The following is a 56,504-nucleotide window of genomic DNA, read 5'->3' as shown; positions in this document are numbered from 1 at the left end:
GACTGTGCCCGAAGGCCGCAAGGTTGGCTACATCAATGCCCATGGCACCTCGACCCCTGTCGGCGATGTGGGTGAGGTTGAAGCTGTTCGCCGTATCTTTGGCGAAGGCAATGTACCTCCGATTTCCTCGACCAAGTCTATGACAGGTCACGCTCAGGGCGCGGCGGGTGCACTAGAGGCAATCTTCTGCCTGCTGATGCTGGACAATGACTTTATTACTCCGTCGATCAACGTCGACACACTTGCCGAAGGCATCCTGCCCGGTGAAATTGCTACTCAAGTAGTTGAAAACGCAGGCTTGGACAGCGTCATGACCAACAGCTTCGGCTTTGGCGGCACAAACGGTTCCATGGTTCTGTCAAAGTATAACGGGTGAAAATGATGTCGGATCTTCTCAAGGGCAAACGCGGCCTGATCATGGGCGTGGCCAATGACCGCTCGATTGCGTGGGGCATTGCCAAAGCCATGCACGAGGCTGGCGCAGAACTGGCATTCACCTATCAGGGTGAAGCGTTCGGCAAACGGCTGGAACCGCTGGCGCAAAGCCTCGGCAGTGACTTCATGGTCGACGCAGACGTGACCGATGACGCGTCGCTGGATCGTGCATTTGGCGAGCTGGGCGCACGTTGGCCAACGATTGATTTCGTGGTTCACGCGATCGCATATTCGGACAAGTCTGAATTGACCGGCCGTTTCCTGAACACCACCCGAGCGAACTTCAAACACTCGATGGACGTATCGGCCTATTCCTTTATCGAGGTCGCGCGTCGCGCCTATCCTCTGATGAAAGACAATGGCGGTACGCTGTTGACGCTGACCTATCAGGGCTCGAACCGTGTTGTGCCGAACTACAACGTCATGGGTGTCGCAAAAGCTGCACTGGAATCAGCGACACGTTACCTGGCCAATGATCTTGGCCCCGAAGGTATTCGAGTGAACGCTATCTCACCTGGTCCAATGAAAACGTTGGCCGGTGCTGCGATTGGCGGTGCGCGCAAGACATACAAGTTCTGCGATCAAAACGCGCCGATGCGCTCGAATGCGACGCTGGAAGCAGTCGGAGGCACCGCTGTGTATCTGACTTCGGACGCTGGTGCCTGCACCTCGGGTGAGGTCATTCGGGTGGACGGAGGCTTCCACGTTCTGGGTATGCCGCAGCCTGACCACATGTGACTCTATCTTTCCCTTCCCATGCCAAGATTTAACCATCTTTCACAGGCAGGGATATCGACATGAGCAAAGCAGACCAAATTATCGCACACAGTTCGCGGATTTCTCGCCGCAAACAAGGCTTTCTAGGGCAGCGCGGCCGGATCGCGTTGCTAGCACTGACCATGCTGTTAATGTTGTTTGTGTTGTTGACACAGGCAGATGTACGCGCAGCCTTCACATCCTGGACCAGCCTGATTTCAGGCTGATCCAAAGCACTGACCAATGCCGGTCAGTTGATTGACACGACCTCAATATCAAAAATCAGGTCCTGACCAGCCAGCGGATGGTTGGCGTCCAGGGTAACAGTCGCATCGTCGGAATCCACCACGGTCACTGGCAGCGCCTGACCATCGGGCGTTTGCATCTGCAACTGAGTGCCGGGATCCAGCGGAATGTCATCGGGAATACCTTCGCGCGGGATCTGCTGGCGCGCCTCTGGGTTTATAGGACCATAGGCATCCACACAGGCGATCTCGACGCGCTTTTTCTCACCCACGCTCAGGCCCGGCATTGCCGTATCCAGACCGGGAATGATCTGGCCAGATCCAACCACAAATTCCAGCGGCTCGCGCCCCTCGGAACTATCGAACACGTTGCCGTCCAACAGTGTCCCTTTGTAGTGGATGCGAACCGTGTCGCCTTGTTTGATCTCGGTCATAGGTGGCCTCCGGCCGTTAGGGGTTTAAGCGGCCAAGCCTAGGGTGTGACACGGCATTGTAAACCCTTCCCTCTTTTGAACTCGGAACTCTTATGCCAACCTGCGCGCGACAGAGGGAGGGGATTTGATGCCAATCACCACATGCGTCTTCGACGCCTACGGCACTTTGTTCGATGTTGCCGCCGCCGCCCGCCAGGCAGCCGCTGAACCCGGTTTCGATAAACTGCAACAGAAATGGCCTGAGCTGGCTAACCACTGGCGCTTGAAACAACTGCAGTACACATGGCTCCGCGCGATCACAGACGCCCACACAGATTTTTGGGATGTTACGCAGGACGGCTTGGATTGGGCGCTTGAAGCCACGGGGTTAGAGGGCGACCCAACCCTACGCCAGCGCTTGCTAGATCTTTATTGGGAGTTGCAGGCCTATCCCGAAGTGCCGCAGATGCTGGCGGATTTGAAAGCGGGAGGATTGAACACTGCGATTCTGTCCAATGGGTCTTTGCCCATGCTGGATGGTGCGGTGAAATCCGCAGGAATCGGTGACGTTTTGGACGATGTACTAACGGTAGAAACTGTTGGCATCTTCAAACCCCACTACAGCGTCTATGATCTGGTGCAGCAGCGGTTTGGCGGAAACCGTGATGAAGTCTTGTTCGTCAGCTCCAATGGCTGGGATGCTGCAGGTGCCAGTGGCTATGGTTTTGTGACTGCTTGGGTCAACCGGGCAAACGAGCCAATGGACCGCTTGCCATGGACGCCAGCACATGTACTGTCCGACCTGACCAACATCCCTCAACTGGCTGGACTTTAATGGCATTTTTCACAACCTCCGATGACAGGCGTCTGTACTACAACGACATCGGATCGGGGCTTCCAGTTTTATGCTTGGCCGGGTTAACCAGAAACAGCCGGGATTTCTTTTTCTTTGCCCCGCACGCGGACGGCTTGCGCCTGATCACGATGGATTACCGTGGGCGCGGGCAATCCGAATTTGACCCGGATTACATGAACTACAACGTTCTGCGCGAATCCCACGACGCGATCGAGTTACTGGATCACTTGAAACTGGATCGCGTCGCAGTTGTGGGCACATCGCGCGGTGGGCTGATTGCGATGGCCTTGGCAGCCAGCCATCCAGAACGCTTGTCTGCCGTTGTTTTGAACGACGTGGGTCCGGTAATCGAAACGTCAGGCATCGCCAAGATTATGGATTATGTTGGACGCAAACCCGTAGCCACAAACTACGATGAAGCCGCGCAAACGCTCAAACAGGTGATGGAACCTCAATTTCCCGGCGTCCCGCTGAGCCGATGGCGCGAACAAGCCGAGGTTCAGTACGAACAGACGGAAGATGGCTTAGAGCTGCGTTACGACCCTGCCCTGCGCAAAGCTCTGCTGGATCAGGCGGCTGCTGGGGCGATCCCGGATATGTGGATGTTCTTCGAAGCATTGCGCAACATCCCAACAGGTGTCATTCGCGGTGAGAACTCCGATGTTCTCGGCAAAGAAACGCTGATCGAAATGCATAAACGCCACCCTGGTCTTATGTCTGTAGAGGTTCCAGATCGCGGACATGTTCCGTTCCTGGACGAACCACAGTCTCTGGACCTTATTCGCAAGGTATTGGACGCCGTATGAGCACGCTGGAAATGATCGAGGCCGCCGCCGGGCGGCTAAAGGGCCACGTTCGGGAGACTCCCCTTCTGACCTCACCGTTTTTGAACGAACTGGCAGGGCGTAGAGTGCTGGTGAAACCTGAATGCCTGCAACATACAGGCAGCTTCAAATTCCGCGGCGCATGGTCCGCGATCTCAGCGCTACCCGAGGATGACAGACAGCGCGGTGTGATCGCCTATTCCTCTGGCAATCATGCGCAAGGCGTCGCATACGCCGCCGCGCAACACGGGGTTTCTTCGGTGATCATCATGCCTTCTGATGCACCGCAGCTTAAGATCAACAACACCCGTGCGCTTGGCGGTGAAGTGGTTCTGTACGACCGTGCCAATGAAAGCCGCGAAGAAATTGGCGAGGCTCTGGCCGCTGAACGTGGCCTGACCCTGATCCGCCCCTATGATGAGCCACAAGTGATTGCCGGTCAGGGCACCACGGGGCTAGAGATTGCGCGGCAAGCGGCCGCCATGGGCGTGGAAAAGGCCGACGTGCTGGTTTGTTGCGGTGGCGGTGGACTGACCTCAGGCATCGCTCTGGCGCTGGAGGCCCATGCGCCCGGCCTGCGTGCGCGCACATGTGAGCCCGAGGGTTTTGACGACGTCAAACGTTCGCTGGCCTCCGGTCAGGTTCAGAGCAACAAGGCAACTTCGGGCAATATCTGCGACGCGATCCTGACACCGCAGCCAGGTCAGATTACCTTTCCAATTCTGAAACGACTGTGTGGGCCGGGGTTGTCGGTCACCGAAGAAGAGGCGATGCGCGCAATGGCACAGGCGTTCCTGCGCCTTAAAATCGCATTGGAGCCCGGCGGCGCGGTGTCTCTTGCTTCGGCCCTGTTTCGCCGTGACGAAATCGAAGGTGATACGGTGATCGTCGTGGCGTCGGGCGGCAACACGGACCCAGAAGTGTTTGGAAAAGCACTGGATTTCCTGACCTGACATCAACTAACAGTTAGGGCATTCTAATATACTAACGTATGACGACAGGGGATTGAGTCATGCAAATCGCAGATATGGGCGAAGTGCAGCTGCACTATCGGGTCGATGGCGATCCTGATGGGGCGCCGATTGTCTTTGCCAACTCACTGGGCACTGATTTACGTCTTTGGGACGCGATGTTGCCGCATCTGCCCAAAGGTCTTCGGATCATTCGATATGACAAACGCGGTCACGGACTCTCATCCGAGCCTCCGGCCCCCTATTCCATGGGGGCACTGGTTCGGGATGCTGAGGCTCTGCTTGATCATCTCAACGTAAGGGATTGCGTCTTTGTCGGCCTATCCATTGGCGGGCTGATCGGCCAGGGTTTGGCGGTGAAGCGCATGGATCAGGTACGGGCGCTAGTATTGTCGAACACCGCCGCCAAGATCGGTATCCCATCGATCTGGCAGGACCGGATGGATGCAGTGCGAAAGGGTGGAATCGAAGCCCTGGCAGATGCGACAATGGAGCGATGGTTCTCCAAAAGCTTCCGGGCATCACCGGATCACCTGCTTTGGCGCAACATGATGGTGCGGCAGCCAGTGGATGGATACCTTGGGTGTTGTGCTGCGATATCGGGTACGGATTTCTACACGCCCACCAGCGGCCTGCGCCTGCCCACTCTGGGCATTGCCGGCAGCGAAGATGGCTCGACTCCTCCCGACCTGGTGCGTGAAACGATCGAGTTGATCCCGGGTTCTAAATTCGAACTGATGCGCAAGGTTGGGCATCTACCCTGCGTTGAGCAACCGGCGGAATACGCAGCCCTGCTGCGCAATTTCCTGACCGATATCGGACATATTTGAGGGAGCACGGTTATGGCAGATTTTCTGTTGGTCCATGGATCCTGTCATGGCGCGTGGTGCTGGCGTGATCTTATCCCTGCCATTGTGTCATTAGGACACACGGCACGTGCCGTAGACATGCCCAGCCACGGTTCTGACCCCACTCCGATCGCCGATGTTACCCTCGACGGTTGTCGCGACGCGGTTTTGGCGGCCTCAACGCCGAAGACCATTATTGTGGGCCATTCGTGGGGCGGATATCCCATCAGTGCAGCCGCCGAAGCTGCCCCGGACGCGATGCGCGCGCTCATCTATCTCTGCGCCTATGTTCCTCAGGACGGGCTTTCCATGATTGAAATGAGAAAGCGGAGCCCGCGCCAGCTCATTGTGGATGCAGTCGACAAGTCCACTGATGGGCTTTCCTACACGGTCCGGCCTAACAAGGTTCACGACCTTTTCTACCACGACTGCCCGCCGAAAACCGTGCCATATGCATTGGCGCGTTTGTGTCCACAGGCGATCGCCCCGCAGGACACCCCCCTGCAATTGTCCGAAAACTTCGCACGTGTGCCTAAGGCCTATATCCGAGCAACAGAGGACCATACGATCCCGACGGAATACGAAGAACAGATGAGCCACATAGCGCCCGAAAAGTTACGGCGAACAATCGATAGTTCGCACTCTCCGTTCTTCGCGCAACCCAAGCATCTGGCCCAAATCCTGGACGACCTGTCCCGGCAGCTATCATCGATATCAGAGTAACGGCAGAAAACGCTCCTTCACCCGTCAATCGGTCGTGATAGGGTCCAACAAAAAATTACACGAACGATTGTCATGCGACTGCCTTTTCTCTTCCTTCTTGGCACAGTCATGATCGATGCCATGGGCATCGGTCTGGTGTTACCGATCATGCCGGATCTGATTGTCGAGGTTCAGGGCGGCACACTGGCAGACGCAGCAATCTGGGGCGGCGTACTCAGCACGGCCTTTGCAGCAATGCAATTTGTGTTCGGCCCGATTTTAGGAAACTTGTCTGACGCCTATGGCCGCCGCGTCGTTCTGTTGGTTTCACTTTTCATTATGTCTCTGGACTACGTCGTAATGGCTCTTGCAGGCAGTATCTGGTTACTGCTGGTCGGGCGCATAGTTGGCGGCATTACGGCAGCGACACACGCAACGGCCGCAGCCTTTATGGCAGACGTATCAAAACCACATGAAAAAGCTGCAAATTTTGGACTGCTGGGTGCCGCCTTTGGGGTTGGGTTCGTACTGGGTCCGGTGATCGGAGGGTTGCTGGCCGAATACGGAACACGCGCGCCTTTTTGGGCAGCTGCGGCTCTTTCCTCCCTAACCTTCTTGGTTGGCCTTCTGGTGATGCCGGAAACGGTTACTGATCAGACGCGCCGCGCGTTTAACCTTAGGCGGGCCAACCCGGTGAATTCTCTGCGCGCGATTGCTTCATTGCCCGGAATACGTCCATTGCTGTGGGTCTACTTCCTCTACTCCGTATCAATTTATGTCTACCCCGCGATTTGGGCCTATTTCACGACCGAGCGTTTCGGCTGGTCACCGCAAATGATCGGACTGTCCTTGGGTGTCTACGGGATTGGTATGGCCGCCGTTCAGGGCGGCCTGATCCGCCCGGCAACCCGGCATCTGGGCGAACGGGTGACAATAATCTGCGGCATGGTGTTTGAAATTGTCAGCTTCTTGCTGCTTGCCTTTCTGACCAACGGCTTCATTGCATTGATGCTGATCCCTATCACGGCGATTGGCGCGGTTGTTACTCCAGCTCTACAGGCCCTGACCTCCCGTGCTACGCCGGATTCGCAGCAGGGGGAACTGCAGGGCGTGCTTACTTCACTTCATGCGCTTTCAATGGCGATTTCGCCTTTGGTTATGACCAGCGTATTCGCAAAATTTGCCCAGGCCGATGCAGCGCTCTACCTGCCGGGCGCGCCATTCCTATTGGCAATGCTCTTAATGTTCATTGGATTCGCACTGTTTTTACGATCACGCCCTCTCGTAGCGTAAGAGCGACCACCTGATGACGGTTTCCGTCTTGCAGAGAGCATCTTCCCGCGCCACCGTGAACAAAACGGAGTGAGGGAAACCATGCAAACAATTAAAGCGGCCGTCTGCCATGCGTTCGGCGAACCTCTGGTCATCGAGGATGTCCTGATTGCCCCGCCCGGCACGGGCGAGGTCGAAGTCACCTTGGATGCAGTCGCTATTTGCCATTCGGATATTTCCTATGCCAGCGGAGCGTGGGGCGGGTTTCTGCCCGCAGTTTACGGACACGAAGCAGCAGGCGTGATCACCGCAACCGGCGAGGCAGCAGGCGGGTTTCAAGTCGGTGATCCGGTCGTAGTAACGTTGATCCGGGCTTGTGGCTCTTGCCCATCGTGCGCCGGGGGAAAACCCACGATCTGCGAAACTCCGTTCGACACAACCAAAGGCCCTCTACAAACCGCGCAGGGGGAAACCCTGGACCAGGCGATGGCTTGCGGCGCGTTTGCGGAAAAGGTGGTGGTCAACCACCGTCAGATCGTGAAAATCCCCGAGTCCCTTCCCAAAGATCTTGCCAGCTTACTGTCTTGCGGCGTGATTACCGGCGTGGGTGCGGCAGTAAACGCCGCAGAGCTAAGGCCCGGTCAGGACGTTGTGGTGATCGGTGCAGGCGGTGTGGGCCTGAACGCGATTCAAGGGGCCCGCATCGCTGGAGCACGGCGTATCGTGGCGGTCGACATGACCGAAGAGAAACTGGAAATCGCAAAAGAATTTGGCGCAACTCATGGTGTTCTGGCCGGTGGGAAAGCACCATGGAAAGACGTTTACAAAGCGCTGGGCGGACGTGGAGCCGATGCTGTGTTGATTACCGTTGGCGCGATTCCGGCCTACGACCAGGCACCGCGTTATCTGGGCCGTGGCGGCAAAGCGATCATGATCGGCATGCCTCACTCAGGCGATATGTCGAGTTATGAACCGGTTGTTTTGGCTGCGCTTGGACAAGGGCTTGTTGGATCGAAAATGGGCGATGTTGTCATTCAACGCGATATTCCGTGGATGATTGACTTGTATGAACAAGGGCGGCTGAAACTGAATGAACTGGTTTCGGGGCGCTGGTCCCTGTCTGAGATCAACGAGGCCATCGAGGACACCAAGACAGGTTCAGCTAAGCGCAACGTAATCGTTTTCGAAAAAGGCTGAGGCCACCCATAGGAGAGCAGGCAAGATGAAACTGCAGGATCTCGACATCATCGTCACCGCCCCGCCTGCTCCGGGTTGGGGTGGGCGTTATTGGATTTTGGTCAAGGTCACGACCGACACCGGGATCACGGGTTGGGGCGAATGTTATGCCTCTTCGGTCGGCCCGGACGCGATGCGCCACGTCATCCGCGATGTATTCGAAAGGCATATGCTGGGTGAAAACCCCGAGAATATTGAGCTGATGTTCCGCCGGGCCTATTCCAGCGGCTTTACTCAACGCCCGGACCTGACAGTAATGGGCGCTTTTTCGGGGCTGGAAATTGCCTGCTGGGACATCCTTGGCAAGGATCGTGATCGTCCGGTCTATGCACTGTTGGGCGGTCTGATGAATGAGCGTATCCGAGCCTATACCTACCTTTACCCGCTCCCTCAGCATAACCTCACCGATTTTTGGACCTCGGCGGATCAAGCCGCCGAAAGTGCCGCTGAAATGGTGCGTCAGGGCTTTACGGCAGTCAAATTCGACCCGGCTGGCCCCTACACAATCCGCGGAGGCCATATGCCAGCGATGTCCGATATCTCAATGTCGGTCGCATTCTGCAAAGCAATCCGCGAAGCGGTTGGCGACAAGGCCGATCTGCTGTTTGGGACACATGGACAGTTCAACACCGCAGGCGCCATTCGGCTTGGGCAAGCTCTGGAACCATTTTCGCCTTTATGGTTCGAGGAACCAACACCGCCGGACATGATTGAAGATATGGCACGCGTTGCTCGAAACGTCCGCATTCCTGTCGCGACCGGAGAACGCATGACCACCAAGGCCGAATTCGCTGCAGTGTTACGCGCAGGCGCTGCCGAAATTATGCAACCTGCCTTGGGACGTGCAGGCGGAATATGGGAAATGAAAAAGGTCGCTGCCATTGCCGAAGTGTTCAACGCGCAAATGGCACCGCATCTTTATGCCGGACCGGTGGAGTGGGCCGCCAATATTCATCTGGCCGCATCAATCCCAAACTTGCTGCTGTTGGAGACCATACCAACGCCATTCCATGATCAACTGATCAAAGGCACGCTGCGTGTGGACAATGGGTTCGTGACCGCTCCAACTGCGCCAGGGCTTGGGATTGACGTCGATGAAGAATTGGCGCGTGCGCATCCTTTCTCGGGGGATGGGCTACATCTGCAAATGCAGGAAGAACCCTGCGATTACGTCAACGGTAACGCCTTCCAAGGGGGTGCTCCAGCGACCGAGGGGTGACAAGTCCATAAGCATTGGGGCATATTGGAGCTACTTCCAGTTGCAGACAGGACGAGTGTGACACTTAAGGAACAACAACATCCTGAAACCCCGGCGGACATGCAAGAAAGTGCCGCAAAGGCTGCGGCCTATCTGAAAACGCTGGCCCATGAGGGCCGATTGATGATCCTGTGCCATTTGGGCGAAGGCGAAAAATCGGTTGGTCAGCTGGAGGAATTGCTGCAAATCCGACAGGCTGCCGTTAGTCAGATGCTGGCCAGATTGCGAGAAGAACGGCTTGTTTCGACACGCAGGGAAGGCAAGACAATCTATTATTCCCTTCAAGACGGAAAAACCGCACAAGTCATCGGGCTGCTTTACGAGTTGTTTTGTAAACCCGAAGCCTAGTTTGCTACATATCCGGCGATTACCTGAAGCAACTTAAAGGCCGTTGCTGCATCGTTTTCGACCACGGCCAGAAACTCTTCTTCACCAATTCGCAGGCAGGACAGGTCAGTTTCCGCAATCATGCTGAGCGCACGTGGTTCTTTTCGGATCAGACCCAACTCACCAACCAAGGCACCGGGGCCAACTTTGGTGATCAGCTGATCTGGGCCTTCAAGCTGCGGCAGATACAACCCTGCTTCGCCCTCTAGAACCACATAGGCACCGTCGGTCGGCTGGTCATCCTTCAAAAAGACAATCTCACCCGGCTTTGCATCGTACCAGCGCGCACCGAAAGCCAGCAGGCGCAACTGCCTGCGGTCAAGACCGGAAAACAGCGGCGTCTGTTCCAAGGCACGCAACTTACGCGCCAGGTCGGCTGAAGCTGCACTATCTTCTTCCACTTCGGCGGGTCCTTCATCCGAAACCACCCTACCCTGCCGAATTTCGACGTACATGTCGAACACATCCGGGTTTTCAAATTGGTCGTTCAGATAAATCACAGTGGTGTCGGGCAACAATGATCGCAGGTTCTTATACACAGCAACCTGTGTGGCCATGTCGTAACTTGCCAGCGCATTTTCCAGGATCAGAATGTCCGGCTTTTTGATCGTCGCCCGGGTAAAGGCCAACGGCTCAGCAAACAAAGCCGGCAGGTTCTGTCCCCCAATCGCAACGGGAACGTCGTAGATCAGCTCAACAACAAGCGGACGTGCACCGTTTTCATCCAGAACATCAACGATCAGCTTTCGCACCTCATCCGATCGCGCGCCGCCAATCTGGCTGACCTTACCAAACAGGGCGTTTTCCATAACAGTCAGACCCGGTGTGAATTCTTCACTGTTCAATGGAACAAAGACATCCAACAGCCGCTCAAGCAGCTTTTCCGAGTGACTGTGCCGCAACTCGAGAATGCGGTTCTTGAGCTCATCAGTGAAGGCGGGCCCGATCTGCTCGGCAGAAATCACCAACGGTACCGCAAGTAGATTAGCCAGCTGTTCGTCATTCAGGCCGGACACGTCTTCGTTCCGCGTCCGCTCAATCAGCTCAACAGCGGCCTCATAAGTCTGCGCTTCAAGCCCAAGTTTGCGGAACAATGGGTGATCTGTTCCATCCAGACCAAAGATCTGCCGCAACATCTCGATCACATCGCGCGTCAGATTCACGAGGGTTTCATCCAGCCCCAGTTCTCGCAACTGACCTAGGAATACGGTCTGACGGGCCAGTAGCTCCTGTGTGACAGGCACACGCGGTGTGGCGAACAACAGGTTTTCAGCAACAGGCAACGCCGGATTGTAGGTGCAGCGATCAAAGACCAAAGCCTGCTGCTCTAAGCCCGCTTTCTTTACGGCCTCCTGCACCAGGGGGCGAATCTCAATCAGTTTTTGAGCCAGTTCAGGGTGTTCTTTGGCATCGAAAACCTGCTCCGATCCGCGCTGGAACAAAGCGGCCCCTGAACCCATGCCGTCGATCAGATGCAACCACCAGTCACGTAACTCATCAGAGCTATTCAACCCAGCAAGGGAAGGGTCAAGCCATTCCGACTTGTACGGATCGGCGCTGTTTCCTGCGCGTTGAGTTTCCGCAAATCCGGGATCATCCGTCTCGGAGGCCATCGGCTTGAAACGCATCGGCATCATCACGTTGTCGCCAAGCGTGCCCTGAAACATAACAGGGCGCGAAGACGCATAGCCGATCCGGGCCGCGACAACACCCTGATGCAGGGTCGCAAGGTTTTCTCCGCCTATCTCAACCCGCCCTGAACTTGGCACAATCTCGCGGGTCAACAGCTCAGCGACAGCGCGCCTGTCTTCTTCGCTGGGGGCGGCGATGCCAATCGTCTTTCCACTGGGAAAGGTCAGATCCAGATCGTCCAGAATTTGATTACCGTCGATGTCACGTACCGACGCATGGCTCAAAACTATGTCGCCGTCCAAACGGGGCCGCGTTTCTGGTTCACCTTCGAACAGCTTTTCATCGGGCATGCCGGGCGGTGCGAAGCGCTCGATCACTACGTCCCACCGCAGCGACATATCCTGGGTCTGGTTGTAATAAGTCAGCAGTTCTTTCCAAGGCGAGCTCAGGTCTTTGTACGCTGCCAAGGCGGCAACAAGCGCACCCAAAGATACTGACCCCTGCAGCACCAATAGACCGCCCACCAAGTAAAACATGAAGGGCGTGAGCTGAGATATGAAGTTGTTGATAAACTTCATAAAGAACTTTTTCTGATAGATTTCGAAACGAATACCGAAGAGCCGACCTAGCTGATCCGAAATCATGGCCCGACGGTATCGCCAACCGCCATTGGCACGCAGGGTCGAAGCACCAGCCGCATTCTCACCTATCTGAGCTGCCAGAACCCGTACCTCCTGAATACGTTTTTTGTTCAGAAGGTTTATCTGGCGCTGCAACTTTGGAATCAGCCAAGCTTGCAGTGGAATAAGCGCGACAGCGGCGAGGCCAAACCATACGCTCTGAAGAAACAAGAACGACAGGATGGTGATCATCTGGCCGGCCTGTAACACGGGCTGACTAATCGCATCCCCCATCAAACCGCCCATCGGCTCACTTTCGGCGGTAATCATCGACACCATTTCGCCTTGGCTGACCCGCTCGAAATAAGGTTGAGGAAAACGTAAGGCACGGTTGATTAACTGATACCGGAACCGGCGCAACATTCGCTCGCTGAGAACACCCTTCATGGTGTTGATCCGCATTTTCATCAGGCCATGCGCCAACACCGCAAGCAGAAATGCACAGCATAGGATGACCAGGAATGTCGTCTGCTGCAGGCTATAGCCCCACACTTCAACGATAGAGCTGGTCGCACCGATTGCGTCGTTGATAATCCGCTTGGGCAACTCCAGCGTCAGGTAAAGCAGCGGAAACAGCGTTGAGGTCACGGCCAGTAGGATCAACTGGTCGCGTTTTGAATATTTCCAAATAAAACGGAAGATTGTGCGTTCTATGGAACCTGCCCCTGTTACGGATCAGCGACTCTGATGAAACTGTCGCAAATCCAACACCCTGATTTTACTGCATTCAGGACCACAGACGCAAATGGTTTCCAATTTGATCAGATAATCGCCGAATGTGAACAAGTTCATTTGCGAAGATGCCGTTTAGACCCTAAGCTTTGCAGTAGGACGATATCGGGAGATAAAATTTGACTGCCAATTTAGGCGCAGTGTTTTTGATGCTCTGCTTACTGCAGATCAAACATATGTTTGCGGACTATTACCTCCAGACGCCAAAAATGTTGTCCGGACGTGGTGAGTATTTTCACTGGGGCCGAGCGCAGCATGCCGGTGTGCATGTAATTGGTTCGGTTATCGTTTTCCTGCTGTTCGGTGCGCCGTGGTCTTTTATTCTGATTATTGCCGCGCTGGAATGGGTTGTTCATTTCAATATCGACTTTGCCAAAGCCAGCTATTCCGACAAAAAACAGCTCTTGCCCACACAAGCGGCTTTTTGGCGTGCTGCAGGTCTGGATCAGTGCATGCATAACCTGACCTATATTGCCATGGTCTGGGCTTGGGTTAAGTTCGCCGTTTAGGGTCTCACGCTACATCGTCGAGTACAGGCGCGCGGTACAGCGACAACCATCTCTGGTCCAACGCGTCAATTTCGCAAGGGTCAAATGTCCTCTCGGCCTCCCAATACCGGCCTGACGGAACAAAATAGCCAAGATTTCGTTCGGCTTTCAGCACCGAAGCCATCCCATTTGTCGATGGAAGGGCCGCGCTGTCCAAGTCATTCAATCCCACCGATGGAAACAACAAACGGCTCGGTCCTTTAGACAACCGCAATACGTTGCATCCCTGGGCCGCGGCGAACAAGCCAAGGCGCGCCGACTTTGCCTCGAGCGACCGAAGAGTCACATCTTCACGCAATGGGTCTGCCTCACCCGTTCCGTAAAAATGCGTATCACCAGTTTTCGAGTAAACCATGTCACAGCCGAAATAAGCTAAGACGGCGGGCTTCAACGCGGACAATGCCCAATACCCAGCCGTAAAGGCCATCGTACCACCGGCATAAACAAAACCACCAAACCCGTTTTGAATTGGAACGTACTCATCTGCCGTTACAATCCGTTGCGACGGCTTGGTACATTCAGGCCTGTTTTGAACCGGGAAATCCTCGGGGTGAATCAGCACATCCCAATCTGACCGAATGCGCCATGCATTGTTGATCGCGACAATATGAGTAAACGGCTCTCGCGACCAATGCCGCGCTTCGACGGCGTTCGGCGCACTACCTAATATCAGAACTCGATTTTTCAGTTCGGCCATCCTGGGTCCTGCCTTTTATTGCAGTCCCCAAGATAGTTAGAGCGTTTGATGTAGCAAACTAGCCCAGAACCGAAAAACTACTTTCCTCATTGATTGGACGCTTTCGCGAATAAAACCCAACGTCGATCAAGCGTTGAATATAGGGCAATTCAAATTGCAGAGGTTGCGCATCGTGGTCCGCTCCACCCTCGCAATAGCCGATCAAGGCCGTCATCATCTTACCCGCGATTGGCGCATTCTTGTACTGGTTTCCGCTGGTGCCACAGGCCATGTAAAACCCTGGCAAGCTGGATTTATCGTAGATTGGAATCCAGTCGGTGGACGCGTCGTACAAATCCACCACGCCTCGGGTCTTGGATGGAATACCAAGGCTCGGAACGCGCTGCGCATACCGCATCGCCTGCGTCGTCCATTGATCCGTGAAGTCGTGGTTATAGTTTACGTCATCTTCGCACCACTGATGCGGGTCGCATTCCGGATCCTCCGATCCAACCAAAATGTGGTTGCCGTGCTCGGGGCGGCAATAGCAAGCAATGTCACTGTCTGACACAATGGTGCCGTCGTTTTCGAAATCGAACCCTTCCGGCGCAGGGACGTGCACCACCTCTTGCCGCAAGGGGCGGGTTTCGATGGTCATGTCATCCAAAACACCGGCCATTTTGTTGATAAGAGCCGATCCTGGCCCGGCGACATTTACAACGACCTTGGCGTGGATTACTTCGCCCGAGGCCAGTTTAACACCAGCCACACGTCCGCCTTCGGTCAGGATTTCCACCACCTCTGCCCCGGTTCGAACTTCGGCGCCGTGCTGTTTGGCTGCATCCATGAGGTTTTGCGCGGAAAGAGCCGGATCTGTAACGTACCCAGCTTGTGGCCAGTATACGCCACCCTGCATCTTGCGTCCGTTTGGCTGACCAAATTCCGGATCGTCCATTCGGCGCGCAGGTGCAAAACTGTCCAAAGAATAGATCGGCAGGCGCTCGGTGATTTTCTCAGGCGGCCATTCCTCGAACGGACAATCCAGATCAGCACTGTTCTTCATGTGCTTTTCCAACATACCGTTGGCATCTGTTTTCATCACCAAAGTTCCCGTTTCGCGGAACTGCGCCAGATTGGCGTCTTCCGGCAGCCCGAGATACTCGGCCCAGTCCCGCCAATAGTGATAACCCTCCCAAGCAAAAGCCGTTCCATCGAAGGTCGAGTAGTGCATCCGAATGATCGCGCAAGACCCAGCTGTCGAGCCGTGACCGACCTGCGAATTCCGGTCCAGAGACAAGGTCTTCCAACCCGCTTTTGCCATTTCAAACGCGATTGCTGCGCCGATCACGCCTGTTCCGATTATGATTGCATCTGGTTGGCTCATGACGGGTCTCCTTGCCAATAGCGCTGTGAATAGGCGCTGAATTCTTCGACTTCTTCGGGTTTCGGCTGAACCCCAGTAAAAACGTAAAGGTAGTGCGGAACCATCTCGATCCGCACGGACATGGGTTCATTGAGTTGCGCCAGATCGTATCCGATCTGCATATAGTAAAGAACGCGCGCGCGCGTTTCGGCCTCGATGTCTGAATAGCCAAATCGCACGAACATGGCGTGCAGAGCCGCCAATCGTCGCGCATCCGACTGGTCCAAGGCCCGCCGAACCTTACCGGACTTTCGGGCCCAATCTCGGACAGCAAAATCCAGTGCAGTGTCAAACAGTTCAGTATTCACGACGCACCGGTGAACATTACAGACTGCGGCCGTAATGGTATCTGCCGCGGCCTCGGCCTGAGCGACTAGCCCCGCTGTATTCGTAGCTTGCCACCGCGCGAGAAGAGCATCCAAAAGTTCCTGTCGGGACTTGAAATACCAATAGAAAGACGACCGCGACACGGCCATGCGCTCTGCAAGATTCAGAACTTTGACATGATCGACGCCATCCGAGATCAGCACATCCATCGCAACGTTCAGCCAATCGTCACGCGTAACTTTGACGTTGCCGACCAACGGTTCAGCCTTGGGATCATCTCGGTGGAGGACAGGTTTAGCGTTCATCAGCTTTCTGGCGGCGCGCCACCCTCTTGAGTTCGTCGGGCGATGAACTCTTTCATTGCGCCCAGGCCATCGCCGTTTTGAGCTGGGGGTTTGAAATTGGCAAGAATATCCTTCCACACACCAGTCGCCCGGTGATTGGCGTCCATCGATCCGCGCTCGGTCCACGTTCCGAAATTGGCATAGTCGTGAACATGTGGTTCATAGAATTCGGTGTTGTACCGCTCCATCGTCTGCGTCGAAGCAAAGAAATGGCCGCTTGGCTCGACCTCGGACAAAGCGGTGTCAAAGCCGATCTCGGAAGGACCGGCTTGCGCTCCGGCGCAGAGCTCTGCCACCATGTTCAGCACTTCCGCATCGCAGATCAGCTTTTCGAATGAGACGCTGAGACCGCCTTCCAGCCAACCAGCCGAGTGGATGATGACTGTCGCACCGGCCATCAGACAGCCCCAAAGACCGAATTGGTTTTCATTTGCAGCTTGCACATCATTGATGTTCGACGCTGATCCCGCCGCAGAGCGCCAGGGCAAACCAAGATGCCGCGCCAACTGCCCAGCAGCGAGGGATGCCTGAAAATGTGAGGGCGTACCAAAAGCCGGAGCACCCGATTTCATGTCCACATTGCTGGTGAAGGTGCCATAGCACACCGGCGCGCCGGGATTTGCGAGTTGTGTCAGTGTCAGCGCCGCCAATGCCTCGGCGTGAGACAGCGTGATCGCACCAGCCACAGTGATCGGGGCCATTGCGCCCATCAATGTGAATGGTGTGATGATCGACATCTGTCCATGATGTGCAAAGTCGATCAGGCCCTGCGCCATAGGAATATCCAGCGTCCGCGGGCTGTTGGTATTAATGATCGTATAACAATGCGGATTGGCCCGGAACGCATCGTCGCTCAAACCGCGCGCGGTGGACAGCATCTCGAAGCAATCCATGACCTGCGGCGTACCCCGGGAAAAGAAGAACGGGAATTTATCCGTCAGTTCCATCTGGGCCTGCGTCGTAAAGTAGTGCCGCAGGTGAGTTGGCACGTCTTGTGGTTCGACTTGTGGCGAGATCATCTGGAACACATCAAAATGATGCGTGAGCTTTAGAAACTCCAGATAATCCTGCCCCGTTGCCGGACGGCGACCACGCTCCAAATCGGTCGCGTTTGGCGCGCCTGCGCCCGGCTGAAAAACCAAAGACCCGAGCTCTAGGGTAAAGTCCCTTTGGCAGGCTCCTGAACGGCAGGCGATGGACTTAGGCGCTGAGGCCACAGCAGCCTCGACAATCTCACGCCCGATAAAGACCATTTCAGAGTCTTCATCCACGCGCGCACCGCCTTTCGAAAAGATCTGACGGGCTTCGGGCAACAACACTTTGACGCCGAGATCCTGCAAAACCCGCAGCGCGGACTCATGCATGTCTGCGACTTGATCCGCCGGGAATACCTCCATCTGCGGAAAGGGGTTTTTCAATTGACGATAGTTCACTTCACGACTGGCCGAAGGGGCAGCGTCCGCGCCACGCCCTCGTCGCCTTCGTCCACGCTCAGAGGTTTGAGTAATCATGTTCAGCCCCTCATTGCCTTGCCCTGAGGGTCATAGGGGGATGGCGCGACCACGCGAGCCGGACGCTCAACACCAACAACGTGGACGGTCAACTCCGTCCCCGGTTCTGCCTTGTCGCGATTCACCAGAGCCATCGCCAGAGACTTGTCGGTATAGTGCCCATAACCTCCGGAGGTTACAAAGCCCACACGCTCACCACCTGACCAAATCGGTTCATAGCCGCTGGCGTCAGCGTCCAGAGCATCCACCTCAAGCGTTACTTGAATCTGGGCGGGTCCGTTACCATCACGTTCGGCCAGTGCGGCCTCCTTCCCGATAAACGTTTTATCCCAATCGATCCAACGATCCATTCCTGTCATGCCGGGCGTGTACAGCTGTGTGAATTCCGCCGACCAGATGCCAAAGCTCTTTTCCAGCCGCGTCGAGAGCATAGCGTTAAAACCACATTCGCGTATGCCTTCGTCAGCCCCTGCTTCAAGCAGCATTCGGCGCAGTTTTATGTGATCGCCATACCTGCAGTTAATCTCATACCCTTTCTCACCAGTCACTGACATACGCGCCACTCGTGCGCGGACAAGACCGATATCGAAAGAGCCGCATCCCATGAATTTCAGGCTCGAGAGATCTTGTTCGGCCAGCTTTTCAACCACAGCCTGCGACTTAGGTCCAACAACGGCAAAGCCGCAGTATTCTTCGCCCAAATCGCGGACAGCCACGCCATCGATCATGTGATCATCGAACCAACGCATGTGCCAGGCGCGCAGGTAATAGCTGCCCATGATCCACCAGGTACCATCGCCCCAATTGAGCACTGTCAGATCGCCTTTGAGGCGCCCGTTCTCACCGAGCATCGGCGCCAATTTGGCGCGGCCCAGCGCAGGCAGTTTCGATGCCATGAGTTTGTCCAGCCAAACTTCGGCGTTCGGGCCGCTCACTTCGAACCGTGAAAAACCCGAGATGTCCAAAAGCCCCGCACCCTCGCGGATAACCTTGCATTCCTCAGCCACAATATCATGCGCATTCGAACGTTTCAGTGTCGGGGTTTCCTCGAAGCCTTTGGGCGCAAAGTACAGCGGCACCTCCAGATCCCAGCTGACACCCCACTTGCATCCGGCATCGGTCATCGCGTCGTGCGCCGGTGCCATTTTCAGCGGACGACCCGCTGGCAACTGTTCGTTTGGATAGGTCATCACGAACCGGCGGGAATAGAACTGCCCGGTGGTTTCGCGGATGTACCGCTTGTTCTGAGCGAAATCGCCATACCGCGCCACGTCCATTGGCCATGCGTCCGCCTCGGGCTCGCCATGGATCATCCACTCGGCCAGTGTCTTGCCAACGCCACCGCCCTGCAAGAAGCCCGCCATCACCGCACAGGCCGACCAGTATCCGCGTTTGCCCGGCACCGGACCGACCAGAGGGTTACCATCGGGTGAGAAGGTAAACGCGCCGTTCACCCACGTTTTGATGCCCACATTCTGGATGGATGGGTAACGTTCAAAGCCCAGGGTCAGTTCGTTCTCGATCCGGTCCAGCTGCTCTTGAAACAGTTCCTCACCATAGTTCCAGGGCGCGCCGTCCATGGCCCAATGTTCGTGATCAACCTCGTAGATGCCAACCAGAACGCCCTTTTGGTCCTGCCGCATATAGGTGAACCCTTCGAGGTCGACGGTCATCGGCATTTCAAAATCTGCCTGCGCCACCTCGGGCACAGTATCGGTGATCAAATAATGATGCTTGAGCGGAGAAACCGGCAGCTCGACACCCGCCATGCGCCCGACCTGTTTCGCCCAGAGACCGGCGGCATTGACCACGTGTTCGCAGGTGATCGTGCCCTTGTCGGTCACCACCTGCCAGCCATCATCAGTCTGGATAAGTTCTTCGACCTTGGTTTCTTCGTAGTATTCCGCGCCACGCTTCTTGGCCGCTGTCGCATAGGCCTGCACCGTGCCCGTCGTATCGATATAACCCTCGCGATCCGCCCACATGGCCCCCAGCACGCCATCGGTTGACATAATCGGACAGCGTTTCTGCGCCTCTTCCGGAGACAGCAACTCGCAATCATCAATGCCGATAGACTGAAAGATGCGATAGTTCGCTTGCAACCACTCCCACCGTTCCGGCGTCCCTGCCAAAGTCAGACCGCCAGTCATGTGTAAGCCGATGTTCTGGCCAGATTCCTTTTCGATCTCGCTGAGCAGGTCGATTGTATAAGCCTGCAACGACGCCATGTTTGGGTCGGCGTTCAGCGCATGGATACCACCCGCCGCATGCCATGAGGATCCCGACGCCAATCGCCGCCGTTCCAACATCACAACATCTGACCAACCGAATTTGGCCAAATGATACAGAACCGAGGCGCCCACGACGCCACCACCGATCACCACAACGCGATACTGAGATTTCATTCTGCCCTCCCCTGCACGGCACGAGAGGACGCTAGCCGCACTGTTCACTTCTGTCTAGACATTTATGTACAGTTCTCTTTGCACGAGTCCATCAACAAGAAATCACCGTTTTAAAGTTGGGCGCTGGGACGGGCGCTGACCTTGTCGAACCATGCAAGCGTGGCCGAATTTTCTTGCGGAATCCGCATCTTTATGACGCGCGCGAAATCGACAAACACATAGGCGGAAATGTCGGCCAAAGAGAACTCCGCCCCCGCAATAAATGGGCTATCTGTAAGACGCTCCTCCAACAAATCGAAGAAATGCCCAACCCGTGATGCACCACGTTGCGCCAGTTCTGGGATCTGAGTGTGATTCTCTGGGCCCGGGATCGCCCTATTGGCAAAAGCAGGATGCGTGTTGCGCAGTGTTTCGGCTATTGGCATTCCGCCCTGCTGCTCGACAATGCTGTTCCACATCAGAACTAGCCCCCGCTCATCCGGGGTACGCCCCATCAGCGGTGGTTCAGGGAATCGCGCCTCAAGGTAAGCTGCGATACCTAAGTTCTCCGACAGAGTCGTACCCTCATCTGTGACCAAAACAGGAATCGTCGCATTCGGATTAACTGCCTTGAACGCGTCGCTCAGCTGTTCACCCTTGGCTATAGAAATCTCACGAGTTTCGATCTCCAACCCTTTTTCCGCAATGAACATACGCGCACGCCGAGGGCTTGGTGCAGTAGAGCAATCATAAAACAGCATACAGGCGTTCCTTCGGATTAACGACGATAGATGAAACACCGCCCTTCAACGGCATCCTTTGGCAAAGGCAGTTCAGTCAGCCCATCGAAATACATCCGATCACTAGACACCATCAGTCCGCCCTCGGCCAACAGTGGCTCGATCAGGGGGGAAACCAGTCTGGCGAATGCGTCGTTCTTTTCACGGTTATGACCGCCGAGGTCGGCGTGAATCAGGCTGGCCGTCGGACCAAATCGACCAATAGAGGCCGGAAGTGTCTCGCGTACATCGCCAAGAATCACTCGATCTTCGGGCGGGGTTGAGTCCGGGTGGGATGCCACCGCGCGCTCAAACACGTAGACTGGGCGGTTTTTCACATACTGCACCATGTGATGATATGTTCGCCCATTGCCCAGCCCCAATTCGAACACTGGCCCCGTCATGCCGCGAGTCTCGGCAATGGCGAAATCCAGACAGGCGCGTTGCGACACCATACGGTCAATGAACAGATCCAGTCGGCTTTGATCGTCGGACACGGGGAAATCTCTCCTTGATATCAGTCGACTTGTCAGATGGTGCCGACAAGGCATGTGATGACAAATCCTCAAGACTTTGTGTAGGTAAATTGGCAACCGTTTCACAAATTCGCGACATTTCGGCCCAAGAACGGGTTTGACTAGTCTGCACCAACCGCGCGAAACTGCGACAAAAAACACGGGGAGTTGATCAAGCCGATGCCGACCTACGGCCCACCGGGTGGAAAACCCGCATGACAGCGTTGTTGTCTGTCCGCGATCTTAGCATCGGATTTGGTGCTGGCGAAGACGTCGTGAAAGGCGTGAGCTTTGACGTGGAGGCCGGACAGACGTTGGCTCTGGTCGGAGAGTCTGGGTCAGGAAAGACAATCACATGTCGGGCGGCTTTGCGGATTTTGCCGCGAACAGCCCAGATTCGAAACGGTACAATTACCCTTAATGATTCAAAGGGTACTGAGGACCTAACCCGGATCAGCGAAAAGCAGATGCGCAGCATTCGCGGCAATCGGATATCGATGATCTTTCAAGAACCGATGCGGTCTCTGTCCCCTCTGCACAAGATCGGCAATCAGGTTAGTGAGGTTCTCTGGCTGCACCGCAACGCGTCCGAAGCGCAGGCACGCAAAGAAGTCCTGACCCAGTTCGAACGCGTTGGTTTCCCCGACCCCCAACGCGCTTACGATTCCTACCCGTTTGAGTTGTCTGGCGGCATGCGTCAGCGCGCTATGATTGCCATGGCGATGGTTTCCAAGCCCGAACTTTTGATTGCGGACGAACCCACCACCGCACTTGACGTTACGACACAAGCGCAAGTGCTGGGCCTCATCAAAGAGTTGCAGCGTGAGACCGGCATGGCCCTCATCCTTGTGACTCATGACTTGGGCGTGGTCGCCAACATGGCCGAGCAAGTGGTCGTCATGCACAAGGGCCGTGTGATGGAGTCCGGCGCGGCAGCCCCCATCCTGACGGCTCCTGCGCATCCATATACCCAGCAACTCTTCAACGCCGCACCCGAAATTCCAGACGAGGATTCCGTAGGCATCCCCATGCCTGGCGAGGACCTAATCCTGCAGATGAAGGGCGTGTCAAAGACATATACCATGCGCTCCAGCAAAGGCTGGCAGGGCGATAAACTGATCCATGCCTGCCGCGGCGTTGATCTGAACCTGGCACGCGGAAAGACGCTGGCGATTGTTGGCGAAAGCGGATCGGGCAAAACCACGGCGGCCCGCATCGCGTTGGGGGCCGAGCCCCCCGATCCCGGCGGAGAGGTACTGTTTCGAACCTCGGCGGACGCAGACCCGATTACAGTGCACCACATGACCCGCGCCCAGCGCACCGCCTTTCAACGCAAGGCGCAGATGGTGTTTCAAGACCCCTACAGTTCACTCAGCCCCCGGATGCGTATTCAGGACGCGATGACTGAACCACTGGAGATTCACAATATCGGCTCAACCTCAGAACAGCGGGACAAGGCGGCCGAAATGCTGCAACGGGTCGGATTGAACGCCGATATGCTGAAACGCTACCCTCACGCTTTCTCAGGCGGCCAGCGACAGCGCCTTTCGATCGCGCGCGCCATGATGCTGGACCCTCAATTGATCGTCTGCGACGAGCCGACCTCGGCCTTGGATGTCTCGGTCCAGGAACAAATCCTAACACTGCTAGAAAACCTGCAGGACAGCCTGAACCTGTCCTATTTTTTCATCTCTCACGACCTTGCCGTTGTGGCGCGTATTGCCGACGAGGTCGCCGTGATGCGCAGGGGTCTGGTCGTCGAGCAGGCACCGCCCGAAACCCTTTTCTACAATCCACGCCACCCCTACACCAAGGCGCTGATCGCCGCTCAGCCTGAACCTGACATCAACCGCCCCATAGACCTGAAATTGGTTGCTTTGGGCGCAGGTTCGCCAGACAGTTGGGATGACGCCTTCCGATTTACGGACTCCGTGATACCTTCATTGGTAGAGATGGAGCCCGGCCATAAGGTAAGATGCCATGTTTAAGACCACTCGCCCTTTGTTTTTGGCCGCCACAATGGCCGCCGCTTGGATGCTGCCCGCCACGGCAGATACTCCGACCCCACAGGAAAGTATTTTTTGGGCGACCGAGGTGAATGCAGGTAACCTTCCACCCATTCAAGACCGCCTGCCAGAAGAGCCCTTAGTTGTTGATCTTGCTGCCAAAGGGCGTGAGTTTGGAACACCGGGCGGCACGTTGCGAACCATGGTCACTCGGTCCAAGGACATCCGACAAATGGTTGTCTACGGTTATGCCCGTTTGGTTGGATTCAACGAGAACTATGAGTTGGTACCCGACCTGTTGGAGTCCTTTGAGAGTGAAGATAACCGCAAGTTTACGCTGCACCTACGAGAAGGTCACAAGTGGTCAGATGGATCGCCTTTCACCTCCGAGGATTTTCGATACTGGTGGGAAGATGTTGCAAACAACGAACTTCTCAGCCCGTCAGGCCCCCCGGATTTTTTGATCGTCGAAGGCAAAACCCCAACCGTTTCTTTCCCAGACGAAACCACCATTGTTTATGAGTGGGAAGACCCGAACCCAGACTTCCTGCAATCTCTGGCTCAGGCCCGCCCACCTTTCATTTATCGTCCTGCAGAGTTTCTGAAACAGTATCACGAGAAATACGCAGACGCCGAGGAAATGGCCTTTCTGGTCGCAGATGCCCGCGTCAAAAGCTGGGCCGCGCTGCACAACAAGCTCGATAACCTCTACAAGTTCGACAATCACGAATTGCCCACTTTGCAGCCTTGGTTGAACGCAAGTTCGGGAAAGAAAATCCGGCATAATTTTGTGCGCAACCCCTACTACCACCGCATCGATAGCAACGGCGTGCAGCTACCGTATATCGACGTTGTCGAGATGGAGATCGTTGCACCCGGCCTGGTTGCAGCAAAGGCCAATGCAGGTGAAACTGACTTGCAAGGGCGTGGACTGGCATTCCGCGATGCCTCGATCCTGAAAAAAGGCGAAGAGGTTGGAAACTACAAGACGCGACTGTGGAAGACCGGCGTTGCCTCACAGATCGCTATTTACCCCAACTTGAACTTTACAGACGAGGGCTGGCGAGAGGTTCTGCGCGATGTACGTGTGCGTCGCGCACTTTCGCTGGCGATTGATCGCCAGACAATTAACCAGGCGTTGTACTTCAAACTGGCTCAGCCCGGTGCCATGTCGGTTCTGCCAGCGTCTCCGTTCTATAGTGAGGAGAACGCACAGGCTTGGGCCCAGTTCGATGTTGAACAGGCCAACGCCCTGCTGGATGAGGCCGGTCTGACCGAGCGAAGCAAGAACGGCATTCGCCTATTGCCTGATGGTCGACCGATGGAACTCATCATCGAAACCGCCGGTGAACGGCAAGAGGTCGAGAACGCACTACAGATCGTCACCGACACTTGGCGCGAGATCGGTGTTGATCTGGTGATGCGCCCTCTGGACCGCGACATTCTTCGCAACCGTGTGTTTGCGGGCAACACTATGGCCTCAGTTTGGTTCGGTTGGGACGACGGCATTCCGCAAACCCACACCTCTCCCGCCTATCTGGCACCGACAGATCAGGTATTTTTGGCTTGGCCCAAATGGGGCCAGTACTACCAAACTGGCGGCGATGTAGGCGAAGCCCCGGACATGCCCGAGGCCGAACGCCTGATGCAATTGGCCCATGACTGGGAAGTAGCCACAACAGACGATGAGCGTAAGGCCGTCTGGACTGAGATGCTGAATATCCACGCCGATCAGCTGTATGCCATCGGCATCCTGAACGGCGCACCGCAGCCGGTCGTTGTTTCGAACCGCCTTCGCAACGTGCCCGAACAAGCCATGTGGGCGTGGGAGCCCGGCGCGCATTTCGGCATTCACCGGCCGGACGAATTCTTTTTCGCCGACTGATCAGGAGCAGCTAAATGGTTATGCTGCGCTATGCAGTCTATCGCTTTTTCACGATGCTGCTGACGCTGCTGGTGGTGTCGGTTCTGATCTTCGTGATCATCAATCTGCCGCCCGGCGACTACCTCAGCAACCAAATTGCAGAGCTTCAGGCCTCGGGCCAATCCGCCGGTGTCGCCAAAGCTGAGTTTTTGCGCACCGAATATGCGCTGGACCGGCCCATTTGGGAGCAATACCTGATTTGGATGGGCTTTTGGCCTGGTCCGCACGGGTTCGAAGGTCTTTTGCAGGGTAACTACGGCTGGTCATTCGAATTCGACCGCCCAGTGGCCGAGATCGTGGGTGATACACTGTGGCTGACCGTGGTGGTTAATCTGGCCGCGATCCTGTTTGTCTATGCCGTGGCTCTGCCCTTGGGTGTCATTGCCGCCGCGCGATCACGAACTTGGATCGACTACACATCGGCCTTTGTGGGCTATCTGGGTCTAGCCACCCCAAACTTTCTGTTGGCGTTGATCCTGTTTTACTACGGTCACCGGTACTTTAACCTGCCCATTGGTGGTTTGATGGACCCTTCCTTCGAGGGTCAGCCGATGAGTTGGGAAAAGCTAAAGTCGATCCTAGTCCACCTCATCGTTCCAACTTTTGTTATTGGCACGTCTGGCGCCTCGGCGATGATGCAGCGTCTGCGTGCAAATATGCTGGATGAGCTGGGTAAGCCCTATGTGGAGACTGCCATCGCCAAAGGCATGGCGCCATCCAGGATGTTGGCGAAATACCCGCTGCGCGTCGCCTTCAACCCGTTCGTCGCAGATATCGGCAATCTACTGCCTTCGATGGTATCCGGTTCGGTTCTGGTCTCGGTTGTTTTGGGCTTGCAAACCATCGGGCCAACCCTGCTGACGGCTCTGAAAACTCAGGACCAATTCCTGTCTGCCTTTATCTTGATGTTCGTGGCTCTGCTGACCCTGATCGGCACCATGATATCTGACATCCTGCTGGTCATGCTTGACCCGCGCATCCGGTATGAGGGGCGTGAAGCATGACCAAACACCCTGACGGTCGTTATGTTGACGACGCCCCTTTTGATCCCGAAGCCTCTCTGCAGCAGCTTGAGCGTGCCGATCTGGACGCCCCAAACTGGGTGCTGGTCTGGCGCAAGTTCAAAACTCACAAGCTGGGCCTGATTTCGGGCATCTTCCTTCTGCTGTGTTATCTGATGCTGCCCTTTGCTGGTTTCATCGCGCCCTACGGTCCGAATGAACGCAACGGTGAGCACCTCTATGCACCACCGCAGAGCGTCAACTGGTTCTACGAAGGCAAATTCATTGGTCCCCACGTCTTTCCCATCGTGGCTGAGGCTGATCTTGAGACCTTCCAGTGGAAATTCGTTCCTGATCTGGAAGACCCGCGCCCAATCAAGTTTTTCTGTGAAGGGTCCGAATACAAGCTTGCCGGACTGATCAAATCCGACACCCACCTGTTCTGCGCCCCCGACGGCGCGACACTGTTCCTATGGGGTTCAGATCGACTGGGCCGAGACGTGTTCAGCCGCATCCTATATGGGGCGCAGTTGTCACTAACCGTCGGCCTGATCGGCATCACGGTGTCATTTGTTCTGGGTATACTTTTCGGATCCATCGCCGGATACTTCGGCGGCAAAATCGACTGGGTCATCAACCGAGTGATCGAAATCTTGCGCTCACTGCCGGAACTGCCTCTCTGGCTGGCTCTGTCTGCTGCGGTCCCGTCAAACTGGAGCCCGGTTGCGGTTTTCTTCATCATCTCGATCATCCTAGGGATACTCGACTGGCCGGGTCTTGCACGTTCAGTACGCGCAAAATTCCTGTCCTTACGGGAAGAGGAATACGTGCGTGCAGCGGAAATGATGGGCGCAAGCTCGGGCCGGGTTATTCGAAAGCACCTGCTGCCGAATTTCATGTCGCACCTCATCGCTTCGGCCACCCTTTCGATCCCCGCAATGATCCTTGGGGAAACGGCTCTTAGCTTCCTTGGTCTGGGCCTCCGGGCACCAGCGGTCAGTTGGGGTGTGATGCTGAACGACGCACAGAACCTCGCGTCGATCGAGATATACCCGTGGACAGCGATTCCGATGCTGCCGATCATTGTGGTCGTCCTCGCCTTCAACTTCCTTGGCGATGGATTACGCGACAGTCTGGATCCGTATCAGCAATGAGCCTGCTCTCCACCCTCCCAGCCGCGGACAGTTATACTACGACCGGCAAAGGAGCGCGCCCAAGTGCATTTGCCGTTTCCGAATTAGCGACGGCAAGTTTTGCGGCCGTCGGGCAGGAAATGGCACGTCTGATGGCCGCTTTAAACCTGGCAGGAAGCGCGCCCAAGGTTGAGGTCGACCATCGCCTGGCCTCGTTATGGTTTGGTTATTCCTTTAAGCCTGACGGTTGGGACATGCCGAGCCTTTGGGATGCAGTGGCTGGCGATTATCAAGCCTCTGACGGCTGGATCCGGCTACACACCAACCTTCCACATCACCGAGCCGCAGCATTGAAGGTTCTTGGCGTCAAAGCGGACCGTGATGCTGTTTCTCAGGCCCTGAAAGATTGGGCCATCGCCGAACTGGAAACCACAATCGTGGCCGAGGGTGGCGTTGCTGCAGCAATGCGCAGTCGCAGCGAATGGTTGGAACATCCTCAGGGTCGAGCTGTATCGCGTGACCCGCTGATCGGCTGGCATAGCCCCCGTCACGTAAAACTGCGAGAGAGGCCTGAAGCAACGGCAAAACGCCCATTGGCGGGGTTACGTGTTCTGGATCTCACCCGTGTTTTGGCTGGCCCTGTTTCCACTCGAACGCTTGCAGGGTTCGGAGCCGAAGTTCTGCGCATCGACCCTCCGGGTTGGGATGAACCCGGCGTAATCCCCGATATCTCCCTAGGCAAGCACTGTGCTTACCTGAATCTGAAAACGCCATCTGGCCTCAAGACACTGCAAGAACTCCTGCCGCAAGCCGATGTCTTTGTTCACGGCTACAGACCGGGCGCGTTGGATGCTCTTGGGCTCAGCAAGCTCAAAAGGGATGAAATTGCCCCGAACCGGATCGAAGTTACCCTGAACGCCTATGGGTGGCAGGGGCCTTGGTCAGCGCGTCGCGGTTTCGATAGCCTTGTCCAGATGAGTGCTGGCATCGCTGATACAGGCCGCGCTTGGGCCAAGGCTGAAAAACCTACGCCCCTTCCGGTTCAGGCACTGGATCACGCAACTGGCTATCTGATGGCCGCCGCCGTCTTGTCGGCCATGGCAGAGGCCGCGTCTGGGAACTCTGTCATGCTTTCCCAATTGTCACTGGCACGCACGGCCGAATTGCTTGCTGCATTGGCAAAAACCGAGGCGGAAGGCGAAATCACAAACGCCTCACCAGAAGACTACTTGGCGGATCAAGAGGCGTCGGGTTGGGGTCCTGGTCTGCGCTTGCGACCCGCTGTCAAAGTTGCAGGGACCGACATGCAATGGTCGCTCCCTGCTTCAAAATGCGGCTCTTCGAATCCAGTCTGGCCCTCCCCCAAGTCGTAAGCTTTCCGCCGCGCGGGACGCGCGGCTTGACCCAACGCTTTGAGCGTTTGTCTCGCTAGAGACATGCCTCAAAGGGGCGGGAGCCGCCCCTAGCGATCATCCCCGCTTGGTCCGATATCGTCCAGGTAATCCTCATCAATCGCCGCCTGCACTGCACCGGTCACGGCCTCACGCTGTTTCGGAGAGAGATCTTCCGGGTCTTTGCCTTCGGCCAGCCGCACAGTAACTTCGCGATGAGCGAATTTGATGCCTTCTCGGGCAAACAGCTCGCGGATTTCCTGATAGACCTTCTTGCGCACAAGCCACTGATCCCCAGGCTTGGTCATGAACTTGACCCGAATGATCATCGCAGAATCCTGCATCTCGATCACACCCTGCGACTTTAGAGGCTGGATAAAGTTATCACCGATCACCGGATCACTCAGCAACTGCTGCCCCAACTTTTTGATCAGCTTACGGACCTTTTCGACATCCGTGTCATACGTGACTCGCAAAGGTAGTTTCATGATCACCCAGTCGCGGGAATAGTTGGTCAGCACCTTGATTTCGCCAAATGGGATGGTGTTCAGCGCACCCAAATGGTGCCGTAGCTGGAACGACCGGACTGAGATTTTCTCGACAGTCCCCTTAACATCACCAATATCGATGTATTCCCCTTTGCGGAAAGCATCATCCATCAGGAAAAACGCGCCAGAGAAGATATCCCGAACCAGTGTTTGCGATCCAAAGCCCACGGCCAGACCGACCACACCAGCACCTGCAAACAACGGGCTGACGTTGATGCCCACTTCCATCAGAACAATTAGGGCTATGGTCACGACAACCACTGCAAGGATCGCGCCTCTGAACAGGGGCAACAGCGTAGCTAGCCGGCTTTGACCACCTTCGCCGCCTTCATCCCCCAATTCAGCTTCTTCTCCGCCGTCATCGACCTCTTCGGCGATTTTCGTATCGATCCAAATGCGGAAGAAATGGAACAGGATGTAGCCGATGAAAAGGATGACCATCACGTCCAAGGCCCGCTCAACGGGCAGGTCTTCGCTCCAGCTGGCATCAGGGTTCCAGATAACCACCAGCGCATAAATCCCTACCACAAAGGCAAGAATGCCTGCCACGCGACGGGCCAAATCCTCATAAGTCAGGATGCTTTGCTTGCGCCGCTCGGCCTCAACTGTTTCAAAGTGTTCCTCGACCTCTGCAAGAGTGTCAGCCTCGGCATTCAGCTCTTCCATCTGCCTATTGCGGTCGAAGTACCGTTCCAGCAGATAGTTCATTGCTCCATAGGCCACGACAACCGACATGAAAATTGCGTAACTGCTGGCCACGATCGGAATTGAGTTTTCATTTTCGAGCACCAAATCGACAGCCAGCTTGAACCAGCTGAACACGATATAGACGATCAAAACGGGGGCCCATGCGTAAGAAATGGATCGCGCAATCCACGACACCTGGTCCGGTGCGCGCCCTCCTCGGATAGCGTTTGAAATGGCGCGGGCATTGAACAATATCATCAGAACGTTGCCCAGCGCCCCAAACATGGTCAGACTACCGTAGACCATCGCATAGACGTTGTAGTTCAGCCCGAAATCCGCGACCCAGGTTGAAAACAGAACAACCGAAATATCATAAGTCGCAAGTGCCGACGCCCAGAAATACAGGCGTTTTGCGTCTCGATCCGAAAACGGCGGCAGGCGATACTGGCTGAGGTACGGAGACAACACCATCCGCCACAGGTCTGACACCGTACGAGACAAGAAGAAGGCCGTGAAAATCGCAGTGACCGTGAATTGAATCGACAGGTCTTCGGCTTCACCAAAGAACAAATACCCAACGATCAACGCCATCAGCATCGCAAAGATGGTGCCGCCGATGCCCATGACAAATCGAAACACGAGGAACGGCATTTTTTCCCGGTAACCTTGGGGGTCCTCTTTGGACCTGGCGACAACCAGTTTCTTGGCCATACGCTTGCCGTAGATTTCTGTGGACAGCCATCGGCCCAGCAAAAGGAACAAAACGTTCCAAACCAACACCTCGACATAGGTTTGGATACGGCCGTCAGGGCTGGTCTGACGCAGAATGTACTGCACTTCGAATATCGAATAAGGCAATGCCTGAAGACGAGAATGCATGGACTCGCGGAACTTCGAGAACCTCTCCTGCGCCTTCATCAACTGAGAGCCATCCCCCATCGGGTCATGTGGCACATCAGCTGCCGAACCGCTTGCCTGCCCCCCAGAAGAGACAACTTGCCCAGCGCTGTCGATCACAATCACGCTCGCTCCGGCTTCGGTCGCAGCTTGGATCGCGGCGGCAATGTCACCTTCCGCGCTTGTGTCCTCTGTAGTGTCGGAACCTGACCCATAACCGGGGATCAGGGACGTCTGCGCTGTTGCCTGGGTGACAAAGGCTGCTGCGAACACCCAGAGCACAAGGGCGATACCAGCAAACTGTTTGAGTTTCATCGGGTTTTCTGTCCAATTCACGTGTTGCACCACAGATTACATAAGCTCCTGCTTCGGTTCAAATATTCCGATAACATCTTCTCGATAACGTGTCGGTCCGTGTTCACGATGCAATGTTTGCATCAAGAGTGTTTGCAAGCATGCAAAAACTGAATATGACCACCCGGAGACACTTACAGAACGGCTGCGCAAGAGGACGCCGGCATAGTCAGATGCGGCCCCGAAAAGCGCCCGGAAGAGGTTGTTGCCATTTCGCAATGTTTTTGATTTTGCGAGATGTTACCAACCCCTTTGGCAAGCAGTCACAAAGAATATACGGTAACGGGTGTAAACGCGCGGATTTGCACTGAGAAACACAACAGGCGAAGGCATGAGCCTAGGAATACAAAACGACACAAACGGCCGGGCGCCGCGCATCTTGTTCTACAGCCACGACACGTTCGGATTGGGCCATCTGCGGCGCTCGCGCGCATTGGCCGGAGCTATTACGCAGGCCAATCCCCAGGCATCGGCACTGATCCTGACAGGATCACCGGTTGCAGGTCGGTTCACATTTCCGCGTCGGGTCGATCACGTGCGCCTGCCCGGCGTGACCAAACGCGCCGATGGATCTTATGCCGCGCAAACAATCGGCATGGGGATCGAGGAAGTCACTGAATTGCGATCTGGGCTGATTCAGACCGCTGTTCAGCAATTCGACCCAGATGTCCTAATCGTGGATAAAGAACCCACTGGCTTTCGTGGAGAGTTGTTGCCCACGCTGGAAAACCTGCTGCATTCACACCGTACTAAACTTGTTCTGGGCTTACGCGACGTGTTGGACGAGCCCGAGGTTCTGGCAGCTGAGTGGGAGCGAAAAGAAGCGGTTTCCGCGACCGAAAAATTCTATGACGAAATCTGGGTGTACGGACTTAACTCGATCTATGACCCGACAAAGGGTCTGCCACTCAGTCAGGCCACTCAAGCACGCATCCACTGGACAGGCTACCTGCGTCGCGATCTTGGCCCAGTAGGTGAGCCGCCTGAACAGCCCTATTTCCTGATCACGCCCGGCGGCGGTGGCGACGGTAAGGCTATGGTGAACCTAGTTCTTTCGGCCTACGAAAAAGACCCGACACTGTCACCGCGTGCCGTACTGGTGTATGGCCCCTTCCTTTCTGGTGAACTGCGCGAAGAATTTGAGACCCGCGTTGCCGCGCTGAACGGGCGGGTAACGGCCGTTGGCTTCGAATCCCAAATCGAAACACTGTTTGCGGGTGCTGCAGGCGTGGTTTGCATGGGCGGCTACAACACATTCTGTGAGGTTTTGTCCTTTGACAAACGTGCCGTCATCGTTCCCCGCACCACACCGCGTTTGGAACAGTGGATTCGCGCATCACGTGCTGAGGGTCTGGGCCTTGTTCGGATGTTGGACGAGAACCGCGACGGACTGACACCTGATGCAATGATTCAGGCAATCCGCAACCTGCCTACTCAGCCGCTGCCATCCGAAACAATGAAAGATGGGCTGCTAGATGGTTTGGCTTATGTCACTGATCGCGTAGATGCTCTTCTCAGCCGGGAACAGAAACGAGCTACCGGATGAAAACAACTCAGCCGAACCTGGCGGTGTTGGTCAAAGGATGGCCGCGCCTCTCCGAGACGTTTATCGCACAGGAACTGGTCGCCTTGCAGGAGGCGGGTCACAGATTCGATATCTGGTCCCTACGCCACCCGACGGATGTGAAGCGTCATCCCCTGCACGATCGCTTCAGTGGTCAGGTGCATTACCTGCCAGAATACCTCTACCAGGAACCCCAACGCGTCTGGGCTGCGCGTCGAGTAGCGCGGGAATTGCCCGGTTATGCCAAGGCTTATCAAGTCTGGCGCGCAGACCTGCGCCGTGATCCGACCCACAACCGCATCCGACGGTTCGGTCAAGCCTGCGTTCTTGCCGCTGAATTACCCGAAGAGACCCGTGTCATGTACGCGCATTTCATGCACACGCCTTCTTCTGTCGCGCGCTATGCCGCCATTATGCTCGGTCTGCCCTGGAGTTTTTCAGCGCACGCTAAGGATATCTGGACCTCGCCCGAATGGGAAAAGACCGAGAAATTGCATGAGAATACTCACGGCGCGGCCTTTGGGGCGACCTGCACTGCCATCGGCGCAGAACACTTGCGCAGCCTGGCCGACGATCCGTCTCGCGTTGAATTGATTTACCACGGGCTGGACCTGGCCCGCTTTCCAGCGCCACCTCAACGCGCAACACGTTCACCGGACGGTCCATTTCACATGATGTCCGTGGGACGTTTGGTCGAGAAAAAAGGCTTTGATCGACTGATCGACGCCTTTGCCTTGCTGCCCGAAACGCTCGATTGGCACTGGACCCATATTGGTGGCGGTACACTTAGCGAGCAGCTTCGTGTCCGCGCCGAAGCCGCCGGAGTTTCATCCCGTATCACTTGGAAAGGGGCTTGCGACCAACCCGAGGTCATTGAAGCTATGCGAGCAGCCGACCTGTTTGTCTTGCCTAGTCGGGTTGCGGAAGATGGGGATCGTGATGGTTTGCCCAACGTTTTGATGGAGGCAGCATCACAGCTCTTGCCGATCCTTTCGACTCCGGTCTCTGCAATTCCAGAATTCATTGATACCGGAACGCATGGTGTGCTGTCTGATGACGCACCTGCGGCGCTGACAGACGCCATTATTCACCTTGCGGCTGAACCTCAAGAGACAGCGCGCATGGCAACCGCCGCCTACGATCGCCTAATTGCTGACTTCCGAATGGATCCGGGAATTGCGCTACTGTCCAAGCGCCTAAGCGCTTTGGGGGCGGGCAAAGCCTGATGTCTCGGATCGCCTTTTACACTCCGATGAAAGCGCCCGACAGTCCGGTGCCGTCAGGGGATCGTGAAATGGCGCGCAATCTGATGCAGGCTATTGCCGCGCAGGGGGACAACGTCGATCTGGTGTCCCGGCTTCGGATCTATGACAAGCACGGCGATCCGAGTGAGCAAACGGTTTTGAAGGCCAAGGCTGAAGCCGAAGCCAGAAGGCTGATCTCGGAAATGCCCGAAGACACGTTCCTTTGGGTGACTTATCACAACTATTACAAGGCACCGGACCTGCTGGGGCCACTCGTGTGCAAAGCCCGCAAAATTCCTTACGTGCAACTGGAAAGTACGCGCGCGACCAGCCGTCTGAACGGGCCTTGGGCCGAGTTCGCCAAATCCGCGCACGATGCCTGCGATGCAGCGCAGGTAATCTTTTATCACACGGCCAACGATTTGATCACGTTGGAGCGAGAGAAGTTCGGAAACCAAAAGCTTGTTGAGTTGCCGCCTTTCCTACCCATCCATGACTTGCCGCCAGCATCCACATGCGATGGCCCCATGCTTACCGTTGGTATGATGCGACATGGGGATAAACTGGCATCATACAAAATCCTTGCAGAAACGCTGGTGCATCTTGACGGTGACTGGTCATTGAACATTGCCGGCGATGGTCCCGCGCGCGAGGACGTCGAAGCGTTGATGGCACCATTCGGCGAGAAGGTTCGGTTTTTGGGCCAGCTCGACCGAAAAACGCTGCAGACTTTGTACGCTTCGGCCTCAGTGTTGATTTGGCCCGGCGTGAATGAAGCCTATGGGATGATTTACCTTGAAGCGCAGGCCAATGGCGTGCCGGTTGTAGCACAAGACCGACCGGGTGTTCGTGACGTACTGGCACCATCCGTTTATCCGCCTGTTGACGCAAGATCAGAAGGTCTGGCCGCCAGACTAAAGCTCCTTTTGGGCGACCAAGCGTTGCGCTTGTCACTTGGGGCGGATGCCCGCAGGTGTGTGGCCGAACGCCATCTCATGCCCGCAGCAACTGAACGATTTTGGCAGGCAGCCCGGCCTTTGGTGGAGACTACGTCATGACCCGCCTCGCTCTGCTGCGCCATGGGCATACCCACTGGAATCGTGCTGGACGCATTCAGGGACGCAGCAACATACCCTTGGACAATGAGGCTCGTTCCGCTCTGGCAGCTCAACGGTTGCCTGCGCCGTGGGATGAAGCAAACCTTTGGTCCAGCCCACTGCAAAGGGCTCGCGAAACCGCAAAGCTGGTAACCGGGTGCGAACCACAGACCTCGGACGCTTTGACAGAAATGAACTGGGGCGATTGGGAAGGTCTGCGCGGAGAGGATTTGATTGCCGAATCTAACAGTGGTTACCAGCACATCGAAAGCTGGAGTTGGGAGTATCGCCCGCCAAATGGTGAAAGCCCAGCAGAGGTCTGGGCTCGGCTAAAACCCTGGCTGGATGGATTGCAGGGTGACACTGTTGCCGTTTGCCATATCGGGGTTATGAGGGTCATTCTTGCACGCGCTTGGGGATGGGACTTCGACGGACCAGCCCCATTTAAGATCAAACGCAACCGCCTCTATGTCGTGGACTTGGCAACGCTGACGGCCCTACCCGAGCCTGTACGCCTGATCGGTACGGAGGCTTCGGCATGAAAGTCATGATCATCGTCACTCATTTGCTCGGTACAGGGCACTTGAGCCGAGCCCTGACTCTGGGCCGCGCATTTGTGGCAGATGGGCATGAAACGTTTGTTGTATCAGGAGGCATGCCAGCACCCCAGTTGGACAGCACAGGAATGTCGTTGCTGGGTTTACCTCCTCTCCGCTCGGACGGGACTGACTTCACACGCCTGCTTACCCAAGATGGGGATGTCGCCGACACAGCTTATCTGAAAGCGCGTGAGACCGCGTTGGTTGAAGCCGTTCGCAGCTTTGGCCCAGAAGTGTTGATTACCGAGCTGTATCCATTTGGTCGTCGATCACTGGCTGCAGAGTTCAACGCCGCCTTGGATGCGGCCCAAGAATTGGCACTTCGCCCTGTGGTTCTAGGCTCGATCCGCGACATACTTGCCCCTCCTTCAAAACCTTCCAAAGCGGAACGCGCTGAAGAAATCGTAGGCCGGTATTACGACGGAATTCTCGTCCACTCGGATGAAAAGGTCATTCCGCTGGAGACCAGCTGGCCAGTTAGGGATGCTTTGCGCGATAGACTTTACTACACCGGTTTCGTCGCGCCCGCGGCGCCTTCGCCACATCCGGATGCAATCGGAAAGGGTGAAATACTGGTGAGCGCAGGTGGTGGGTCTGTAGGCCAACCGATCTTTCACGCGGCCATTGAGGCCGCCCGCAAGATGCCCAGTAGTCGCTGGCGCCTGCTGGTGGGTGGACAGGATGCAAAGGCACGCATTGCTCAGCTAAAGAAGCGGGTCGGAGACGCCCCGATTACACTGGAACCCGTGCGCCCTGATTTCCGCCAGATGCTACCCCACGCAACAGCTTCGGTCAGTATGTGCGGCTACAACACCGCATTGGACATTCTGCAATCCGGAACACCCGCTGTGTTCATTCCCTTTGACGATGGAAAAGAGGTTGAACAGGGTCTACGGGGGAAAAGCCTGTCCGATCTCTCTGCGATTGCTGTGCTGGAAAGCCGAGATCTGAGCGGTGAAGCATTGGCAAAGGAGTTGACTGAGGTAATCTCTGCCGGCCCTCGCAAGAGAGCTACTCAAGGGTTCAATGGAGCCGTCAAGTCCGTCGAAATCGCGAAACGACTGAGGGCGGAGGCATGACCATAGATTGGCGTCCTTTGGATAACGAACTTGACGCTTGGCAGGCTCAGGGCCTGACGTTCCCGCTGTGGTGGCGCGACGATGATGCCGTAACTACAACTCCGCAACTTGATAGACTAACTCGATTGTCGGAAACCCTCGGGCTGCCTGTTCATCTGGCGATCATACCAAGGGATGCAGACAATGATTTGGTTCATCATGTTGGGCGCCGCCCGACGCTGATCCCGGTCGTACATGGATGGGGGCATCTTAATCACGCACCATCGACTGAAAAGAAATCCGAATTTCGGATGCATCGGCCATTGGAAGAGATTGTTCAAGACGCTCACGCCGGGCTGCAACAACTGCAAGCCAAGTTCGGCGACCAACTTTGTCCGTTGTTCGTACCGCCATGGAACCGGATCGCGCCTGAAGTCGTTCAAGAGTTACCGACATTGGGCTATCGCATCCTATCGACCGCGACACCGCGCAAAACTGCAGTGCCCGTGACCGGTTTGGAGCAGATCAACACCCACCTTGATCCAATCGACTGGCGCGGGACACGTGGGCTGGCGGCCTCGAACACATTGGTATCTCAAGTGACGCAAATGTTGTGTGATCGGCGCGAAGGCCGGGCCGACAATGCGGAACCTTTCGGCGTATTGACCCACCATCTTGTCCATGATCAAGACATTTGGACCTTTACCGAAGACCTGTTGCGCAGACTGCTGAACGGGCCAGGTCGCGCCTGGACTGCACAACAACAAAAACAAACCGGAGACCCCGAATGAGCCGACTGGATTCCATGCTGCGCCGCCTGACTGCCCAAAGAGACGGGTTGAACTGGGCGGCCGCTCAGGTTGCGGATCAGGGCGGTGATGTTCTGGATATGGGGCTGGGCAATGGGCGCACTTATGATCACCTGAGGGAAATCATGCCCAACCGGCGCATTTGGGTGATGGACCGAGTACTACAATGCCATCCCTCCAGCACCCCGCCGGCCGAGGATTTTTTGCAGGGTGAAGCAGAACCCATGTTGAAAAAACTTGCCGCAAAAGGGCCGACGATTGCCTTGGCGCACTATGACTTTGGACGTGGCATCAAAGAAGACGACGTCGCCGAAGCAGCGCGCCTCAGCCCCTTGATTGCCAAAGTAATTGTACCCGGGGGCTTGCTTATCTCAGGGCAACCTCTTGTAGGGTTTCAACAAATCAACGGACCCGAAACAATCGCGCCGGACCGGTACCTGTTCTATCGGGCCTGATCAGGCAACACGCCGCCCACGTGACCAGACGCCATTCAGTGCCGGTACACCTTCTTGCATTCGAAACCGGATCACATCCGCGCGGGCACCGGCGCGCAATTCGCCGCGGTCCTCAAGCTCCACGACTTGAGCAGGAGTCTGCGTTACGGTCTTTAGTCCGCGCGCCATGTTGCCCCACATCTCACCCAAACGAGCCGCTGACAACAACAGCGCCGCGGGCACGTAGTCCGAAGACAAAATATCCAGATGCCCCATCTCGGCCAGCTCCTGAGCTGCGACGTTACCGGAGTGAGAGCCGCCCCGGATCACATTCGGAGCTCCCATCATAACCTTGATATCGTGTTTATGGCAGGCGTGGGCGGCTTCGACGGTTGTGGGAAACTCAGCCAGCCGAATACCGTGGCCAGCCGAAATGCGCACCTGTTCATCCGTCGTGTCGTCGTGACTGGCTAACATAGCGCCAAAGCGCGAGGCCGCCTTGACCGTTTCAAACTCGTGCCTGTCGCCGTATTGGTCCCTTAACCCTTTCAATTGCGCGACATGCTGCATGAAAGTGTCGTCATCAAACCCATGCTTCCCTTTGAGGTAGGCTTCGAGTTTTGAGATGTCGCGGAACTGTCGCTGCCCTGGGGTGTGATCCATTAGCGAGACTAACCGCACGCGATCTTCCGGACCGAATTCATCCAATTCATCCACCAGCGTTTCAGAACAGACCTCGGCCCTCAGATGCAGGAAATGGCTGATTTTCAAAGCATCCTGATCCCGCAATTGCCAAAGCTCACGCGATAGGCCGCGCGCATATTTCAGGTAACGCGCCTGTCCGCTTGGGATTGAGCCAACGCGCATCGCGTCAAATACGGTGGTGATGCCAGTGCTGGCCAATTCAGCATCATGGGCCAGAATGGCTGCCGCATGCGGCCAGTCGACTTTTGGGCGTGGCTGGATATGCCGTTCGAGGTTATCTGTATGCAACTCGACCAAACCTGGGCAGACGTAGTCTTTGCCGCAATCAATTGCGCCCGCTGGAACCGAGCTGCCTGTGGCAATCTCTGCGATCGTCTCGCCCACCATCCGCACGCTGCCTGTAACGGTCTCTTCCGGAAGAACCAGCGTGGCATTGGCAAGGATCATTTCTTCTGTCATCTGAACTTCACACGGTCTGAGCTATTGGTAAGGCCACGCATAGGAGGCCAATGTGACATTCACGCGATACGCGCTTTACTTCGCGCCCCCAGCCGGGGCTGAATGGACCAATTTTGCAACCCAATGGCTGGGCTGGGACATGTTGTCTGGCCAAGAGGTGACGCATCCCGTGATTGACGGCGTGGATGTCGCGGCCGTCACGGAAGTACCACGCAAATATGGCCTGCACGCCACGATAAAACCGCCTTTCCGGCTGCGGGAAGGGCAGTCTGTAGAAGCACTGAAGGAGGCTTGCACACAGCTCGCGAAGTCTCAGCCGCAGGTTAAACTGGGCGGGTTGGAAATTGCCCGGCTTGGTCGCTTCCTCGCTCTGCGCCCGCTTGGCAGTGAAGCCCGTCTGAACGCGCTTGCAGCCGCGTGTGTGCGAGATCTGGACGATTTTCGCGCCCCGGCTTCTGAGGCCGAGCTGGAACGCCGGCGTGCCGGAGGCCTGAGCGCGGAACAGGACGCCAATCTGGTTCAATGGGGTTATCCCTACGTCATGGACGCCTTCCGTTTTCATATCACCCTCAGCAGCAAGCTGAACAAGGCATCTTTGGCGACGGTCCAAGCAGAACTGCAATCGCGACTTGGACCCTTGCTGCCTTCGCCTTTCTACATCGGCGATCTGGCATTGGTGGGAGAAGCAGGCGACGGAAGGTTTCACTTGATCCATCGCTATGCCCTTTCCGGCTGAAGCTGCAAAAGGATGGTGTTGAGTGTTTCGTCCAAAGACCCGGAATTGTCGACTTCGATTACCCGTTTGAGCCCTTCCGGTAAGGGGCTGCTTGCACGCGCCAGCCTTCGTGCCTGTTCCGGTGCGCGTTCGCGGGCGCGCATCGAAAGGCGTCTTGCAAGCACCTCGGCATCGGCGGTCAGAGAAATCACAATCAGATCCCCAAACACCTCTTGTGCCCGCAGCAATACGGATCGGGACAGGTTTACCAACACTGCATCTGCATTGAGCCTGAGATCTTCAATTTCAGTAGGTACCCCATAAAATAATTCGTGCGCGAACCAGTGGAGTGCGAAGGCATCTTGGGCCGTCATCTGGTGAAAAGTTTGTTCTGACACCCGGTCAAAGTCTTCGCCGTCTTCCCCTTCGGGACGGGTGATCACCCGACGCATCCGACAAATACCAGGAACACGCGCGTCCAATGCTTCCATTACGCTGTCTTTGCCAACGCCCGAAGGACCGACAACTGCTATGACCGGTGCAATCTTCATGCGGCCAATCCGGGGGTAAAGTCCGATACGTTTATCTCACGATCGCAGACACGCTCACGCGCCCCAACGTCATGGAAAATCCCCACAATTGCAGCACCGCGTGCCTTGGCCTCTTCGATCAAGGACAGGACTGTTTCGCGATTTTGCACATCTAAAGACGCGGTAGGTTCATCAAGCAGCATCGCCGGATAGTCATGCGCGAACCCGCGAGCAATATTCACCCGTTGCTGTTCGCCGCCAGAAAATGTCGTCGGACTCAGCGACCAGAGCCGTTCGGGAATATTCAGCCGCGCCAGCAGGCCAGCGGCTTTGTCCAGCGCCACTTGCCTGTTACACCCAATGGCCAGGAACGGCTCTGCCACGACGTCCAGCGTTGGCACACGAGGCACAACCCGGAGAAATTGGCTGACATAGCCCAACGTTTCCCGTCGCAGCGCCAGAATCTCGCGCGGCTCAGCTTGAGCCACATCCAAGCCACCAACCATAACCTGCCCTGAGGCGGCCAAATAATTTCCGTAGATCACCCGCATCAGAGTGGACTTACCCGCCCCTGACGCCCCTGTAAGCGCCACACATTCACCCGGTCCAACCCTGAGTGAGGCCCCCTCCATCACTGGGATAACTGCACTGCCCTGATTGTGCAGCGTAAAGCTCTTGCAGACGTCCTTAAGCTCAATCATCGCCTTCATCCTCAAACCTGCAGAACACTGGATACAAGCAATTGTGTGTAACCGTGTTGCGGGTCATCCAGCACCTGGTCGGTCAGACCAGCCTCAACAACATGCCCGTCCTTCATAACCATCAACCGGTCTGCCAATAGACGAACAACTGCCAGATCATGGGTGACGATGATGGCACTCAGCCCCATCTCACGGACCAAACCGCGCAACAGGTCCAGCAAACGTGCTTGGACCGAGACATCCAGCCCTCCGGTCGGCTCGTCCATGAACACCAGCCGAGGTCCCGTCACCAGATTGCGCGCTATTTGCAGGCGTTGCTGCATCCCGCCCGAGAAAGCGGTCGGGCGGTCATCCACGCGGCTCTCGTCAATCTCGACACGCCCTAGCCAATCAATCGCCCGGTTACGGATTTCGCCGTAGTGTCGATCGCCGACCGCCATCAGACGCTCACCGATATTACCGCCGGCACTCACCGACATACGCAGCCCATCGCGAGCGTGTTGATGAACAAAGGCCCAGTCGGTTCGGCCAAGCATCCTTCGTGCAGGTTCCGACATGGTGACCGTGTCAACAGGGCCATCTGCGCGTGTATCAAAAACAACGCGCCCTTCATCAGGTACCAAATGCCCCGCGAGGCAATTCAACAGAGTCGACTTGCCCGAACCGCTTTCACCGACGATCCCCATTACCTCACCTGGATAAAGGTCGAAACTAACACCAGTGCACCCGATCCGCGCACCATATGTTTTCCTGATGTCCTGAACGCTCAGCAGGGGTGTCATAGCGGTCACCTCGGATCGTAGGCAAATTCAATCCGGTTGCCGCCAGGCTCTCGGATCATGAAGTGGATTTTAGGGCCCGCGCCTGACGTTTCCGGAGCGAACTCGACCTCGACCCCAGGCCAGTCTTTGATCGCGTCAAAAACAGCATTAAGCGCTGCCTCATCAGGCACTTTGAAAGCAACGTGGTGCAGGCCCACATTGGCATGGCGGTCGAACCCACGCGGGTTGTCACCTTTCTGTTGCCAAAGGGTCAAAACAGCCGCGCCATTGCTGATAAAGGCAGACGGGTATTCCGGCTTGCCGCCAACAACGTCCCAACCCAAAGCACCGACAAAGAACCCTTTGGTGGCCTCTAGGTCTGATACTGTCAGACCTAGATGATCGATACCCAGTACGTTCTCGCGCATCATGCCGCGTCCTCCTTGCTTAAGCGTCCTTCGTGACCCTGCTCGCGGCGGGACCGACAGTAATCGGTGTCGGAACAGACAAACATCCGGTTACCAGCGTCATCCATGATCACCTCGTCCAAATAGCTGTCCTCAGCACCACATAAGTCGCACGGATGGTTGGCCTTCGTGGCCTCAAACGGATAATCTTCAAAATCCAGACTGACGACTTTGGTGTGCGGAGGAACAGCGTAAATGCGTTGCTCGCGGCCAGCCCCAAACAGCTGGATTGCATCCATTTCAAGCTTGGGGTTGTCAAACTTCGGGATGGGAGAAGGATCCATCACATAGCGGTCCGAGACTTTCACCGGATAAGCGTAAGAGGTCGAGATCGCCCCATGCTGGCTGATATCCTCGTAAAGCTTCACATGCATCAGCCCGTATTCCTCAAGACTGTGCATCTTGCGGGTCTCGGTTTCTCGCGGCTCGAGGAAACGCAGAGGTTCCGGGATCGGCACCTGATAGACAAGGATCTGATCCTCGGTCAGCTTTGCCTCGGGAATGCGGTGGCGCGTTTGTATGACCGTTGCCTCTTCGGTTTTCTCGGTCGTCGCCACTCCGGCGGTGTTTTCAAAGAACTTTCGGATCGAGACAGCATTGGTCGTATCATCCGCGCCCTGATCGATCACCTTGAACGTGTCATCGGGTGTCAAAGCCGCCGCGGAAACCTGAACGCCCCCTGTACCCCAACCATATGGCATCGGCATCTCGCGGCTCGCGAACGGCACCTGATATCCAGGAACTGCTAACCCCTTGAGGATCGCCCTTCGGATCATACGCTTGGTTTGTTCGTCCAAATATGCGAAATTATACTCATTCATTTGATTACCGCTTTGTTTTTATGGTGTTGTTGTGGACGTTTTCCTGAGTTGTTCGTTCTTCGTTATTCTTTTTATTTATGTGCTTTGGCATCGCAGTCAGGATCGAAGGCGACGCCGTGCGATGCGACGTGACACGTCGGATCAATGGAGAGCAATTGACTTGTCGCACTGCGATTCTGTTTCCAGAGAATCCACAATTCGAGATATTGATAGGCAGAAATTCGCTTATGGAAACAAAGGGATTCATTGAGGGAGCCTGGTTCATTCCGCAGCCTCCTTTGGTGTTACCCGCTCTTCAGCTTCTCGTCGCAGTTTGCGAACAAGCTCCAGCTCGGATTGGAAGTCCACGTAATGCGGCAATTTAATGTGCTCTAAGAACCCTGTCGCCTGAATATTGTCCGCGTGGCTTAGGACAAATTCTTCATCCTGAGCAGGTGCACCAAGGTTGTCTTCACCCAGTTCCTGCCAACGTAAAGCGCGGTCAACAAGGGCCATTGCGATGGACTTGCGTTCTGATTGGCCAAAGACCAACCCATATCCCCGCGTGAACTGAGGCGGCTCGGTTTTCGAACCCTTGAACTGGTTGACGGTTTCGCATTCCGTCACCTCGATTTCGCCGATGTCGATAGCAAAGCCGAGTTCGGGAACATCCATCTCTACCGCCACTTTACCGATCCGCAATTCCCCAACAAAGGCGTGGTTGCGGGCATAACCCCGCTGGGTTGAGTAAGCCATGCCCAGCACAAACCCCTCATCACCGCGTGTCAGCGATTGAAGGCGCAGCGGTCGGCCAGCGGGAAACTCCATCGGCTCGCGTGTCAGGTCGCCCGGGGTTTCGTCGCTGAAGGGTTCGTCCTGAATAATGTCCTCACCCTTCAGGAACTCCGTAATGTGAGGTGTTGGTTCTTCACGCGGTGGTGCCACGGGAGCTGTTGTTAATTCGCCTTCCGCCGCCAATTTGAAATCCAGCAAGCGGTGCGTATAGTCGAACGTTGGGCCCAGCACCTGCCCCCCGGGCGCATCCTTGAACGTAGCCGATATTCGTCGATCACAAGTCATCTGTCCCGTGTCCAACGGGTTGGAATAGCCGAAACGAGGCAGAGTCGTTCGGTAGGCGCGGATTAGAAAAATCGCCTCGATCAAGTCCCCACGCGCTTGCTTTATCGCCAGCGCAGCAAGATCAGGATCAAACAACGACCCTTCGGCCATCACCCTGTTCACCGCCAAGCTGAGTTGCTCCCGGATTTGGGCCACACTCAATTCACCGACATCGGTCGCTCCGCGACGTTCCTCAGCCATCCAGGCATGAGCGTTTTCAATGGCTTTCTCACCACCTTTGACAGCAACATACATGGCTCAAGCCTCCGCTTTGATCTGTGTGCTGCGGGGCAAGGCCGCGACCGTTCCCCCACAAGTGAAGAAGAAGTCACAGCCCAATGGGTAAAGCGCCGCATTGGCCCGAAGCGCAGCCACATCTGGCAAAGACAGACGTGAGGTGTGCTTGATGCCTGGCCCCGACAGCCGCGGGCCTGACTGTTTCAACTCATCGCACTCAACGATCAGGGTCGCCGAACGATCAGGATACTCGGCAGCTCCTATGCGATATCTGTTTAACGGCGACAGCGCCTGCCATGTACCTACGGCAAAGTCGGATTCCTCAGCGTTTGAGATCGGTGCGCCGGTGTGAAAGGTTAGCCACTGCCGCACTCCGGCTGTGTCTAAAGCGCCCGCCAGATGAACCTTGGTTTCAGGATCACACAAGGTCAACAACAGGGTACCAGCCGCAACAGAAAGAGGATCAGGCGGTTGCGCTCCCGTAAGTTTCCGTACCTGCCCTGGACGCGCCATAACGGTCATTGCTGCGCGAAACGCATGGGCGGCGTCGATCGGAGCGTTTTGAAGCCCGCCAGAGAATTGTATTTGAGCACCCATCAATCTTCTCCCCGCACCATGGTGAAAAAGTCGACTTTCGTTGCAGCTGCTTTTCCGGCCCGTGCCGCCTTTGCTTCCTGCATTTCCCGTGTGAGAGGTTCGACGATACGAGCCCTCAGATCCTTTGCAGCATCGGTCTGCAACAGGGCGTCTATCAGCGCGGCAACTTCGGCTTTGGCTTTGGACCGGCCCTGTACATAGCCGTGCCCGACTGTCCCGTCCCGCAACTCGACAGAACAACGGGTAACCGTCATTTCACCAAGGTTAAATGGCGCGCCAGTCGCGCCCGTACGGCCCCTCACCATGACGCCCCCGACTTCTGGGCGTCGAAGCCACTCAAAGTCAGGCTGGGCTGCGAAATCTTCCCACAAACTCATCAAAGCCTGCTCTGGCGCTCGGGCAAGAAGACCCATCCATTTCTGCCGCGCGAACCGTGCGGTATCTGTGCATTCTGACATCAAAGCCTCTTGGCGGGGTTGTCTACATGAACTATACAACTAGACAAATATTACACCCCAACACGCCGCCTCGCAATGCGCACACTGTGAAAGTTTAGTGACATGAGCAAAACGCCAGTATGGAAAAGCATCGCGCTAAGCCTGACCACCGACATCGCCGAGGGGCGGTACACGACCGGCGACAGGTTACCGACCGAAGCGCAGCTTGCAGCGCAGCACGGGGTTAACCGACACACGGTGCGACGTGCTCTGTCTGACATGGCCGAACAAGGTCTGGTGCATCCTCGCCGCGGTGCAGGTGTATTTGTGGCCGCAAGGCCAACCGATTACCCGATAGGTAAACGCGTCAGATATCACAAAAGCATTTCAGCCAGCGGCAAGATGCCGGGTAAAAAGATTCTGTCGCTGACCACACGCCTTGCCGATGACACCGAAGCAGAAGCCCTTCAGCTCGCTCCTGGCGACGCAGTTCATGTTTATGACGGCCTGTCATTGGCCGACGGGCAGCCAATCGCCCTTTTTCAAAGCATCTTCCCAGCAGAGCGCCTGCCTGACATCCTCAAAGCGCTCACGGAAACGCAATCGGTCACCAAAGCATTGAAGCAGTGTGGCGTCGAAGATTACACCCGCATTTCAACCCGATTGACGGCGCGCGCGGCGACAGCAACCCAAGCCCTGCACCTCCAATTGAATGAAGGTGCCCCCGTTCTGTTTTCATTAGGTGTCAATGTCGACACACTCGGTGTTCCCGTCGAATACGGGCGAACCGCTTTTGCTGGCGAACGCGTCACTCTCACTTTGAACGAGGATTAGATACGGAGCTTCTCCCGCTCGTCTTCGTTCTCCTTTCGGAGGCTTCATCCCGTTGGGCGTGAGAGTTTACGTTATTCGTATTTCTCGAGAAACGCCTCGGCACTCAGAACACGAAAATCTGGCAACGAGGCCCGCAGGCGGGCATGATCCCAATCCCACCACGCCAGCGCCATCATACGTTCGGCTATGCCATCAGGATAACGGGGGCGAATTGCCTCAGCAGTGACACCGCCAACGATTGTGTAAGGCGGAACACTCTTGGTCACGATCGCGCCTGAAGCCACGACCGCACCATGCCCGATCGTCACTTCGGGCTTGATAATTGCAGCGTGGCCAATCCATGTGTCGTGCCCAATTCTTGTGACCCGGCTAGCACGATGCTCGAACCACTCGGCATCGTGCTCAGCATCATCCCAGTAGTCTGCCGAACGATAAAGGAAATGGTGCAGTGACGCCTTCTCCATCGGATGGTCGGTCGCTCCGATCCGCGTAAAGCTGGCGATATTTGCGAATTTCCCGATCTCAGCATTGGCGATATCGCAGGTGCGGTCGCAATAGGAATAGTCTCCAACAACTGAATTCGCCAAGCGCGTGCCCGCACCAACTTCGACAAACTCACCGAAACTGCAGTTAGTAATCACACACTCAGAATGAATGAAAGGTTGGTCCGAACGGAGGCGTGCCATGAGTGATCCTTAATCGCCGATTAGATCAAACCGTCTTGGCAGGCTTGGCCTTTTTCCGTTTTGACGTTGTTTCACCTTGAATGAGACGGCGGCGCAACCAGCCCGAGAACCAGTCCATAACCATCACCATCAGAATGATCAGAACAATGTAATACGCCACCTCTTCCCAGTCCTTCTGAGTGATGATGGCCTGTGTCAGCAAAAGACCAATCCCGCCGCCGGTAATCGCGCCTATGACAGTGGCACTGCGCGTATTGGACTCAAGAAAGTACAGCAATTGGCTGAGCAACACCGGGGTCACTTGCGGAATAACACCAAAGCGATAGCGTTGCGGAGCATTCGCGCCAGTGGATTGCACGCCTTCAATCTGCTTCTGATCAACGTTTTCAAGAGCTTCGGAAAAGATTTTGCCGAAAGTTCCGGTATCCGTCACCAGAATGGCCAACGCGCCAGTCAGCGGGCCCGGGCCGAACGCACGGGCCAGAACAACGGTCCAGATCAGCGCATCCACCCCACGCACAAAGTCGAACACCCGACGCGTGGCAAAGCGCAAGGTTCTCACAGGATTGAAATTGCGTGTGGCCAGGAACGCGAGCGGCAAGGCAACCATAGCCGCACCCAGTGTTCCCAGGAATGCCATCAGGATTGTTTCAAAGATCGCCCATGCCACATCCTGATGACGCCACATCTTGTTGGTCCAGAAGTCGTTTAGGATCGCGCCTGTCTCACCCTTTACTGCCAGACTAACCAACTGGGGGAAGGATTTTCCGTAGTAAGGGCTGTCGAGTGTAAACCAGAACAGCTCCCATCCGTTGAAATATCGAAACACCTCTGACCGGTTTCGGGTAACCGTTAGGCGCCCCGCATCCGTGGTGATCGCCAAACGGTTCTTGGAAACACTTATCCACTCTGGCACATCACCGGATGGCAACTCCGCCTGCACCCCGGCTGAGCGTGACGGCGTCGCCCGTACGGTTCCGTAGTCCGGAATATCGTACTCGACCGTTTCGGGACCGAAACGAACGACATGGCCATTTTCCAGATCAATGACCGTTGTTTCGCCAAGGGCCACCCATTCGGGAGCCTGCCCCTCGGGATACGCCCCCTTACGCTCACCTTCGATTGCGGCAGAAATTTCACCCGTCCGATTGTCACGTTCGATGTGGGTTTTGTAGCTGTAGCTGTCCGACACCAACGTTTTGCCGTTTTCCCAATTCGCCCGAGCTGCCAAACCCGGCACATCAAAGGCAAAGAACACGTAGGTAAGGTAGACCAGAACCAGCAGAGGAAAACTGAAGTTCACCAGCCGTTTGCGTTGAAACAGCCGCTCCACCTCGGATTTAAGTGCTTCCGTGGTCAAATTGGTTGAATAGGTGCTCATGCCGTGGCTCCTTTTTCAGATCCATGAGCCAGACGGTCGCGCAGATAGCTCGAGATCTGATCAACAACGACGATTGTAACGAAGAGCAAAACGAAAATGGCCGCCGCTTCGTCGTAACGCCCCTGCCCCCAGGACATCGAGTTCCGCAACTCATAGCCAAGACCGCCTGCGCCAACAAAACCCAGAATGGCCGAAGCGCGAATGTTAATCTCGAACCGCAGGAGCGCATAGCTGACATAGTTCGGTCCGACTTGTGGGATGACACCCAGATACATCCGCTGTGACCAGTTCGCGCCGACAGACTGCAAGCCCTCGACAGGCTTCAGTGATGCATTCTCATTCACTTCTGAATACAGCTTACCAAGCGCGCCCGCGGTATGAATGGCGATCGCAATCATCGCCGGCACCGGACCACCACCCAAAACAAAGATCAGGACTAGGGCGATTACAATTTCGGGGATCGCGCGGCATATATCGGCGATGCGGCGGAACAACGGGATCAGCGCCGGCCAAAGGGCCATGCCCCGCGTCGACATCAAGGCCAGAAACGTGCCTGCGATCGTGCCGATCAGAGTCGAAGCCGCGGCGATGTTCAGCGTCTCGATCAATGCCGGGAAGAACTCAACGAGGTTCGCTGGCATCTCGGCAATTTTTTCCCAAGCCTCAGACAAGACCTCGGCTGGGTAGTCGAAGATACGGTGCCATCCATCGGCAAAGCTGCCTGCATTGCGGTCATCCGCGGTACGGAACCCCGCCGCCATCAAGGCCACGAACAAAATCAGAAGAATACCACCATAGACCCGCTTGCGCCGCGTCATCTCGGTATAGTCGGCCCGGATTTGGTCGACGCTAAGGGACCCTGCCGTCAGGTCTGTCATGGAATGCTCCTGAGTGGAAAAACGGGGCCCGGAAAGTTACCGGCCCCCGATCTTGAAAAGTGCAAGTTTAGTTGGACTTCAGCTTGCGTGCTTCGACGATGATCTCGTAGGCGTCATGCGAGATCGGATCAAAGCTTTTGGCTTCGCCGGCAGCCACGCCATAAAAGCAATCGCGGTCTTTCTCGCTCAGCGTGTCCCACAGTTCGGTCACTTTGGCTTTGACGTCTTCGGGCAGAGCCTTACGTACCACAACCGGGCCTTCCGGGATCGGCTTGGAACGCCAGATTTCCACCAGATCGTTCATGTCAACAAGACCAGCATCCACTGCACGACGCAGCGCGCCTGATTGGTAACCGTCTTCCCACTCACCCAAGCCGTCGGCCCAGGTCACACCGGCGTCGATGTCACCGTTGTTGACGGCAACGATGGTCTGCTCGTGGCCGCCAGTGAACTTTACTTCGCCAAAGTAGTCACCCGACTCCATTGTCGCGCCAGTCGCCGCAGGAATTTCGATCGAAGGGATCAGATAACCCGAAGTCGAATTCGGGTCGCCAAAACCAAACGCTTTGCCTTTGACGTCTTCCAGTTTGGTGATGCCGCTGTCTTTGCGTGCGAAGCCTACCGAATAGTATCCGTAGCCACCGTCAGTATTCACCTTGACCAAGACCGGCTCAACCGCTTCGGGGTCGCTCAGGTAGGTTTTTGCGTAACCAGATGCGCCCAACCAGGCAACGTCGATGGTGCCGCCCAGCAGACCCTGGATCACACCGTCATAGTCGGCTGGTGCGAACAGTTTAGTTTCAACACCCAGCATGTCTTCGGTGTACTGACGCAGGCACTCGTTGTTGTTCAAACGGTCCTGAGCATTCTCACCACCGATAATACCGATGCGGAACTCGCTGATTTCTTGGGCCATGGCAGGTGCGGCCAGTGTAGTGGTCGCCGCAATGGCAACGATCAGTTTTTTCATCTGTCTCTCTCCAGGTTGATGCGCCGGCCTTTCATCGGGCCGGTCGATGAAAGGGGTAGTTGGCTTAGATGGTGGCTTCGGCTTCCATCAGAGCTTTCTGAGTGGCGTCCAGCGTCTCGATCTCGGTCGAGGTCGCCTCCTCCGAGAAGCTGGCATCGGCACCGTAAATCTCACGCGCGACGCCAGTGGTCAGCTGTTCAGGCAGACCGTCAAAGACGATACGACCATCACGCATGCCAACGACGCGATCACAATAACGGCGCGCTGTGTCCAAGGTATGGAGGTTGGCGATGACGGTACGACCGTCTTCTTCGTGGATGCGGCGTAGTGCCTGCATCACAACCTGTGCATTCATTGGATCCAGAGAAGCGATGGGCTCATCCGCCAGGATGATCTTGGGATCCTGCATGAGCGCACGCGCGATGGCGACACGTTGTTGCTGACCCCCTGATAAAGCTTCGGCTCGCTTGGGTGCATGTTCTGCGATTCCCAAACGGTCCAGAATGTCGATCGCCCGGTGAATCTCTCCCATCGGGAACAAGTTGAACATGGTGGCCAGGGTGGAATGGCGGTTCAGCGTCCCGTGCAGCACGTTCGATACGACGTCCATGCGTGGCACCAGGTTGAACTGCTGAAAGATCATCGCACAGTCAGCCTGCCAAGCGCGCTTTTCGCGCCCCTTCAGGCTGGTGACATCACGACCTTCGAACAGAATTCGACCTGCGCTGGCGTCCGACAGGCGGTTTACCATCCGCAACAGGGTGGATTTGCCTGCACCAGACCGACCAATGATGCCGATCATGCAAGGTTTGTCGACGTCCAGCGTGGCCTTGTCTACAGCCACGTTATTGCCGAAGCGTTTCGTCAGGTTATCTATGCGCAGCACGTGCCACCCCCAATAGTGTTGGCGGTCAGCTAAAGGCGATCTTCAACGGCTGTGTGTCGATTGGGTGAAAGTTTTGTAAACGCCGAATTTGACCCTCAGCGCACAGCTGAGGCCTATCCATTGCCGAACAACGTGGATATATGCAGGGCCGACACACAATTCTTATGAGGCCACGCATGAGCTTTGACCGCAGCATCAAGATCGCCCCGTCGATCCTGTCAGCCGACTTTGCCAATTTCGGCGCCGAGATTCAGGCAATCGAAGCCCAAGGCGCCGACTGGGTACATGTTGACGTAATGGACGGCCACTTCGTTCCGAACCTGACCTTTGGCCCACCCGCCGTCAAAGCGTTCCGCCCGCATGTGAAAACAGTGATGGATGTGCATCTGATGATCGCGCCGGTTGACCCTTATATTCAGGCCTATGCCGATGCGGGCGCCGACATCCTGACCGCCCATATCGAGGCCGGACCGCACACCCACCGCACCCTGCAGGCCATCCGCGCGGCGGGGATGAAAGCGGGCGTCGCGCTGAACCCCGGCACCCCGGCTGGGGCGGTAGAACATCTGCTCGATCTGACTGATCTGGTTTGCGTCATGACTGTGAACCCTGGGTTCGGGGGCCAAAAATTCATCGACATGACCAGCAAGGTGCGCAAGCTACGTCAGATGATCGGGGATCGTCCAGTTCATATCGAAATCGACGGCGGAGTTGATCCGCAAACAGCCCCTCTGGTCGCAGCGGCAGGAGCGGACGTGCTGGTGGCTGGATCAGCCGTTTTCAAAGGAGGTTCAGTTGAGAACCCGGACGTGTACGGAGAGAACATCAAGGCCGTACGCGCCGCTGCTCAGTCAGGCGTTGCCTAAGGCATAATTTGCCGGACCTCGGGCTCTAACCGAGAAAGATCGCAGGCGGCGTTGGGTGGGCTAGTTAGACTCCATCTCGTCGCCGTCTTGCGACCCAGCCTCGCGATCGCTGTACCGGACACGCATTTTTATCGCCTGCATAAACCGTCCTTCAGCGACCAAAGCAGACAGATAGTCGCTAAGCTTTTCATCCGATAGACCCGCTTCAATAGCAGCATCGAACCTTGCTTCTGATGGGCCGAATTGCCCTTCCTCCATCAAGATCAAAGCATCTGTGTACATCACGTAAGGTGCATCTGGCACCTCGTCCAAAGCCGAGTTAATCGCCCCGCGCGCTTCGGTAGTTTTGCCGAGCCAAAGTGCGATTTCTGCGTGCAGGCGGTGGTCGAAATGATTGGCATCTTCCAGCGCAACACTCCGCCGTATGTGCAACAAGGCGGCGTCATAGTCTTCGTCGTCGGCAAGTAACCTCGCACGCCAGTACGACAGATAACTGGTTTGCTCTATGTGTGTCTCCGCTTCTTCCAATACGGAGTGTGCCTCTGACCTTCTTCCCAAATCAGAAAGCGCGCGCGCTTTGCGGACAAAGCCATCTGCTCTGGTCGGTTTCGCATCAATTACCGCCTCGGCGTCCTTGAGGGCCTGCTTAGGACGGTCCAGCATCAATAGGATCAAGGATCGCCGCGACACCGCTGCAACAAAGTCTGGCTGCATATCCAGTGTGCGGGTTATGTGTTCAAAGGCCTCTTCCCATCTGTCTTCCTCTGACAGGACATAGGCCATTCCGTAGTGGGCGTAAGAGTCATAAGGATCAAGTTCGATGGCCGACCCGAAAAACTCCAACGCGTCGTCATAGCGCCCTTGTTCATTCAGAAACCACGCAAGTTCACGCATTGCCCAAGTGTATTCCGGATCTAATGCAAGAGCCGTGCGCATACGTTCTTCGAACTCAACCTCGTCAATTATGCCGCCTCGATGCGCGCTCGCCGCCAACCCCGCCATATTGCTGCCGGTTGGTTTTCGTGAAACGGCCTGTCGGAAAAATTCGACGGCCGCGTCGTAATCGTCCCGATAGTAATGAATCCAAGCTTGTCCGCGCAGACCCAACTCGGCGTTTGGGTCCAATGACAGGATTTCCTTGAACGCATCTTCTGATTTCTCGATCTCTTTCAGATCGTAGTAGGCCCAAGCGAGCTGATTCAGCATCGCGATCCGTTGCCTGTTCGACGCACCCAACCCACCAAGACCAAGCCGGCAGATTTCGATACGTCTTTGCGGTGTTTCCTGCTGCTCAAGACAGGCCGATGCGTAGGTCCGTTGCGAATCTGTCAAAAGCGGTTTCGCGTTCGCGTCGCCGCTCATCGAGAGAGCACATCCGGCAATTATACAGCTAACTATGAAGGGAGGGGTGTACATGTTTTTTGAAGGCAACCTGCTTTTGCAAAATGATACTCGGAATTGAGTTTATAAAAAGGCACAAACACAGAGAATATGCGCACAGCAAAGTCTCTAAGGCGTTGCGAAATTGGGAATATTTCATTTCGCTTGATAGCTGACCACATCCCTTGCAACGACTGCACATCGGCTATGTCGAAATTGGGCTAGCGGGTAAGATGGCCGGCTATTAGAACCTCGGCATCTTCTCATAGACCAGAGACGCCCAAAATGGCTAAGACTTCCGCGCACGCACCTGCCCCTTTCAGCTTGTCCTCGTTTGCCTCTCTGATTGCACAGAGCGTTCGAAGCGCCATGCAAGAACTGAAGCGGGGCCGTGAGGCAAACCGCAGAATTCAAACCTATTGGGCCATGTCAGACGAAGATCTGCGCACCCGTGGGATTGAGCGCGCAGACATCATTCGCCTTGTTATGGCCGAAGTAATCTAAAACGTTCTCAATTCACTCGACACGAATTGAACCGTTCGACAACCAGGGCTGTTCGACCTTCATGCCCTGGTAAAGCGCGTGCAGGAATGTGTGCGCAAGTACCGGATCGTTGAGGAAGGGGGACTGACGCAGGTTGCCTTCTTTCACACCCTCTTCAGCTTGGTAAACGACCTGATCGCCCTTTACCGTGACCAGTACCTGCAGATTCGCAAGGCTTTCGGGATCAACCTCCGTCGGATCTCCGGACAGGATTACGAAATCGGCAACTTTACCGACTTCGATGGATCCTTTTTCATCTTCCTCGAAATGCTGCCAAGCGGGCCACAAAGTCATGGCCTTGAGCGCCGTCATCACGTCAACTCGCTGATGAGGTCCAAGAATATCTCCGGAACGAGTCCTGCGCGTCACCGTAGCCGCCAACACACGCATACTGTCTGGCAGAGCGACCGGGGCGTCGTGGTGCGTTCCAAACATCATGTCTCTTTGCCTAAGCCACCCGGACGGAGAGATGTTTTCAGCGTTCACCGGGCCAACTGTGTGATCGCGGTGCCAATCACCCCAATAGAAGGTGTGCATTGGAAAGATTGAAGGGAACACACCCAACCGCTTGAAACTTGCGACCTGATCTTCCCTCAGGAACTGTCCGTGGATCAGAACCGGACGGTTACCGGGATCGCCGTATTTCATCTGCGCCACTTCCAAAGCAGCGATCAGCATGTCAGACGCCCCTTCTCCGTTCGAATGGACAAGAATTTGGAACCCGTTCTCGTAGCACCAATTTACGGCGTCCTGCAGCTGTTCCATCGTGATCGCGGAATAGCCGGCGTACCCAGCAGGGTAATTGCCGACAGGGTCGAAGTAAGGACGGTCTCGCAGTGCGGTGAACCCCTGAGGTGAGCCGTCGATCGTTAACTTACACCCGCCCACGCGAACACGGTTTTCGTAACTTGGGGATACGTTGGCCTTGATGAAATCCTGCGATTCCAGCACATCCGGAAAGGCTACGACATCAATCGGCAAGCCCTCTTCCGCTGCTACCTTTCTTAGCGCCCCAACAAGTTCACCAGAAGATCGTCCTTCCTGGCCGGTCGTGTATCCGTACTTGGCCCAAAGTTCAGTGCCCGCGCGTGCAAAGGAGGTTAGCCCCTCCTCTCCAAGATTTCCTAACAAGGGCACTAAAACGGCAAAGAAGGCATATTCCTCAAGCACACCGTTCGGCTCACCATTTTCATCGCGCTGGATAACACCACCCGGAGGTGCCTCAGATGCTGCCGTTATCCCGGCAATTTCCAGAGCTTTCGAGTTCGCAACTCCCAAATGCCCCGACTGGTGGATAATCAGCACCGGTATTTCCGTTGAGACCTCATCCAAATCCTGCCGTGTCGGATGGCGCAGTTCCTTTAGCTGCGCGTTGTCATAACCAAACCCAATGATCATCTGAGTTTTGTCAACGGCGTCAGCGTTTTCGTCGGCCCAAGTTTTCAGAGTGGACTGAAGGCTTGCGATATCGGTGACGTCGCCATCAGGCGGAGCAAGCATGTTCGCCGAAAGTGCTTGAAGTCCGCCCAAAACAACATGCCCGTGACTATCGACGAAGCCCGGCAGCATCGCTCGTCCATCAAGGTCGAAAAGCTTGGTCTCTTCACCCTGAAGTTCTTTTAGGTCAGCTTGCGCGCCAATTGCGATTATGCGCCCATCCTTAACAGCTACTGCCTCGGCGGTTGGCTGGTCGTCATTGATCGTCAGGATCGGACCACCGGAATATATACTGTCCGCAATTTGTTGCGAGGTCGCCATGGTCGCGGACCCAGTCAAAAGAACGGCAATCCAAAATGGTAGCTTCAAAAATCGCATCTGGTGACCTCTGCTTTGATAAAAAATTTTATGCGCAGAAGGTAACACCAATTCTCACTTTGGTAGAAAGCAAAAAGGGCGCCCCGAAGGACGCCCTTTCCGTTTGGCTATTCGCTAGAGCGAATTACTCGATGATTTTCGAGACGACGCCGGCGCCGACGGTGCGGCCACCTTCGCGGATCGCGAAGCGCAGACCGTTTTCCATCGCGATAGGCGCGATCAGCTCAACGCCGAACG

At 55.9% G+C, this 56,504-nt stretch carries 56 protein-coding genes (1 of these 56 running past the window's edge); 29 read left to right on the top strand and 27 right to left on the bottom strand.

Annotated elements, in window-relative coordinates; translation table 11 throughout:
* The 3 genes in view from fabB to ACR0EO_RS12995 are tightly spaced (at most 59 nt apart) and all read left to right on the top strand, a layout consistent with a single transcriptional unit that may run on beyond the window.
* Positions 1-376, top strand: partial view of a beta-ketoacyl-ACP synthase I gene (fabB, locus tag ACR0EO_RS13005; protein ID WP_480690550.1) — the end only. Its footprint begins 854 nt before the window's first position; the window shows 376 of its 1,230 coding nt (coding positions 855-1,230); its start codon lies beyond the left edge, outside the window; its stop codon occupies positions 374-376.
* Positions 377-381: 5 nt separating this feature from the next.
* Complete coding sequence (locus tag ACR0EO_RS13000) at positions 382-1,173, top strand: enoyl-ACP reductase FabI (protein WP_480690548.1); 792 nt, start codon at positions 382-384, stop codon at positions 1,171-1,173.
* A gap of 59 nt (positions 1,174-1,232) precedes the next feature.
* Complete coding sequence (locus ACR0EO_RS12995; RefSeq protein WP_480690546.1) at positions 1,233-1,418, top strand: hypothetical protein; 186 nt, start codon at positions 1,233-1,235, stop codon at positions 1,416-1,418.
* 23 nt (positions 1,419-1,441) lie between these two features.
* Here the strand turns inward: ACR0EO_RS12995 and ACR0EO_RS12990 are convergent, their stop codons facing one another.
* Positions 1,442-1,870 carry an FKBP-type peptidyl-prolyl cis-trans isomerase gene (locus tag ACR0EO_RS12990; RefSeq protein ID WP_480690545.1) on the bottom strand — a complete coding sequence of 143 codons (429 nt, stop codon included), beginning with the start codon at positions 1,868-1,870 and terminating at the stop codon, positions 1,442-1,444.
* Between the two features lie 127 nt (positions 1,871-1,997).
* Between ACR0EO_RS12990 and ACR0EO_RS12985 the strand changes: the two genes are divergently transcribed.
* From ACR0EO_RS12985 to ACR0EO_RS12945, 9 genes are all read left to right on the top strand, one after another.
* Positions 1,998-2,684 (top strand): haloacid dehalogenase type II, encoded by a 687-nt coding sequence (locus tag ACR0EO_RS12985; RefSeq protein WP_480690543.1) that lies wholly within the window; start codon positions 1,998-2,000, stop codon positions 2,682-2,684.
* Positions 2,684-3,511, top strand: coding sequence for an alpha/beta fold hydrolase (locus tag ACR0EO_RS12980; RefSeq protein ID WP_480690541.1), 828 nt, complete (start codon positions 2,684-2,686; stop codon positions 3,509-3,511). The genes ACR0EO_RS12985 and ACR0EO_RS12980 overlap by 1 nt, the downstream gene beginning before the upstream one ends.
* Positions 3,508-4,482, top strand: a complete 975-nt coding sequence (locus tag ACR0EO_RS12975; protein ID WP_480690539.1) for a threonine ammonia-lyase — start codon at positions 3,508-3,510, stop codon at positions 4,480-4,482. Before ACR0EO_RS12980 ends, ACR0EO_RS12975 begins: the two co-directional genes overlap by 4 nt.
* A gap of 59 nt (positions 4,483-4,541) precedes the next feature.
* Entirely contained in the window at positions 4,542-5,330 is a 789-nt protein-coding gene (gene pcaD, locus ACR0EO_RS12970) for a 3-oxoadipate enol-lactonase (protein WP_480690537.1), read from the top strand.
* A gap of 12 nt (positions 5,331-5,342) precedes the next feature.
* Positions 5,343-6,071 carry an alpha/beta fold hydrolase gene (locus ACR0EO_RS12965; protein WP_480690535.1) on the top strand — a complete coding sequence of 243 codons (729 nt, stop codon included), beginning with the start codon at positions 5,343-5,345 and terminating at the stop codon, positions 6,069-6,071.
* A gap of 72 nt (positions 6,072-6,143) precedes the next feature.
* Entirely contained in the window at positions 6,144-7,343 is a 1,200-nt protein-coding gene (locus ACR0EO_RS12960; protein ID WP_480690533.1) for a TCR/Tet family MFS transporter, read from the top strand.
* 81 nt (positions 7,344-7,424) lie between these two features.
* Entirely contained in the window at positions 7,425-8,519 is a 1,095-nt protein-coding gene (locus tag ACR0EO_RS12955; protein WP_480690531.1) for a Zn-dependent alcohol dehydrogenase, read from the top strand.
* Positions 8,520-8,544: 25 nt separating this feature from the next.
* Positions 8,545-9,777, top strand: coding sequence for a mandelate racemase/muconate lactonizing enzyme family protein (locus tag ACR0EO_RS12950; protein WP_480690529.1), 1,233 nt, complete (start codon positions 8,545-8,547; stop codon positions 9,775-9,777).
* A 99-nt stretch (positions 9,778-9,876) separates the two neighbouring features.
* Positions 9,877-10,164, top strand: a complete 288-nt coding sequence (locus ACR0EO_RS12945) for an ArsR/SmtB family transcription factor (protein WP_480691017.1) — start codon at positions 9,877-9,879, stop codon at positions 10,162-10,164.
* On the opposite strand, the gene ACR0EO_RS12940 is transcribed toward ACR0EO_RS12945, so the two are convergent.
* Positions 10,161-13,157: an ABC transporter transmembrane domain-containing protein gene (locus ACR0EO_RS12940; RefSeq protein WP_480691015.1), complete on the bottom strand. Its 2,997-nt coding sequence runs from the start codon at positions 13,155-13,157 to the stop codon at positions 10,161-10,163. The genes ACR0EO_RS12945 and ACR0EO_RS12940 overlap by 4 nt on opposite strands.
* 239 nt (positions 13,158-13,396) lie before the next feature.
* Here ACR0EO_RS12940 and ACR0EO_RS12935 point away from each other — a divergent pair, with 239 nt between their 5' ends.
* Entirely contained in the window at positions 13,397-13,756 is a 360-nt protein-coding gene (locus ACR0EO_RS12935) for a DUF3307 domain-containing protein (protein ID WP_480691013.1), read from the top strand.
* A 4-nt stretch (positions 13,757-13,760) separates the two neighbouring features.
* Here ACR0EO_RS12935 and ACR0EO_RS12930 read toward each other — a convergent pair whose 3' ends face one another.
* The 7 genes from ACR0EO_RS12930 to ACR0EO_RS12900 all read right to left on the bottom strand — a co-directional run bounded on the left by ACR0EO_RS12930 (position 13,761) and on the right by ACR0EO_RS12900 (position 21,736).
* Positions 13,761-14,492, bottom strand: coding sequence for a hypothetical protein (locus ACR0EO_RS12930; protein ID WP_480690527.1), 732 nt, complete (start codon positions 14,490-14,492; stop codon positions 13,761-13,763).
* 58 nt (positions 14,493-14,550) lie between these two features.
* Entirely contained in the window at positions 14,551-15,855 is a 1,305-nt protein-coding gene (locus tag ACR0EO_RS12925) for an NAD(P)/FAD-dependent oxidoreductase (RefSeq protein WP_480690526.1), read from the bottom strand.
* On the bottom strand, positions 15,852-16,526 hold the full coding sequence (locus tag ACR0EO_RS12920; protein ID WP_480690524.1) for a TetR/AcrR family transcriptional regulator: 675 nt from the start codon (positions 16,524-16,526) through the stop codon (positions 15,852-15,854). Before ACR0EO_RS12920 ends, ACR0EO_RS12925 begins: the two co-directional genes overlap by 4 nt.
* A complete protein-coding gene (locus tag ACR0EO_RS12915; protein WP_480690522.1) occupies positions 16,526-18,076 on the bottom strand; it encodes a trimethylamine methyltransferase family protein in 1,551 nt (516 codons plus the stop codon). Before ACR0EO_RS12915 ends, ACR0EO_RS12920 begins: the two co-directional genes overlap by 1 nt.
* Before the next feature lie 2 nt (positions 18,077-18,078).
* Positions 18,079-20,481 (bottom strand): GcvT family protein, encoded by a 2,403-nt coding sequence (locus tag ACR0EO_RS12910; RefSeq protein ID WP_480690520.1) that lies wholly within the window; start codon positions 20,479-20,481, stop codon positions 18,079-18,081.
* Positions 20,482-20,591: 110 nt separating this feature from the next.
* Positions 20,592-21,221 carry a glutathione S-transferase family protein gene (locus tag ACR0EO_RS12905; RefSeq protein ID WP_480690517.1) on the bottom strand — a complete coding sequence of 210 codons (630 nt, stop codon included), beginning with the start codon at positions 21,219-21,221 and terminating at the stop codon, positions 20,592-20,594.
* Between the two features lie 17 nt (positions 21,222-21,238).
* Positions 21,239-21,736: a class I SAM-dependent methyltransferase gene (locus ACR0EO_RS12900; RefSeq protein WP_480690515.1), complete on the bottom strand. Its 498-nt coding sequence runs from the start codon at positions 21,734-21,736 to the stop codon at positions 21,239-21,241.
* A gap of 233 nt (positions 21,737-21,969) precedes the next feature.
* Between ACR0EO_RS12900 and ACR0EO_RS12895 the strand changes: the two genes are divergently transcribed.
* From ACR0EO_RS12895 to ACR0EO_RS12875, 5 genes are read left to right on the top strand one after another with little or no spacing between them, the layout of a single operon-like run.
* Positions 21,970-23,742 (top strand): ABC transporter ATP-binding protein, encoded by a 1,773-nt coding sequence (locus tag ACR0EO_RS12895; protein ID WP_480690513.1) that lies wholly within the window; start codon positions 21,970-21,972, stop codon positions 23,740-23,742.
* Positions 23,735-25,645 (top strand): ABC transporter substrate-binding protein, encoded by a 1,911-nt coding sequence (locus ACR0EO_RS12890; protein ID WP_480690511.1) that lies wholly within the window; start codon positions 23,735-23,737, stop codon positions 25,643-25,645. Before ACR0EO_RS12895 ends, ACR0EO_RS12890 begins: the two co-directional genes overlap by 8 nt.
* A 14-nt stretch (positions 25,646-25,659) precedes the next feature.
* On the top strand, positions 25,660-26,688 hold the full coding sequence (locus ACR0EO_RS12885) for an ABC transporter permease (RefSeq protein ID WP_480690509.1): 1,029 nt from the start codon (positions 25,660-25,662) through the stop codon (positions 26,686-26,688).
* Positions 26,685-27,839, top strand: coding sequence for an ABC transporter permease (locus ACR0EO_RS12880; RefSeq protein WP_480690507.1), 1,155 nt, complete (start codon positions 26,685-26,687; stop codon positions 27,837-27,839). Before ACR0EO_RS12885 ends, ACR0EO_RS12880 begins: the two co-directional genes overlap by 4 nt.
* Positions 27,836-29,191, top strand: a complete 1,356-nt coding sequence (locus tag ACR0EO_RS12875; protein WP_480690505.1) for a CoA transferase — start codon at positions 27,836-27,838, stop codon at positions 29,189-29,191. Before ACR0EO_RS12880 ends, ACR0EO_RS12875 begins: the two co-directional genes overlap by 4 nt.
* 89 nt (positions 29,192-29,280) lie before the next feature.
* Here ACR0EO_RS12875 and ACR0EO_RS12870 read toward each other — a convergent pair whose 3' ends face one another.
* Positions 29,281-31,656, bottom strand: coding sequence for a mechanosensitive ion channel domain-containing protein (locus tag ACR0EO_RS12870; protein ID WP_480690503.1), 2,376 nt, complete (start codon positions 31,654-31,656; stop codon positions 29,281-29,283).
* A 370-nt stretch (positions 31,657-32,026) separates the two neighbouring features.
* Between ACR0EO_RS12870 and ACR0EO_RS12865 the strand changes: the two genes are divergently transcribed.
* Genes ACR0EO_RS12865 through ACR0EO_RS12835 form a run of 7 tightly spaced genes read left to right on the top strand, consistent with a single transcriptional unit; the run spans position 32,027 to position 38,521 of the window.
* The gene (locus tag ACR0EO_RS12865; RefSeq protein ID WP_480690501.1) at positions 32,027-33,241 is read left to right on the top strand and encodes a glycosyltransferase family protein; all 1,215 of its coding nucleotides are present in this window, start codon (positions 32,027-32,029) and stop codon (positions 33,239-33,241) included.
* Entirely contained in the window at positions 33,238-34,485 is a 1,248-nt protein-coding gene (locus ACR0EO_RS12860; RefSeq protein WP_480690499.1) for a glycosyltransferase family 4 protein, read from the top strand. The genes ACR0EO_RS12865 and ACR0EO_RS12860 overlap by 4 nt, the downstream gene beginning before the upstream one ends.
* Entirely contained in the window at positions 34,485-35,561 is a 1,077-nt protein-coding gene (locus tag ACR0EO_RS12855) for a glycosyltransferase family 4 protein (protein ID WP_480690497.1), read from the top strand. Before ACR0EO_RS12860 ends, ACR0EO_RS12855 begins: the two co-directional genes overlap by 1 nt.
* The gene (locus tag ACR0EO_RS12850; RefSeq protein WP_480690495.1) at positions 35,558-36,142 is read left to right on the top strand and encodes a histidine phosphatase family protein; all 585 of its coding nucleotides are present in this window, start codon (positions 35,558-35,560) and stop codon (positions 36,140-36,142) included. Before ACR0EO_RS12855 ends, ACR0EO_RS12850 begins: the two co-directional genes overlap by 4 nt.
* Complete coding sequence (locus ACR0EO_RS12845; RefSeq protein WP_480690493.1) at positions 36,139-37,278, top strand: glycosyltransferase family protein; 1,140 nt, start codon at positions 36,139-36,141, stop codon at positions 37,276-37,278. Before ACR0EO_RS12850 ends, ACR0EO_RS12845 begins: the two co-directional genes overlap by 4 nt.
* Positions 37,275-38,048, top strand: coding sequence for a polysaccharide deacetylase family protein (locus tag ACR0EO_RS12840; RefSeq protein WP_480690491.1), 774 nt, complete (start codon positions 37,275-37,277; stop codon positions 38,046-38,048). The genes ACR0EO_RS12845 and ACR0EO_RS12840 overlap by 4 nt, the downstream gene beginning before the upstream one ends.
* Positions 38,045-38,521, top strand: a complete 477-nt coding sequence (locus ACR0EO_RS12835; RefSeq protein WP_480690489.1) for a class I SAM-dependent methyltransferase — start codon at positions 38,045-38,047, stop codon at positions 38,519-38,521. Before ACR0EO_RS12840 ends, ACR0EO_RS12835 begins: the two co-directional genes overlap by 4 nt.
* Here the strand turns inward: ACR0EO_RS12835 and ACR0EO_RS12830 are convergent, their stop codons facing one another.
* The gene (locus ACR0EO_RS12830) at positions 38,522-39,664 is read right to left on the bottom strand and encodes an alpha-D-ribose 1-methylphosphonate 5-triphosphate diphosphatase (protein ID WP_480690487.1); all 1,143 of its coding nucleotides are present in this window, start codon (positions 39,662-39,664) and stop codon (positions 38,522-38,524) included.
* 52 nt (positions 39,665-39,716) lie between these two features.
* Here ACR0EO_RS12830 and ACR0EO_RS12825 point away from each other — a divergent pair, with 52 nt between their 5' ends.
* Positions 39,717-40,400 carry a DUF1045 domain-containing protein gene (locus ACR0EO_RS12825; RefSeq protein WP_480690485.1) on the top strand — a complete coding sequence of 228 codons (684 nt, stop codon included), beginning with the start codon at positions 39,717-39,719 and terminating at the stop codon, positions 40,398-40,400.
* Here ACR0EO_RS12825 and ACR0EO_RS12820 read toward each other — a convergent pair.
* From ACR0EO_RS12820 to phnG, 8 genes are all read right to left on the bottom strand, one after another.
* Positions 40,382-40,930 (bottom strand): phosphonate metabolism protein/1,5-bisphosphokinase (PRPP-forming) PhnN, encoded by a 549-nt coding sequence (locus ACR0EO_RS12820; RefSeq protein WP_480690483.1) that lies wholly within the window; start codon positions 40,928-40,930, stop codon positions 40,382-40,384. The genes ACR0EO_RS12825 and ACR0EO_RS12820 overlap by 19 nt on opposite strands.
* Complete coding sequence (phnL, locus tag ACR0EO_RS12815; RefSeq protein WP_480690481.1) at positions 40,927-41,610, bottom strand: phosphonate C-P lyase system protein PhnL; 684 nt, start codon at positions 41,608-41,610, stop codon at positions 40,927-40,929. Before phnL ends, ACR0EO_RS12820 begins: the two co-directional genes overlap by 4 nt.
* An 11-nt stretch (positions 41,611-41,621) precedes the next feature.
* Positions 41,622-42,392 carry a phosphonate C-P lyase system protein PhnK gene (gene phnK, locus ACR0EO_RS12810; RefSeq protein ID WP_480690479.1) on the bottom strand — a complete coding sequence of 257 codons (771 nt, stop codon included), beginning with the start codon at positions 42,390-42,392 and terminating at the stop codon, positions 41,622-41,624.
* 5 nt (positions 42,393-42,397) lie between these two features.
* Positions 42,398-42,802 carry a VOC family protein gene (locus ACR0EO_RS12805; RefSeq protein WP_480690477.1) on the bottom strand — a complete coding sequence of 135 codons (405 nt, stop codon included), beginning with the start codon at positions 42,800-42,802 and terminating at the stop codon, positions 42,398-42,400.
* A complete protein-coding gene (locus ACR0EO_RS12800; protein WP_480690475.1) occupies positions 42,799-43,659 on the bottom strand; it encodes an alpha-D-ribose 1-methylphosphonate 5-phosphate C-P-lyase PhnJ in 861 nt (286 codons plus the stop codon). The genes ACR0EO_RS12805 and ACR0EO_RS12800 overlap by 4 nt, the downstream gene beginning before the upstream one ends.
* Positions 43,660-43,920: 261 nt before the next feature.
* Entirely contained in the window at positions 43,921-45,012 is a 1,092-nt protein-coding gene (locus ACR0EO_RS12795; RefSeq protein ID WP_480690473.1) for a carbon-phosphorus lyase complex subunit, read from the bottom strand.
* Between the two features lie 3 nt (positions 45,013-45,015).
* On the bottom strand, positions 45,016-45,591 hold the full coding sequence (phnH, locus tag ACR0EO_RS12790; protein ID WP_480690471.1) for a phosphonate C-P lyase system protein PhnH: 576 nt from the start codon (positions 45,589-45,591) through the stop codon (positions 45,016-45,018).
* The gene (gene phnG / locus ACR0EO_RS12785) at positions 45,591-46,049 is read right to left on the bottom strand and encodes a phosphonate C-P lyase system protein PhnG (protein WP_480690469.1); all 459 of its coding nucleotides are present in this window, start codon (positions 46,047-46,049) and stop codon (positions 45,591-45,593) included. Before phnG ends, phnH begins: the two co-directional genes overlap by 1 nt.
* A gap of 102 nt (positions 46,050-46,151) precedes the next feature.
* On the opposite strand from phnG, the gene phnF reads away from it, so the two are divergent.
* Positions 46,152-46,862, top strand: a complete 711-nt coding sequence (gene phnF, locus ACR0EO_RS12780) for a phosphonate metabolism transcriptional regulator PhnF (RefSeq protein ID WP_480690467.1) — start codon at positions 46,152-46,154, stop codon at positions 46,860-46,862.
* A gap of 71 nt (positions 46,863-46,933) precedes the next feature.
* Here phnF and ACR0EO_RS12775 read toward each other — a convergent pair whose 3' ends face one another.
* The 5 genes from ACR0EO_RS12775 to phnC form a co-directional block, all read right to left on the bottom strand.
* Positions 46,934-47,548, bottom strand: a complete 615-nt coding sequence (locus ACR0EO_RS12775; protein WP_480690465.1) for an LbetaH domain-containing protein — start codon at positions 47,546-47,548, stop codon at positions 46,934-46,936.
* Positions 47,549-47,573: 25 nt separating this feature from the next.
* Positions 47,574-48,929, bottom strand: coding sequence for a phosphonate ABC transporter, permease protein PhnE (gene phnE, locus ACR0EO_RS12770; RefSeq protein WP_480690463.1), 1,356 nt, complete (start codon positions 48,927-48,929; stop codon positions 47,574-47,576).
* Positions 48,926-49,807, bottom strand: a complete 882-nt coding sequence (gene phnE, locus ACR0EO_RS12765) for a phosphonate ABC transporter, permease protein PhnE (protein ID WP_480690461.1) — start codon at positions 49,805-49,807, stop codon at positions 48,926-48,928. The genes phnE (ACR0EO_RS12770) and phnE (ACR0EO_RS12765) overlap by 4 nt, the downstream gene beginning before the upstream one ends.
* A gap of 67 nt (positions 49,808-49,874) precedes the next feature.
* Positions 49,875-50,777: a phosphonate ABC transporter substrate-binding protein gene (gene phnD / locus ACR0EO_RS12760; RefSeq protein ID WP_480690459.1), complete on the bottom strand. Its 903-nt coding sequence runs from the start codon at positions 50,775-50,777 to the stop codon at positions 49,875-49,877.
* 64 nt (positions 50,778-50,841) lie between these two features.
* Positions 50,842-51,663: a phosphonate ABC transporter ATP-binding protein gene (gene phnC, locus ACR0EO_RS12755; protein WP_480690457.1), complete on the bottom strand. Its 822-nt coding sequence runs from the start codon at positions 51,661-51,663 to the stop codon at positions 50,842-50,844.
* Positions 51,664-51,839: 176 nt separating this feature from the next.
* Here phnC and rpe point away from each other — a divergent pair, with 176 nt between their 5' ends.
* Complete coding sequence (gene rpe, locus ACR0EO_RS12750) at positions 51,840-52,529, top strand: ribulose-phosphate 3-epimerase (RefSeq protein ID WP_480690456.1); 690 nt, start codon at positions 51,840-51,842, stop codon at positions 52,527-52,529.
* A gap of 60 nt (positions 52,530-52,589) precedes the next feature.
* Here rpe and ACR0EO_RS12745 read toward each other — a convergent pair whose 3' ends face one another.
* Positions 52,590-53,891 (bottom strand): tetratricopeptide repeat protein, encoded by a 1,302-nt coding sequence (locus ACR0EO_RS12745; RefSeq protein WP_480690454.1) that lies wholly within the window; start codon positions 53,889-53,891, stop codon positions 52,590-52,592.
* Positions 53,892-54,194: 303 nt separating this feature from the next.
* Between ACR0EO_RS12745 and ACR0EO_RS12740 the strand changes: the two genes are divergently transcribed.
* Positions 54,195-54,413, top strand: a complete 219-nt coding sequence (locus tag ACR0EO_RS12740) for a hypothetical protein (RefSeq protein ID WP_480690452.1) — start codon at positions 54,195-54,197, stop codon at positions 54,411-54,413.
* 12 nt (positions 54,414-54,425) lie between these two features.
* Here ACR0EO_RS12740 and ACR0EO_RS12735 read toward each other — a convergent pair whose 3' ends face one another.
* Both ACR0EO_RS12735 and ACR0EO_RS12730 read right to left on the bottom strand, forming a co-directional pair.
* The gene (locus ACR0EO_RS12735; protein WP_480690450.1) at positions 54,426-56,267 is read right to left on the bottom strand and encodes an amidohydrolase; all 1,842 of its coding nucleotides are present in this window, start codon (positions 56,265-56,267) and stop codon (positions 54,426-54,428) included.
* A gap of 124 nt (positions 56,268-56,391) precedes the next feature.
* Positions 56,392-56,504: EF-Tu C-terminal domain-related protein (locus ACR0EO_RS12730; protein ID WP_480428719.1), on the bottom strand; the 113-nt coding region annotated here is incomplete at its 5' end.

The sequence above is a fragment of the Ruegeria sp. BE9 genome, assembly GCF_056538765.1.
Note: the sequence above shows the minus strand (reverse complement) of the source record. Positions and strands in the feature narration are given on the sequence as shown.

Bases quoted from the DNA above. Each gene is read 5' to 3' on its own strand.
- phnD (WP_480690459.1), bottom strand. From the start codon at position 50,777: ATGAAAAAACTGATCGTTGCCATTGCGGCGACCACTACACTGGCCGCA.
- ACR0EO_RS12895 (WP_480690513.1), top strand. From the start codon at position 21,970: ATGACAGCGTTGTTGTCTGTCCGCGATCTTAGCATCGGATTTGGTGCT.
- ACR0EO_RS12980 (WP_480690541.1), top strand. From the start codon at position 2,684: ATGGCATTTTTCACAACCTCCGATGACAGGCGTCTGTACTACAACGAC.
- ACR0EO_RS12975 (WP_480690539.1), top strand. From the start codon at position 3,508: ATGAGCACGCTGGAAATGATCGAGGCCGCCGCCGGGCGGCTAAAGGGC.
- pcaD (WP_480690537.1), top strand. From the start codon at position 4,542: ATGCAAATCGCAGATATGGGCGAAGTGCAGCTGCACTATCGGGTCGAT.
- ACR0EO_RS12860 (WP_480690499.1), top strand. From the start codon at position 33,238: ATGAAAACAACTCAGCCGAACCTGGCGGTGTTGGTCAAAGGATGGCCG.
- rpe (WP_480690456.1), top strand. From the start codon at position 51,840: ATGAGCTTTGACCGCAGCATCAAGATCGCCCCGTCGATCCTGTCAGCC.
- ACR0EO_RS12920 (WP_480690524.1), bottom strand. From the start codon at position 16,526: ATGAACGCTAAACCTGTCCTCCACCGAGATGATCCCAAGGCTGAACCG.
- phnH (WP_480690471.1), bottom strand. From the start codon at position 45,591: ATGGGTGCTCAAATACAATTCTCTGGCGGGCTTCAAAACGCTCCGATC.
- ACR0EO_RS12865 (WP_480690501.1), top strand. From the start codon at position 32,027: ATGAGCCTAGGAATACAAAACGACACAAACGGCCGGGCGCCGCGCATC.
- phnL (WP_480690481.1), bottom strand. From the start codon at position 41,610: ATGATTGAGCTTAAGGACGTCTGCAAGAGCTTTACGCTGCACAATCAG.
- ACR0EO_RS12870 (WP_480690503.1), bottom strand. From the start codon at position 31,656: ATGAAACTCAAACAGTTTGCTGGTATCGCCCTTGTGCTCTGGGTGTTC.
- ACR0EO_RS12880 (WP_480690507.1), top strand. From the start codon at position 26,685: ATGACCAAACACCCTGACGGTCGTTATGTTGACGACGCCCCTTTTGAT.
- ACR0EO_RS12855 (WP_480690497.1), top strand. From the start codon at position 34,485: ATGTCTCGGATCGCCTTTTACACTCCGATGAAAGCGCCCGACAGTCCG.
- ACR0EO_RS12875 (WP_480690505.1), top strand. From the start codon at position 27,836: ATGAGCCTGCTCTCCACCCTCCCAGCCGCGGACAGTTATACTACGACC.
- ACR0EO_RS12905 (WP_480690517.1), bottom strand. From the start codon at position 21,221: ATGCTGTTTTATGATTGCTCTACTGCACCAAGCCCTCGGCGTGCGCGT.
- ACR0EO_RS12835 (WP_480690489.1), top strand. From the start codon at position 38,045: ATGAGCCGACTGGATTCCATGCTGCGCCGCCTGACTGCCCAAAGAGAC.
- ACR0EO_RS12995 (WP_480690546.1), top strand. From the start codon at position 1,233: ATGAGCAAAGCAGACCAAATTATCGCACACAGTTCGCGGATTTCTCGC.
- ACR0EO_RS12915 (WP_480690522.1), bottom strand. From the start codon at position 18,076: ATGATTACTCAAACCTCTGAGCGTGGACGAAGGCGACGAGGGCGTGGC.
- ACR0EO_RS12990 (WP_480690545.1), bottom strand. From the start codon at position 1,870: ATGACCGAGATCAAACAAGGCGACACGGTTCGCATCCACTACAAAGGG.
- ACR0EO_RS12935 (WP_480691013.1), top strand. From the start codon at position 13,397: ATGCTCTGCTTACTGCAGATCAAACATATGTTTGCGGACTATTACCTC.
- ACR0EO_RS12795 (WP_480690473.1), bottom strand. From the start codon at position 45,012: ATGTATGTTGCTGTCAAAGGTGGTGAGAAAGCCATTGAAAACGCTCAT.
- ACR0EO_RS12820 (WP_480690483.1), bottom strand. From the start codon at position 40,930: ATGAAGATTGCACCGGTCATAGCAGTTGTCGGTCCTTCGGGCGTTGGC.
- ACR0EO_RS12890 (WP_480690511.1), top strand. From the start codon at position 23,735: ATGTTTAAGACCACTCGCCCTTTGTTTTTGGCCGCCACAATGGCCGCC.
- ACR0EO_RS12805 (WP_480690477.1), bottom strand. From the start codon at position 42,802: ATGATGCGCGAGAACGTACTGGGTATCGATCATCTAGGTCTGACAGTA.
- phnF (WP_480690467.1), top strand. From the start codon at position 46,152: ATGAGCAAAACGCCAGTATGGAAAAGCATCGCGCTAAGCCTGACCACC.
- ACR0EO_RS12840 (WP_480690491.1), top strand. From the start codon at position 37,275: ATGACCATAGATTGGCGTCCTTTGGATAACGAACTTGACGCTTGGCAG.
- ACR0EO_RS12775 (WP_480690465.1), bottom strand. From the start codon at position 47,548: ATGGCACGCCTCCGTTCGGACCAACCTTTCATTCATTCTGAGTGTGTG.
- ACR0EO_RS12960 (WP_480690533.1), top strand. From the start codon at position 6,144: ATGCGACTGCCTTTTCTCTTCCTTCTTGGCACAGTCATGATCGATGCC.
- phnE (WP_480690463.1), bottom strand. From the start codon at position 48,929: ATGAGCACCTATTCAACCAATTTGACCACGGAAGCACTTAAATCCGAG.
- ACR0EO_RS12845 (WP_480690493.1), top strand. From the start codon at position 36,139: ATGAAAGTCATGATCATCGTCACTCATTTGCTCGGTACAGGGCACTTG.
- ACR0EO_RS12930 (WP_480690527.1), bottom strand. From the start codon at position 14,492: ATGGCCGAACTGAAAAATCGAGTTCTGATATTAGGTAGTGCGCCGAAC.
- ACR0EO_RS12740 (WP_480690452.1), top strand. From the start codon at position 54,195: ATGGCTAAGACTTCCGCGCACGCACCTGCCCCTTTCAGCTTGTCCTCG.
- phnE (WP_480690461.1), bottom strand. From the start codon at position 49,807: ATGACAGACCTGACGGCAGGGTCCCTTAGCGTCGACCAAATCCGGGCC.
- ACR0EO_RS12965 (WP_480690535.1), top strand. From the start codon at position 5,343: ATGGCAGATTTTCTGTTGGTCCATGGATCCTGTCATGGCGCGTGGTGC.
- ACR0EO_RS12910 (WP_480690520.1), bottom strand. From the start codon at position 20,481: ATGAAATCTCAGTATCGCGTTGTGGTGATCGGTGGTGGCGTCGTGGGC.
- ACR0EO_RS13000 (WP_480690548.1), top strand. From the start codon at position 382: ATGTCGGATCTTCTCAAGGGCAAACGCGGCCTGATCATGGGCGTGGCC.
- ACR0EO_RS12955 (WP_480690531.1), top strand. From the start codon at position 7,425: ATGCAAACAATTAAAGCGGCCGTCTGCCATGCGTTCGGCGAACCTCTG.
- ACR0EO_RS12850 (WP_480690495.1), top strand. From the start codon at position 35,558: ATGACCCGCCTCGCTCTGCTGCGCCATGGGCATACCCACTGGAATCGT.
- ACR0EO_RS12945 (WP_480691017.1), top strand. From the start codon at position 9,877: ATGCAAGAAAGTGCCGCAAAGGCTGCGGCCTATCTGAAAACGCTGGCC.
- ACR0EO_RS12735 (WP_480690450.1), bottom strand. From the start codon at position 56,267: ATGCGATTTTTGAAGCTACCATTTTGGATTGCCGTTCTTTTGACTGGG.
- phnK (WP_480690479.1), bottom strand. From the start codon at position 42,392: ATGACACCCCTGCTGAGCGTTCAGGACATCAGGAAAACATATGGTGCG.
- ACR0EO_RS12950 (WP_480690529.1), top strand. From the start codon at position 8,545: ATGAAACTGCAGGATCTCGACATCATCGTCACCGCCCCGCCTGCTCCG.
- ACR0EO_RS12925 (WP_480690526.1), bottom strand. From the start codon at position 15,855: ATGAGCCAACCAGATGCAATCATAATCGGAACAGGCGTGATCGGCGCA.
- ACR0EO_RS12985 (WP_480690543.1), top strand. From the start codon at position 1,998: ATGCCAATCACCACATGCGTCTTCGACGCCTACGGCACTTTGTTCGAT.
- ACR0EO_RS12800 (WP_480690475.1), bottom strand. From the start codon at position 43,659: ATGAATGAGTATAATTTCGCATATTTGGACGAACAAACCAAGCGTATG.
- ACR0EO_RS12745 (WP_480690454.1), bottom strand. From the start codon at position 53,891: ATGAGCGGCGACGCGAACGCGAAACCGCTTTTGACAGATTCGCAACGG.
- ACR0EO_RS12885 (WP_480690509.1), top strand. From the start codon at position 25,660: ATGGTTATGCTGCGCTATGCAGTCTATCGCTTTTTCACGATGCTGCTG.
- ACR0EO_RS12830 (WP_480690487.1), bottom strand. From the start codon at position 39,664: ATGACAGAAGAAATGATCCTTGCCAATGCCACGCTGGTTCTTCCGGAA.
- phnG (WP_480690469.1), bottom strand. From the start codon at position 46,049: ATGTCAGAATGCACAGATACCGCACGGTTCGCGCGGCAGAAATGGATG.